This is a genomic window from Legionella erythra (genome assembly GCF_001467615.1).
GTDB classification, from domain to species: domain Bacteria; phylum Pseudomonadota; class Gammaproteobacteria; order Legionellales; family Legionellaceae; genus Legionella_C; species Legionella_C erythra.
The window spans coordinates 1-45,993 of sequence record NZ_LNYA01000021.1 but is presented as its reverse complement, the minus strand read 5'-3'; the positions used below and the strand labels follow the sequence as shown (position 1 = coordinate 45,993).

Here is a 45,993-nt window from a genome sequence, read left to right as displayed (position 1 = left end):
ACGAATCAAGGAATAATGACCGACAAATAGCAACAATTGCCGCACTATCCCAAGTATCCCTCATCCGGGATCTTAATGGATACCCGCTTGCGCGGGCAGGACGACAAGGGCAGGCTGTATTTATTATAAACTGCCGAAATAAGTCTGGTATAAACTCAAATAGCGGTTATCTCGATCAATGCGTTTAATTTGAGTATTAATCTGCTCAATCAATGCGGCATTTTTTGCGGATGCAACAATGGCTATCCCTTGACCGACTGACATGGGCTTGCCAAGGGTTTTAAATTGCCCCCCGCCATTCTGTACCCAATAAACAGCAGTTGATTGATGGAAAAATGCCGCCGTGACCTCGCTGTTTTTCAAGGCCTCAATTAAATCTTCCATGTCATTGTAAAATTCAATTTTAAATTGACCGGTAAATTTTTCCTTGAGGTATCGATAAAAAACGCCCCCGTCTTCTTCCCCGCGAATTACCCCTATGCGCTGGTCCGCTAATTGAGACAGGGTATCCAGTGTGCTGTCGTTTTTAATCAAAAATTGCCCATAGCTTACCATGTAAGGCAGGCTGTAAATAAATTTGTCACTGTTTTTGGAATAAATAGTAATGCCGCCGATAGCTATATCAATCGTTCCCTGCTTTAATGCGGGAAATAATTCATGGTAGTCCATGGGAACAATTTCACAATCACGCCTTAATTTTTCACAGATAATGCGAATAATGTCCAGATCAAATCCGCTGTTGGCTGCCGTGACGAAGGGCGGGTAAAAATAGACAGTCCCTACTTTCAAATTGGCTTGTGCCGGTAAAATCCAAACCAATATCCACGCACAAACAATCCATTTGAACCATGACCTCATTTTATATACCCCCCAGAACGTCATCCAGCAGGCTCAGGTACTTCCTGTCGACCTGATATTCCTTGTGCAGATATTTGTGAATAAACAACGTCAGTGCAGCCGACTTGGAGGGCGGTGCCTCCCCTGCCTGTAATTCTCTTGCCAATGCCACGGCCGCTGTCAGTACCGCCATTTCCTCTACTACCGGGCCAATCAGCAAGGTCTGTTCCTCCATAGGCAGGGTCTTTAGCCGGCGGGTATCCTCGATTAATCCCTCAAGGGCAAGCCCAAACAAGGCGTTGCCGACATCGCCAAGCGGTTTAAGCAATTGCGATAAATGAGCAAACAAAATGTCATCCACATTCCGTTTATGGATATCTTTTAAAATCTGCATCCACAAGGTAAAGTGCGTGCCCTCCCAGTTTTCACAGACAAGGCTATCACGAAGCAGCCTTGGCAGGGAGGAAAACGTTTCGATGGTGCCATTACCTGCCAGAATATCCAAACAGTGGTGAATGTTTTCCACTGAGCGTTTGGCGGTAAAATATTTATTCAGATTGGCCAATGTCCGCAGCAGAAGTTCATCTTTTTTATCCGGTTGGTCTGAGGCGTCCCACTCATCCTGGCAACGCACCATATGAAAAATGCTGGCCAGCATGGCCGTGTTTTCTGCCTGAATGTGCGCGAGCGTTTCTTTAACCAGGGGGTAATGAATCAGGGGATTGCCAAAAGCCTGACGATTACACGCGTAGTAATACGCTGTCTGACAGGCGCGTCTTGCCATGCCCAGCACGGAAAACGCGTTAAAAATACGGGATAAATGCAGGACATTTTCCATCACCAGATGAATTCCCTCCCGCACATCACCCACCGGATAAGCCAGGGCCTTATCAAAATCGATTTCCGCCGTGGCCATGGAACGGGTCCCGATTTTTTGCTTGAGCCGTCTGATGTGGTACTGATTGAGGCGGCCGTCAGGCAGGCGTTGCGGCACCAGAAACAAGCCCAGCCCCTTCGTACCGGGTATTTCGGCATCATAACGTGCGGTTAATAAAATCAATTCAGCATTGGCATTGGAACAAAACCACTTTTCCCCTGTTATCCGCCATTGCTTTTGTTCATCCTGATAAGCCGTGCAGGCGTTGGCGCCAACATCGGAGCCACCCTGGATCTCGGTCAAGAATTGGGCACCGGTAAAATTATCCGAAAAGGAGGGATGGCTTAACTTCTCTAAATACTGTGCCGCTTCAGCCAACTCGGGCTGATGACTTAACACCCGCATAACCCCTGCTGAACAGGCAATCGGGCAATGATGGCCCGCTTCTCCAGCATGCGAGGACAATAAAAAGAGACTTAAGGTTTTAAGCATGTGACCGGGTTGCAACAGGTAAGCCATTAACCCCGAACCATAAATGATGTTTCCCGCTTCAATGTAGGCGGGATGATGAATCACCCGATCCTGCCGCTCCCCAAAAGCATTGTAATGGTCGACAGAAGGCAGGTTGGCATCCTTATTATTCTCCATGACCACGGCTTCAAGCACGGGGATGCTGCGGGCAAAATCTTTAAGGCTCTGAATAAATGCAACATCCTCTGGGAAATAACACTGATAGGTATGCATTAAACCGGAATCAGGCCGCAGCAAATTATCCCTCAATTGAGCTTCCCAGTGACGAAACTGCGCCCTGGCATCCTGGTAATCCCTTACCTCACTCATCCAACCTCCTGGTTTGGTTACTATTCATTCATGAAACGCTGCGGTTCCTATCTAAAAAGATTTACTCTATTCTTAAGTCCGCTGCAACCGTTAACCTTGTAAAATGTGCAAACGTGCGCTGTTTGGCGCCAGACGCTCCGCAATATGAATAGCTGATACAATCGCATCCTCATGCGAACCAATGTCATTCATCCACATGCCGGCAAACCAGAGATTGTATTGCCCCTGCTCGGCCTGTGCCGCTTTTTGAGCCTCAAAGAACGCCTTATCCGTGTAGGGATGCTGGTATTTAATCAGCGCATAAAGATGGTTAGGCGTCTGGCTGCCTTTATCACCCGGCGCACGTATATCATGGGTGACCCAGCTTTTGAAAACCGGGGTTTTGCTCTTCCATTTTTTGTAAATGGTCATGGCGGAATTCACCCCGTCATAACGCACATTCGCTACCCGCCAGTCTTTTTCTTTTGGCGGCATGAAGCGTCTGTCGCCATGAATGGCAATCTGTGTATCATAATACCTGACTCTGGCCAGGGTTTTCATCAAGGCTTCCCGCTCGGGCAGGGACTTCATCAATTGGGCGGCTATTTTAGCATTGGTAGCAAACACAAGGTGATCAAATTCACGGCGCGTGCCGTTGTCTTCTTCAATGACATAGGCCCCCTGTTCAAACGTGATATTGGCGATATGGCTGTTTAAGTGAATGCGGCTGTTTTTGAGATCCCGGCTCATGCGCGTTATATAACTGGATAAACCCGTCTCCACTTCAAACCACTCGTTGCTGCTGTTGTCATAACTGGTCACCATGTATTGCAATACGCTGAACGCTGAGAAGGTTCGTATTTCGTCACTGGTCACGCCCCAGCCTGCAGCCAGGAAGGGGTATAGAAACGTGTCTTTAAATACCTCGGTGATATGAATACTATCCGCCAGTACTTCGAGCGTTAAAGTGCTGTCTTTCTCCTCCATCACATGATGGCCGACATCAAGCACCACTTTCATGTTCATGAGTTTTCTAAGATTGGAGGGCGTCAGCGACTGCCACTCGACCTGACCATCATGATAAGGGGGTAATATAATTAAATCACTGCCATCTGTATCATAATACGTGGTCACCAGCGTAAAGGGCTTAACGGCTATTTTATAAAAATTCAATAATCGCATGAAATGAGGATAAGCATACTGATTAAAAAATTCAGCCCCTGCTTCTACAACGATTTTTTTGCCATCCACTTCCACGTCAATTGAGTTGGCATGCCCGCCCAGACGATCCTGGGATTCATAGAGGGTTACTTCATGATCCTGCTCAAGCAACCAGGCACTGACTACACCGGCTGCGCCGCCGCCGATGATGGCTACTCGGTCTGCCCATACCGCACTGTGCAAGGAAAAGAAAAAGAAAAAACAGGAAATAATGAATTTTGACATAAGCACTCCTTGCAATTTCGGTAATAACACGCGGCCTAGCATACTAATGCCTGTCATCGGTGCTGTCAATTTTTGCTACAGTCTTAAGCCCACCCCATAATCGCGCTTTGATTAAAGGCCAGTCCTTGGCAATGATACTGAAAACCACCGTATCCGTAATCAGGCCCTGATGATGAATCATATGCTGACGTAAAAGCCCTTCCTCGCTTGCCCCCAGTTTTTTTAACTGATTATAAGACCGCTTATTACGGGGATCCGTGGCAATTTGGACACGGTTAAACTGCCATTGCTCAAACGCCTGAGCTAACATCAGGGCAAAGACTTCAGGGTTAACGCCGCAACCCCAAAACGAAGGTTTAAGCCAGCCATACCCGATTTCCAGACGACGATGCGCAGGAACAATGTCATAATAACTGCGGCTGCCCATCACCAGGTCATCGTTTAAGCGGCGGATAACGTAGGTCAGTTGCGTTTTATCTGCCTGCTTTGCAAGGCTGTCTGCAAACCAGGCGTCAAAAAAGGCGCCATGCGCCTGCATGGGCATGTAAGTCCAGATCCGCTCATCATCCGCCGCTCGCTGCAATGCTTCGCGATGCGCGGGCAAAAGCGGCTCAAGATAAAAGCTGTTTCCTTGCAGAATAGGTAAGGGCAACGTATTCATTGCGTCCATGAGTTGATTTAAGAGAGCCAAAGCTTAGCATGGGTCATGGCAGACGGGTACCTGTTGCATCAGGTCGCCAAGGCTTTTGAGTTTTCCATGGTTTCCTCTACCCAGGGGTAAAATTCATTGAGTATACCCACGGTATTTTTCAACTGCCGCACATTCACATACTCCGTATACCCGCCCTCCAGCTGCCAGTAAACACGGCAAAGGGTGTCGGGGTATGTTTTGATCATTTCGACAATTTTTTGTGTGAAATGAAATATATCCTCATCGCTAAAACGCCGGCTATGGCTTTCTTTTGAGCTCAGTGTATGGTCTTTTCCGATTTCTTTACCGCAGGGGGCTTCTTCCATTTCGTGCGAATCCCAACCTGTGGGGAGAAAAAGCATGACGTTTTCTTTCTTTTTCGCGGCATTTACCAATAAAGTCTCGAGCGCTTCCAAGGCATAATGCAAAGCGGCATGGCATCCCCTGCGCTGCCGTGAGCAGAGGGCCAAATCCACGCTGTGGTAGCACTTATTGCCTTTTTGCCAAACCCGGCCATGCTCTTCAATCGGCGCCCCCATGCGTTCCTGCAACACCCCGTCATCCTGCCAGGGATAAACCCGCGAATCATAAATGTCAATGTGGGTAAACGACTGCGTTGTCGTCTCTGCCATTAACACACTGTTTAAGCCATCATCCCTGTTGATATCGGTTCCGATAATGACCGTGTGAAAAGGGGCGTCTGCTGTTAATTCCTCATAAGCCATCACCACGGCTAATTTGTTCAGAAGACAAAAACCCGCCCCCCGATCACGGTAGGCATGATGGGTTGGCAAACCCAGACAAAAGTTAAATTGCTGGCGCTGCTCAAGCGTTGTCAGGAGCTCATGAATTAACACTTCAAAGGTTAGATGACCACAGAGAATATCGATATCGATTTCCTTGACCTTGCCCGGTGCTAATGCGGCACAGGTTTTGACTAAGGACACAAGATAAGCCTTATCATGCACCTTCAGTAAGGCTTTAAGCACGGGGTTATCCTCAGGAATGGCGTCAAAAGCAGCCTTAGCCAGGGTTATTTCCCGGCTGCGAATGGCCTGACACAGCACGAGCCAGGGCAGGCGATCAATCCAGTGGTGACTCACGGGTGACAGCGTTTCCGTGAGCTGTTGTGGTTTCAGTTGTGTCTTCAGGGTTTTAACCAATTTAAGCAAACGGGCGAGTTGATCCTGCTTGCCGCCCGCATACATGCCACGCATGGCAAGGATTTCATCATAGGCAGGAGCCTGATAGGTAATCGCAGTTGGCCACTTTTTTTTTACCAGGTCCAATTCGATAACCTGCTCAGTCAATTGTTCCATGCTCTTGATTTGCCGAAGAATGGCGTATTTAGACTCATTCTCAAGATGATTAAAAAAAGGGGACGATTTGATTTCCTTAAGGTGTTGGCCACAGGCTTTTAACCCCTGTAAAAAAGCGGCGTTGTGATGGCTGAATTGATAAGCCCATTGACTCAAGCGCTGCTTTTCAGCCAACACAGCATGGGTTTTGAATTGGTAAAGCAATTCCTCAAGTTTCATAGTGAATCCCTTTGGGGCATAATCAATTTACTTTGCACTACCAGAGCATGAGAAGCAAGCGCCGGCTCACAGTGGTTTTAGCGCCTTGCCTTGATTACTCAGCACGGCAAAAACGCTTCGCCCTTCATTTTTGTAAATGAGTTGATCAAAACAATAATTGGCCGCATAAGCAATGCCGCGGCCACTTTTGGCGTCGGATAAATTTTTATTGACGGTTAAGTACGGTTTATAATCAAAACCAAGGCCAGGGTCGGTAATATTGATGTAGGTGCCCTCTTCCTTTTTATAAATGGACAATTCAATGCTTTTCCCCTTAAAGGCTGGATCGCGCAGGCGGCGGTTTAACTCAGCGAAATATTGTTTGTCAGCAATCAACTGGTGTTTTAAGTCAAAACCGAGCTGGTACACGCCATGCTCAAACGCATTTAACAGCAATTCATAAATACCCCGGCGAAGCTGCGGCGTGTTTAAGGACGCCTTGGCAATGGCTCTGGATAAAGGAGCAACCTGACGGATGTGGTTTAAGACAAATTTTGCTGTATTCAGGGTATTAATAAACTCCAAAACCGGGACTTTGTGGCGCTGATGCTGCTGAATAAGCGTCGTTAGAGAGCCGCTGAAAAAATCCCTGGACAGGGGCGGCTTAAGCACAATGAGATTACGGCTGTATTTTCTGGCTATATTATCCTGGTTGTCAGTAATCACAATAATGGAGGCGTCAGAGGCCATGCTTAAGTACTTCAGGTGATAGGATATGTCGATAGCGCCGGGTAATAATACAATCAAGTCGTGATTGATAAGGCGCAACCGGTGCCATCTTAAATCATCAAAACCCGCATGATGCGCGTTAACCATGAATGATTTGTCGATGAAATCAAGATTCGCCATGTCACTCGGGTTCTCTGTTACAATTAACATGATTATCGCTCCACTAACCCGCTATCCATTGAACGGTAAACAGGCTTCAGCAGATACTCCAATACGGTGCGCTCACCCGTGATGATTTCTGCTTTAATCAGCATGCCGGGCATCAGGTATTTTTTCTCATCCCTGACCATGACATAATTCTGCTTCAGACGGACTTTTCCTTCATAATAAGGCTCAGCACTGTTCTTGTCGTCATTTAATGTTCCTGCGGAAATATGGTAGAGATCCCCTTTAATGAGGCCGTATTTGATGTAATCATAGGCGCTGACTTTTATCCATACCGGATCACCCAGCTTGACATGGCCGATGTCGTTCGGACTGATATGCAGCGTTGCAATTAACGGGCTATCAAGCGGCACAATTTCAAATAATTTTTTATTGGGGTAAATGGACTCCCCTACCTCATTGACATATCGGGCATTGATGATGCCGGCGACTGGGGCCCGTAAATGCCGGCGATTGGATTTTTGCTTCAGTTTTTTAATCAACTCATTATTCTCATTGATTTCTTCATCGATTTGTTCATATTGATGGTTCAGGGTATTTTTACGGTTAGCATCAAAGGAACTTAGTTTGAACCGATACTCCTGGACTGATTTTTCAAGTTTTTCTATTTCAAGCCCCATGGCGGTAAACTCCCGGTTTAAAGCCAGAATCCGCTGCTCCTCTTCAAGCATTTTCAATTTCGAGGCATGGCCTTCATTGGCTAAAGTTTTATACATGGCCATAATTTTTGTTGCAATTTCGATTTCCTTGGCCCGGTATTGACGGTTCGAAAGCAGGGTTTTTAAATGAATCTCCTGTTGATTCAGCTGCTTGGTCAGGATAATTTTCTCGGATTTGGCGGCTTTAAGCATGTCATGGTAGATAGCCATCTGCTCGTCAATCAGCTTGTTGTCTTTGGTGTATTGCTCAAATTTCGGTTTTTCGCCATTAAGAGCGCTTTTTAAACGTTCTTTTTGAAATTTAAGCATCAGGTTCTTGCTCTCCACCCGCGCAACATCTTCCTTGACACCAATGCCATCCAGGGTCAAGAGGATCTGCCCTTCACGAACCGCCTCGCCTTCCTTCACCAGAATTTTGGTGACAACCCCGCCATCGAAATGTTGAAGCGTGATGATATTTTTCTGCGGCTGGATTTCCCCTTTGGCAATGGCCGCTTCTTTTATGGAGGTTACCGAAGCGATGGCGATGAAACCGATCAGGATCACGATAAAAAGCAGCGACATGGCTTTAATGAGACTGGGGTTGAATAACTCGTGGTTTTTTGAGGTTTGATACAGAAAAATATCGTTTTCCTTTTTCAAAACCAGCGGCGTTTTGGTCTTATCCCGTCTGATTTTAGCGGTAACCATGAGTTTTTGCTGTGGCGAACGGCCTGTTACACGCCTGTAAAGACGATAAAACAGCTTGCGTATCGCCTGCATCCACTCCCCCATTCTTCCCTCGTTGCTTTTGTTCATTTCAATAATTTACTTTTAAGATTAATCGTCTGATCGGCCATCCGGCAGATTTGGTCATCATCGGTCACAATGACTATTGTTTTGTCATGCCGCCATTGTTGTAAATCCATTAAAAATTTATGCCAGGTCTTTGGTGGGAATGAATCCCTGTTCAAACCATCGATGAGTTTAATGGTCGCATGACTGGCATACAGTTTTGCCATGGCAATGGATTTCAGCCATTTTTTCGATAGATAACTGAGGTTATCGGCGCTGATGTAAGTATTTAAACCCTCTGGCAATTTACTGAGCTCATCAGCCATAAACAGTGAAGTAAACAAGTCATCCACATCGTCTTTCGTCAAATACGGGTTCACGATTTGAATATTGTCATAAATGGTTCCCTGGATAATGTTCTCCGATTGATGGATATAGCAAATCTGGTTTCGCAGCGAGTGAATGTTTAGCTGATTGATGTCATAATCATCGATTAGAACCTTGCCAATATTGGGTTTGATAAAACCGGTAATTAACTTAAGCAGGGTTGATTTTCCAACACCGCTTTCGCCGGTTATGGCAATCAATTGCCCCACCTTGATAACCATCGAAAAATTTTTTAACACGAACTGTTTATTGGAATTGTAAAAGACGCCTATATTGGCCAGCCGGATGTGATTTTTAATTTCTATGGTTTTTTTAAGGCCGCTGTGAGCATCATATTCATCGGGAAGTTCGAGAAAATTATCAATCTGCTGGATGGTGCGATAGAGCTTCTCGGAGCGGACCATGGTCGATGACGCCACTTGAATGGGGGAAAAAATGCGCCAGGAAAGAAAAACAGTAGCCAATAAAATGTCCACCGTGATTTGATTGGACCACACCAGATAAATGCCCGCACATAAAGTAATCAGAATCCCCACATTGGTAATCCATTTACCATAATTGTCGACAAAATTACTGGCGAATTCTGCCTTGAGATTGTAATACGTGGCCTGTTCGGATAAGGCATTGAGCTTTCGTGTGTAGTAGCGCTCAAGCCCCTGATAATGCAAGGTATTTAATTTGTCGAGATAAATGGCCGTGAGATAATATTTCTCCGTATTGATCAGCGTATTTTTTTTGATTCTTGCCGCCAGAATGCGATGAAAGAATGCAAGGCAAAGGGCTAAAAGGATAAAACCCGCGGCAAAAATAACCGTAAAGAGATAATGAAAGTAACTGATTAACAGGATCATCAGCAAAATAGCCGGCAGCTCGAGCAGTGTTGAGAAAATGGGGCCTGTAAAAAAATCGCGCACCGATGAAAAAGAACGGATGCGGGCTATCTGCGACGGCAGGGAGAGTTTTTCAATGATCGGTAGAGGCAGCTGATTTAACTTATTCAGCACTTCATTGGTCACGATGTAATCCACGCGGCTGCCTAACCAGGACAGCACACCCGCACGGAAGTAACGCAATAATTGCTCGCAGAGCAACAAGGAAATCACACTGGCAGTCACCACCATCAGGTTTGAGGTGTCATGCGAAACAATCACGCGATTGTAGGTGTAAATAATATAAAGCGGCATCACCAACGAAAATAAATGCAGCACGATGGAAATAAAAACCAGCTTGCCAATCACAAAGCGAAAACGGGTCAACAAGGCGACGAACCAGGATCGCCCCAGGAATTTAAGCACGCCCCGGCTTAAATCAAACCGCTCCTGTTCAAACGTTTCAAAGGTATAAACCAGATAACTTTTATCAATGAATAAGGCCTCAAACGCGGTGTAGGAGTCATTAAAGGGGTCATAACAGATAATCGTCTCGTTTTCACGAAACAGGACACGGGCATGATTATCAATATCTGCCCCCTTGATTAACAGGCAGGGGAACGTTAATTTTTCAAGCGAACTGCAACCCCGTGACTGCCGGGTCACATAACCTAACTGGGATAAACCATTAGTCATATTGATGATATTCGGTTTGTCGATTTGATGTGGGATCGATTTTAAAATGGTATTGAAATCATGGATGAGGGTCGGATTTAATTTAATGGTCAGTAAAATATAGGCATTTAAATAAATGTCAAAATGAATGTTTTTAAATGAGTGGCTTAAGCTTGAGACATTCGAAAGCCCCCTCATTATTTTTTCTTTTAATTGCTGCAGCGCGTCTTTATTCATAAGCGCCCACCTATAAATTCTCGATATCCAGCGCGTGATAACGGCATTCATCCAGCCGATAACAATAATCCGCAATGTTCACCAGGTTATAATCATTGGATAAGATGAGCATCGCAGACTGTTCGCGTATGGCTTTTAAAAATTTAAACAGCATCTGGTATAATTGTTCATCAACGTACTCATCGTCTGTATCCACAATAACCACCCGCGGCCTGAAAATATAACAACGCACCAGAAGAATCTTCACGCGCAGGCTTAAAGGCAATTCCTGCAGTGTATTGGCGTTTAAAACAGTCTGGAAACCATATTCCAGTTGCAAAATGTCATGTTTCATATTAAACAACTGACAGAGTGCTTCGATTTCTTCGTCGGCAATATCCCGTCCGCCGGTCATGTTCTCCAAAATCGTGCCGTTGATAAAATGCTCTTCAATGGTGATATAGCCCACCAGATGATGAAATTGCTCACTGCTTAACTTATACAACGGGTTACCCAACACACGGATATCACCGCTATCGGGCTTAATGGCGCCGGTCAGCAGTTTTTTTAAAAGGGCTCGTTGATGGCTGTTCATCTGTGTAATTGCCGCACACTGACCAATAGTTAACTGGATAGTTAAACCTGAAATGGCAGGCTTGCTGGTTTTATAATTTTCCTTCACGGTGACTTTTTCCATATCCAGGGCATACAAGTATTTAGCGCTCAACTGGCCTTTGAGGTATGTGCGGGTATTCTGGTTATAAAAATCCAGCAGCTTTTCATTGGAGTTTAGGTAAGTCGCGACTCGAAACCACAGCGTCAACATTTCGCGTATCGGGTTGGTCAGGCGTCCGGCGATAATGATGGTGGCAATGAGGGTCCCAAATGTCAGGTAGCCGGTTATCACCTGCGATGCGCCAATCACCAGAGTCGCAACAATCAGAATCTGGGTGGTAAAAGTTGAAAAATTATACAAAAAGGACAGGCTGATAGACAGCTTGTAGGTATTAACCACGGCTTTACGCTCAATGATGTCCTGTTTTTGCAATAGCAGGGATTCATTGGCATACATTTTGGCAATAAAAATGGAGCGTAAAAAATTAATGATGCCAGCCAGCCGCTTTTCGTCAGAACCCGCCCGGTTTTTGTGCTGCCTGATAATCGATAGATTAATGCGGATGGCAATCAGGGTGAAAACCAGCAATACCGCAAGAATGACCAGGCTGAGCTTAATGGATAATAAGGCAATCACCGCTAAAAACAGCACTAAAAACAAAATATCCACCAACGCAACATAGAGCTGGCGGTAAATAAAGTCATTGGTTTTCGATAACTCGTTTATAATCTCGCTTTTTTCAGCCAACGATAAATGAACCAGTTTTTCAGGCTTAATACGGGCGAATTGCTGAATGGCCCGGATGAATTCCACATGCTTGTTCTTATTGGCGTAATAAGAAATCAGGTTGCTGCGTAACAGGCGGAATAAAAATTCAAACGCAATAAACAGGAAAGCCCCGAGCGTCAGAATAAAAAAGGTTGAGAAATTCTGGTTGGTTATGATGCGGTCATACGCTTGCAGAGTATAAACCGGGAGGGCTAAAGCACAAACATTGATGCTTATCGATAACGCAATCAACAGGCCGTTTTCCCTGATTTTATGAAATAACACGCCAGTTGAAAAATGAGCCACACCCATTCTCTTTCCCTGAAAATGATTCCAATATCAACTTACGCGGTATTTCTACCAAGTTGGGCTATTACTCCTGTTATCCAAAAAGCCCGCCATGGCTATCATACAACCCCAGATGGTCAATGGCATCATTCACCTGGCCTACCGTGGCATCCACACTCATGTCTGCTTCATTAATGACGGTCTCTGATCCGTCATTTGCCGCCTCAAGCGTTGACGCAATGGCATCATAAATCGCATCACTTCCATCATTTTCAACGACAAGTGCCTCCTGCGCTGCCGTATCACTGCTGTCAGCCGATTCATCATTAACCGCCAGGGTGGTCTCAAACAGATTAATAATCTGACTGACTTCCTGGTCGACATTATTCAGAAGATCCGAGCTTACGGCACTGTCTTCTGCTTCATTAATCAGGGGTGCATCGGCGGTCATACCGCCATCAAGCAATCCTTCACTTAAATCGCCGCTGACATCACCTAAATCAAGACCGTCTGCTATATTATCGGTTGTCTCGCTGACATCTTCAATCACCGGGTTGACAAAAGAACCGGAATCGTCACCCGTCAGGTCAGAATCCAGCGCGTCCAAAAGCCCGCCTTCCTCGCCAGCCAGCACGTCCGTCAGATCCCCTACTCCCTCATCGAGAAGACTGCCGCCTTGCTCCTCGCCTGAAATCGTCCCTGCATCATCCAGCAAGTCATTGACGCTGCCCTGCAGCACCTCGCCGACATTATCCACAATGTCCTGAAGGCCATCATCGGTGTTAATGATCTCCTCACCATTCAGATTCAAGACATCGTCGATTAAAGAATCATCCTCTCCCAGCAAATCAAGGGAATTGTCAAGGACATTGTCATCACTCAGCAGGGATGTTCCTAAATCCTGAACCACATTCGTGTCATTGGTGATATTGAAATCATTCAGATCAATCACGCCATGGTCAGTTAATCCCAGTTCAATCTGATCAAAGGGTAACTCAGGAATTACCGCATCCAGGGCTGAATCCACCGCCCCCACCACCGGGAGGTCTGCAGTGATGCCATCCACCTGCCCGAGCATATCACCCAGCGTCTCGTGAACACTGGTAACAATCGGGCTATTTTCAATAAGGCCCGTATCAATGTTGATATTTAAAAAGTCGCTGGTCAATTCGAAAGCAGCCTGGCGGATAATGCTGTCATTAAGAAGAGAGTAGGTGTTGGCCAGACTGGATAAATCGAATTGGTTGAGTAAATCACTGCTTAAACCAAGATCTATATCCAGGTTAAATTCAATGGTACCCAACACATCACCAAGAATTTCGGTGGTGATGCTGCCTAATACCTGCGTTGTGTTGGTCAGCGTCTCAAACAGTGAGTGGGTGGTATTGTTTACCACATTAAACACATCGCCTGTGACATCGCCCAAGGTATCGCCCAGGTGATTAACCACATTGTCGACATGGTTTAACGCGGTATCCCCCAGTTCAGTGACATTGACCAGGGTGTTATCGACCAGGCTGGTGGTGGAATCAATCAGTGTATTAACCTGATTTGTCGTATTATTCAGGGTATTGTTAATCAGCGTGTTGGTTGAATCAATGGCATTATTGACCACCGTGGTATCGACAACATGGACATCGATATCAGAATCGCCTTCTATCGTGGTGGTGTGATGATTATCAACCGTCGTGGCATGATTCTCTACATGTGACTGGTTGTTTACGGTCGTATGGCTGGCATTGCCGCCGCTTCTGTCACCGCTGGCATTGGCTGCCGCCCGTTCGCTCATCTGGCCATTTAAACCACCGGCTCCGCCAGCATGACCGGGTAGCGGGTTATCGAAAGCCGCATCGCCGCCGCCCATGGTTTTTATGGCTTCCTCATTGACGCCCAGCAAAGCCGCTGTGCTGGTTGCCGCACTAACGGCATGTTGAGCTGGATTAGCGCTGTCTAAGGGCTGCTCGGCATGACTGTTTCCATCGCTTTCGTCTCCGGCATCGATTGGGGTATTGGCCGCACCCGGCAAACTACCTGTCTGCTCAAGCGAATATTGTTCCTGCGCCAGGTTAAATGACGCGTTGTCAGCAGAACCTGGGCGGCTCGACTCATAAGTGGTTGATTGAGAAGCGGTTGCATCATTGGCATTTAACTCAAATTGATCCATCAAATAGAGTTTGGAGTTTAATGCGCTGTATTGACCACCCGTTTCAGAGTAGTTAATGTCGCTCATACTGGCATTCATAGGAAAAACTCCCGCACTGTACAGCTGGGCATTATTTGAAAGCTCATTAAAATCGACTGCGTACTGTATAAATTTAGCACAAACCCGGTGATAATGGTTATTATTGCTAAAAAATTTACTTAAATGAACGGCATGGCCAGCCAAGAGCTATACTAATAGCAATGACAACGAGCGTTGACAGGGATTTTGTGAAGAAACAGGTACTTATCGTCGATGACGATGAAAGCATCCGCATCAGGCTAGGCAGCCTGCTCGGAAACAATGGCTACGACGTATTCACCGCCGAAAGTGCTAACGCCGGTTTTGAAATCTTGAAGTCACAGCCTATCCCCGTGATTATTTCCGATCACCGCATGCCGGAGCTAAGTGGCGCGGAATTTCTTGAGATCGTAAAAAATGAATACCCCCATACTGTCCGCATGGTTTTGAGCGAATACGAAGATTTTGCCGCTATGGCCGACGCCTTTAACAAAGGTGCGATTTATAAATTCATTGCCAAAAAATGGAATGACAGGGAGTTGTTAAACCATGTGGATGCAGCCTTTGTCTGCTACGAAGAATTAAACAGGCAACAGGCCTTAAACAGCAGTCTCAGTAAAGCCATCGAAGCGGTGGTGATTACCAGCAAGGATGGTTTAATTACATCAGTTAATGAATCCTTTGAACTGCTGATGGCCTTTAGAAGCGAGGATATTCTCGGTAAACGCCTCGATATTTTTGACGGAACGCTTAAGCAGCTCGAGGAGATTCAGGAGGGTTTAAATCAAAATGGCTGCTGGCAGGGGCGCTTAAAAGCCATTAAGCGGGATAAAACAAGCTTCCCAATTTTTCTCTCTATTACTACCATCAAGAATAACCTGGGTTTAGTGACCCAGGTCGCTTATTATTTCATTGACATCAGCGAGAAACAGCTGATGGAAGAACAACTGAATTATGAAATCATTCACGATAAATTAACCGGTCTTATCAATCGCAAAAGCTTTACCGACGAGTTGACCCAGTGGATAAAATCATGCCCGACTGATCAGGCCGTCGTGGTCATTGCCATTGATCTCGAACGATTCCGCAATATTAACAATGTGTTGGGAACCCAAGCCGGTGATGAAATCCTCACATCCTCGGCGCAACGGCTTAAAAAAATTCTGGTTGATTATAACGGCCTTGTGGCTCGCATCGGTGATGATCAGTTTGCCATCGGGGTAAAAACCTTTAAAGACAGCACGGATATTTTTGATTTGATTGACAAAATTGTTGACAATTTGAAGCTGCCCTTCAATTATAACAATAAAAACATCTACATGGATGTGAACACAGGCTCCAGCACTTACCCCGAGGACGGGCAAGAGGCCGTCATTTTGCTGCAGAATGCCATTACAGCGTCCAATCTGGCCAAACGAATTGGCAAAAAAAACTACATTAATTTTAAACCCGAACTCAATAAGCTTTCCCAGGAAGACATGATTCTGATAAGCGACATCCGCCTCGGGATAAAAAATAATGAATTTGTCTTTTATTACCAGCCCAAAATAGAGCTAAAAACCGGCAGAATTGTCGGCGCAGAGGCGCTGTTGCGCTGGAACCATCCCAAACATGGCGTGCTTTTACCCAAAGATTTTTTAAGCATTTGCGAGGAAACATACCTCATTGTCGATATCGAACGTAAAATGCTCTACGAGGGCTGCGACTTCCTCAATAAATTAAATAAACTCGGCAACAATGATTTGACCATTAGCTTAAATATATCCGCTCAGGAATTCAAATGTGCCAATATTTATGTCCTGCTTAAAGATATTATTAAAAAAACAGATTTGCCCCCTCATCTCATTGAACTTGAAATTACCGAGTCCAATCTCCTCCATAATCTATATGATATAAAAAATTACCTCGATAAAATTCAGAGTTTGGGCATTCAATTGTCGCTGGATGATTTCGGCAAGGGTTATTCGTCACTGAAATACCTAACCGTTTTGCCCTTTGATATTGTCAAAATTGATAAAAGCTTTCTCAAAAACATTGAACATGAAAACCGCAAACAGGTTATCTTTACGGCGATGGTTGAATTATGCAGTAAAATTGGTTTAAAAACAGTCATCGAAGGCGTCGAAACCCCGTCACAATTACAGTTTGTCAAGCAATTGCCATGCGATTATATCCAGGGCTTTTTAATTTCCGAACCCCTGTCTGAGGCGCATTTTCTTGAATTTGTCAAAGCCCGCTATGTTAAAAACGCGCTATTGCAATAACTGGGCGATGCGAGCCAGCAATTTGTTGGAATCGAACGGTTTTTCAAAAAAAGCCGCTGCACCATACTCCTCCGCCTTTTTCTTCAATTCCGGCTTTTTATTGGCGGTCATAAAAATAATGGGAATATTACCGACCTGGGGAAGGCATTTGACGCGTTCTGCCAGAAGAAAGCCGTCGCCTGCCGGAATGGAAATATCCAGCAAAATAAGATCGGGTACATTATTAACCACATGGTTCACGCCTTGCACTACATCAGCGGCCGTGTCTACCTGATAGTTGCAGGATTTTAAGCGAATGGTAAGCGCTTTGGCGATGTCCTTGTCGTCTTCAACAATGAGTATTTTTTTCATGCGGCATCCTGCCATCTATGAGCACTGATATGGAAATTTTAGTATAAATTGACTCCCTTTACCAGGTTCGCTGTCAACGCTGACATCGCCGCCATGCAGGAGCATAATCTGTTTACAAATGTATAAACCCAATCCCAGGCCGGCATTGGAACCCACGTGGTGAGTATTGGCCTGAAACAGCCGGTCAAATATTTTTTGTTGATGTTCTTTTTCAATGCCGCAGCCATGATCAATCACCGCGACCTCGATAACATTTGACGCATTATTCCTGGAGAGCTCGATTTGGATGACTTCGTTGTCAGGTGAAAATTTAATGGCATTGTTAATGAGAATTAACAGCGCTTGAAAAACCCGCGCTTCATCAACATGAACCAGCAATTCCTCTGCCAGCGGTTTAAACGTAAGCGTAATGTGTTTATGGCTGGCGATGACGCGGCTGGTATTGAGGGCTTCATCGATAATGTACCTGATGTTCACCGGCGTACAATTTAATTGGTATTTACCAGTAGAAATACGGCCGATTTCCAGCAAATCATTGATGTATTGCGTCAGTTGTTTGCAATTGCGGTGACAGATATCCAGGTATTCTTTCTGATCAGCAGTGAGTTCACCGGCAATGCCATCGCGCATGATATTAATAAACTCAAGCGTCGAGGTCAGCGGCGTTTTGAGCTCATGGGAAATCACCTGATAAAAATTGCTGATTTCTTCCGTCTTAAGTTTAAGCATGCGATTGCTTTCTTCCAGTTTTTTATTGGTTTTAAGAAGCTCCAATTTGAGGTTGTTCTTATAAAGCACATTGTTAATCGTGCTGTTTAAAAGAGAAGCCGACAGGTTTTTTTTAGGAATAAATTCCGAAATACCATAATGAATAGCCTGAGAAGCCATCTGAATGTCATTGGAACTCGATAGCATAATCACCGGCAAACCCAACGCGTCCCCGCCCCCCGAATGGCTGGCATTTAAGCGTTGAAGCACCTCAAGCCCCGTGCGATCATTAATATGATAATCCAGCAATAATAAGGCGTAGTTATCTTTGTGAATGGACGTCAAATCCGCCGGTACTTCATCGTACCAGTCCAAATCAATTGCATAGTCCGTATTTTTTTTACAAAAATGACTGACAATGTCATGCATGGATTGCTCATCATCAATTAATGCAATTCGTATTGTTTCCATTGTTGTCTTGTTCTGATTTGATTAATAATTCGATGCCCGTACTCACCGGTGAGGGTTGGCTCTCGTCGCTTTTTAACAGTGTAAAATAAAAAGTGGTGCCATCCCCCGGGGTCGATTCAAGCCAGATTGAGCCTTTATGCCGCTCAATGATCCGTTTGGTAATCGTTAACCCGGCACCCGCGCCGCCGCCGTATTCTTCCTTTTTGTGCAGGCGTTGAAAAATTTCAAACACCGTGTCGATTTTGCTCTTCTCAATGCCGATGCCATTGTCTTTGACATAAAAGCAGACGCTTTCTTGACTGGATTTTTCAGGGGCATAGCCGATATGTATGAACGGCTCTGGCTTGTCATTGTATTTTAAACCATTGGTAATCAAGTTGGTAAAGACCTCGTTTAACCGTGATTCGTCTGCCATCACCTGGGGTAAATGACCATCGACCTTGACGATGGCGTTTTTTTGCTTAAGTAAGTGATGGATAGTGTCCTTAACGTCATTGATAATACCTTGGGCATCAAGGGATTTAAGGTTGAGTTTCAGGTTCCCAACTTTGGAATAATGAAGCAGCGACTCCAACAATAACTCCAGCCGACCACAGCTTTTTATCAATGAATTTAAAAACCCAACACCGGCTTCATCCAATAATCCCACGTAATCGTCTTTAAGAATCATGGCATAATTTTTAATGCCCCTTAAGGGCTCTTTTAAATCATGGGAAGCAATGTAGGCAAAGGATTGCAACTCTTTATTGGATGCCTCAAGCTCAGCCATTAATTCGCGGATTTTGATTTCATTGCGTTTGAGTTCGGTGATATCGCGAATAATCAGTGAAATGCCGAAATGGTCTTTGTCATAACGGATTAAATTCAGACTGGCCATGAAATAATTGGGTTCGGCACCCTGCGAATGGATGGAAAACTCATACTGCATGCTTTCGTTGGTCTCGATAAGCTGTTTAAGCTTGGCGGTTAATAATTCAGCATGATTTTTATGCAAAATGGAATGGATTGGCTTTAAAACAGCCTCGCTCTCGTTTAAACCAAACACGCGGGCAGCGCCATTATTCCAGGAATCAATCTGGAATTGGGAATCAAGGGAAACCACGGCATCCTCGGTTTGCCGGACAATGGTGGAAAGCCTCATCTCCTGCTCCCTGGCCTTTAATTCTGCACTGATGTCATGGATAAAAAAGCAGAAAATCGGGCTGCCGTCATCCGACTTTACCGGAAAACAGCAGGAAGCGACTGAAATTTTTTTATTGTGATTATTAATAATATGAAATGTTTCCCGTTTACCGATGTATTTGGTTTTTTGATTGGACAGGTAATGGTTAATATCCCTTTCCAGAGTCAGTTTGGCATCGGCGGTACCAATAAGAACCTGAGAAATGGATTTATTGATGACATTATTCTTGACCTGCCCAACCAATGCGGCTGCCTGAGGATTCCATTCAATGATTTTGCCGCTTTTGTTGGTGATAATGACTGCTTCCAGGGTATTGTCGATGATGCTTTGCAGCAGGTTACGGTTAGCCTGTAATTTGGACTCAATCTTTTTGATGCTGCTGATGTTAGTAATGTATAAAAATGCCGCATTCGTCCCCTCTTCCCGGGCCAGGACACCGTCGACTGTAACCGGGATTTGATTGCCGTCAAACGTAACAATCTCAGCTGCATATTGGTGCAATACTCCTTTGCGCTGCAGGGTATGCAAAACCTTGCGCAGTTTCTTTTCCTCGTCTTTGGGAAAGAGGCTGGTAATTGATTGGCCAATGACTTGATAAGGGTGGGCGACTTGAAGGGTTGACGCAAGCATGTCGTTAATCTGTAGAATCTGGCCGCTTAATACGTCGATTTTGGCAATCATGGATGGCGATTGGTAAAAAAGCATTTGCATTAAACCGTCCTGCTCCCCCCCGAGCGGCGTAGGTGTTCGGTTTATGCCATCATAAAGCAGCAGGCAAAGCAGTAACAGGCCAGGCAGCCAATACGGGTTGACCTGCATAAACACCAGCATGACCGCGACCAGCAACAGTAAGGCATAAATCAGAATTTTTTTACTCACGGCATCATCCCTGGCCATTTCTGGATTCCGGCACCCATCATTTGGAATGTTATTCCTTTATACCAACCATAGCCTGTGGGCGACTATTTGCAAGTTAGGGCTGTCTTCCCAACCCTCTCCAGAGGGTTGGGGAGGTACACCCTTGACGCGTCTCTCCCGCCTCGAGGAGGCCATCGTCTCTACCACACCTGACAACGCGTCTTATTCACCATCGGGCTGTTCGCCGGTATAGCAAAAGCGGTTATAAACTGGGGCATATTGGCCATGCTGCCATTCACTCGATAAATCATCGGGGGATGCGGGTCGACCGTAATCAGGTGACGGGCTTGTTCGGGGCGGATGTTGGAAGCCCAGACATGAGCTGTTCCCAGGAAAAATTGTTGTTCCGGCGTCAGGTTATCAATCACGGACGCCTGTTGATACGCGGGTGAATTCACAAACGCATGATAAGCCAAGGTTAAACCGCCCAAATCCGCTGTCGCTTCGCCGGCAACCAATTGCCCCTGAACGTGCAAATCGTCAATTTTGTATCGGGAAAATTGGTCGATGATGCATTGGGTGGCTGCCTTAAATTTTTTTAAATCCGCCGCCGTCCACCAGGTTTTTAAATTACCATACCCGTCAAATTGAGCCCCTTGGTCATCAAAACCATGCGTTATCTCATGCCCCATCACAAAACCAATACCACCGTAATTCACAGCGGCGGCTGCGTTCTGATCAAAAAAAGGTGGCTGTAGAATGCCGGCAGGAATGGTGATGTTGTTCATGGATGGATCGTAATAAGCATTCACGGTTTGCGGAGGCATGGCCCATTCGCTGCGATCGATGGGTTTGCCTATTTTATCCAACTCCCTTTTGATCAAAAATTGATTAGCCCGGATCACGTTAAGGACGTAAGGGCCTCTATCAATCTGCAGGCTGGAATAATCCCACCATTTATCAGGGTAGCCGACCCGCTCCTCCATTAAGGCCAGTTTTTTCAAGGCGGCCTTTTTAGTTTCAGGCGCCATCCAGCTTAATGATTCAATATCCTTACGCAAGGCTTGATGCACTTGCTTTAAAATGGTCAACGCTTCCTTTTTAGCCTCTGGCGGGAAATTCTGTTCAACGTACAATTTACCGATAGCAAAACCCAGGGCAGCATTTTCAGTGGCCACAACCCGTTTCCACCGGGGCTGAAGCGTTTGAGCGCCTGTTAATTGAGACATCATATGAAAATTCTGGTTCACAAAAGGTTCAGAGAGATAGGAGGCAAAGGCATCAATCAGATGCCAGCGCAGATAGGTTTTCCAATCGCTTAAGGGCACCGTGTGCAATTGTTCGTCGGCAACCTTGAAAAAGCCAGGCATAGCCAGGTTAATTTCCTGCAGTTTGGGCTTGCCGATGGCGGCAAAATAAGCGGGCCAGGAGAAATGGGGGGTCGCCGCACGAAGCTGTTTGCGATTCATCCGGTGATAAATCGCCTGGGGATCGCGCTGTTGTGCCGGCGTCAGCGATGCCCTGGCAAGGATGGTTTCCATACGCATCACGGTCTCTGCCTGTTGTTTTGCCTGCGGCGCGGAATCACCCAGTAATAAAAACATGTTCGTCACGTGCTCAACATAGGCCTTACGGATTGAGTCGAATTTTTTCCCAGTCTTTAAGTAATAATCGCGATTGGGAAGACCAAGTCCGCCCTGCGCGGCTGCGGCAATCATTTCCTCGCTGTTTTTAAAATCCTGCATACTCGAAAAATCAAACAGGGCATCGACACCGATCATCTGCAAGTGGGCAATGACCGACTGCAACGCCTCACGGCTATCAATAGCCGCAATGCGAGCCATTTCCGGTTCCAGAGGCTTAACACCCAGAGCATTGATTGTTTTTTCATCCATCCCGCTGAAATAGAAATCCCCTGCTTTCTGCTGGATGCTGCCAGAGGCGGGGTTTGGATGTTTGGCGGCCTCAATCAACAGGCGGTGGATAATTTTCTCCACTTTTAATTGTAAAAGATTGAAACTACCCCAGGTGGCGTACTCTGGCGGGACAGGATTCATTTTTTGCCAATGACCATTGGCGTAGGCAAAAAAATTATCGGCCGGCGATACCGTTAAGTCCCGCCAGTTTAAATGTAGACTTTCGCGCTGCGGATCCGCTGCAACAGAACCTGGTTGCGCCAAGACAGGATTAGATAACAGGATGACTGCCAATACCGGGACGATAAAAAAACGCATGATGATCCTAATCGCACAATTAAACGTTAAGTTTAAGCAAATCAACAGGCGTTAAGCAATCTCTACCGTTCTGCCACGTAGTTTCCCGCCAATGGCGCCTTTTTTTCCTATACTTAAAAAATAATGGTCAGGAATAGGTCGTATGGAAGACAAAAAGCATATTCAGGATGCTCTAAGCCAGGCATCCCAAACGTCTTCATCCCAAGCAGCCCCTTCACCCCGCACATTGACTGAAAACATGGCTTCATCGCCAGATCGATTACAGGATTTCGACCTAAAAAAGCAGGATTTATGGCTAGAGCACAGCAATGCCATTATCGAGGAACTCAGTCACAGCCTGCCTGATTACCCTCAGCAAAAGCCGGTGTTACGCAAGGATATCCGTTGCCCCGAGGAAGTGTTGTTAACCCAGGCTGGCTGTGCCTACGCGTTTTTAGCCAGCAAGCGGCGGGATATTGCCAAACTGCTCAAACAGGGACCCTTGCGCTATCAATTCGGTTTATTTAATAAACCAGGATTTGTATCAACCGATGATTTTAACCTGGTTAAACATTTACCCAACCAAAAAGAAACCATTTACCAGCAATTAACAGCCTTAATCAGTGAAACACCGGCTGATGTGGACATTCATCGCCAAATGGATGAAGCAACAAACGGCATCATTTACACCATCAAAATTAAAATGGCTTCCGACAAATTGAAACGTCAGCATGAGGAGAACTTAAAAAGCCCCATCCCGTTCATCGATGACGACGATACCGATTTAACCATTACGTTTCAGGATTACGGCCTTGATAATCCCAAGACAGCAATTCAGATCGATCATCATCCGACCCCTTTTGCAAAGAACTACAGCAATGATTCCAGTTATTTTTATGTGCAATTTATACTTATTGAGCCTTATGTACGGGCATGCCTCGCCTGGTCAAGCGACAAGGGGATCCACGAATTTTTAAAAAATGCAGGCCGCATGGCACACGCCCTGGCCCATCTGCAGCCCGTGGGACGAGGTAACTCGGCCATTGTGGAGTGGATGATCCGGGCACTGGCTAAAATCAATCACATTGAACTCGGCCCGTTTAATCAGGATGAAAAAATTGGGTGGGATTTTAAAGCCTTTTTAACACCGGATGTAGAACAATACGCAGCCTGGTTCGCCGCCAAAGCCTTTAAACAGTGCGAGATAAAGGACCAAAGTGAGGCATCTACACGCCTTAAAAAATAACGGCGGGCAGAAGGCTGCCCGCATGGTTTAATTACGGTAACCGCTTTTCAAGGGCAGTAAATCAGCCAGATCATTGGCATGCTCTTCCTCTTCTTCAAGAATATGTTCCAGCATGCGGCGGGTGGTTGGATCGTGGTCGCCAAACCAGTCAATCAACTTGCGGTAGACCATGATGGCAATGCGCTCGGCAACCAGGTCTTCTTTTATCAGCGTTTCAAGATCGGTTCCCGTAACAAACTCCGTAGCGGTGCGTGCCATGATTGTTGCTGGATTAAAATCCGGGTTGCCGCCGAGCTGGTTGATCCGCTCGGCTATCATCAACATGTGCTGCTCCTCTTCGAGGGCATGTTCTTCAAACTCAGCCGCAACTTGTATGCAGTCAATGCCTGTAGCAATAATTTGATGATGCCGATACCTGAGCACACAGAGAATTTCGGTCGCCAGCGCGTCATTCAACAGTTTACAGGCGACAGTCAGATCCAAAGGATAATCCGCCGTCACAGCGCCATCGCCAATGGATTTTTGCGCTTCTGAGCGGATTTGGTTAATGTCGTAAGGGGTGGGTTCCATCGTTCTTGATTTCATTGCATGTCCTTATTCCTTTATTTCTCAAAAAGTATAGCCAGAAAGCGGCAATATTGCTCACCAATTGATCGCTTAAAATATGTTTTATACTTAAAGGACAGTAACCTCGGGAGACTTGTCATGAAAAAAACGAAAAACACGGACCATGCCGAAATAAGGGAAATAAAAAATATCTGTGATGTATCCCCGCAATCAAAAGAAGCCAAAAACGTATGCCGAGTGGTGAATCGCAATAAAAAAACCATCGAAACCAAAAAATAACCTGGTTTTTAGCCAGGTTATTTTAGGCTTGAACAGCTTTCACTTGGCATTGATTTAAAACACGAATGATGTCTTTTTTCTGTTCGCTATCGTTATAAGAAACCCATAAGAAAAAACCGCCTTTTTGTTCTTGTTTTACAATACCATAGTTGCGATTATTTTTAATACCTTTGGCGATGATTCTTCCTATAATTCCACCCAATACAATACCTATCAATGCGAAAAATATATTTTCAGATGGCGAATGAATATCGCCAACAAGGAAGACACCAATAGCGACTAAAATGAAGATGGGGATACCATAGGAAAAACCAATAATCCAGCCAAAGTCGTCCTGGAGATAAGGATCTGTTTCGGGGGGATTATGTCCGGCTTGAATAATCTCAGGCGCTACATACGGCACGCCGTATTTTTCAGCGACCTTGGTGGGCGACCCCTGCACGCTGATATTTGGGCGTGCCACAGCATTCGCAAGCAATTCATTTGTCACGAACTCCAGTTGCCTTTCATCGCTTATAATCGCACTTATCTTTCCACTTTCACTATCCATGTCAGGCTCCTCTATGACTCCTGTCAAGAGTATGATTAATATTTGGTAACAGGATCACTCGCAGGAAAAGTTTCAGCCAACTCTTCATCCAGGTGTTTTTCTTCTCTGGCTTTAAGGCTGCTGTAACGTTTAGGATTTTTAATTTTACTTTTCTTATTCCCATCCTGCATATTTTTTGATTTTTTATGCATTTTTCTCTCCCTACTTCGTTGGGGATTTAATAGATACAAAATTTTATTGGATAGTTCCAATATGCCATGGTGATTAACTGGAAAATCCAAATCCCCATCTTTTAATTTTAGCTCACTATTCAAATATTTTTGTTAATTAATTCTTAATAATTTATGATTTTTTTTCAAAAAATAATTACAAAAATCCCATTGTTCTATAATTAAAATAATGTTGTCACTCATTATTTTATACGAGTAATAATATCAGTATATTCATGGCATAGAATTAAGGGGGAATGATGGAAAGATATACTGATCGAGGTGAAGCTGGGAAAATACTGGCAGAACACCTGACTGAATACAAAAACAAGTCGAATACATACATTCTGGCTTTGCCGCGAGGGGGTGTGCCCGTGGCCTTTGCAATTGCCAGGGCACTTTCGGCGCCACTGGATGTCCTGTTAGTCAGGAAACTGGGCGTTCCCGGTCATAATGAACTGGCTTTTGGTGCCATTGCATCGGGCAATACCATCATTTTTAATCAGGACATTGTGCATAGCCTTACCCTCGATGAACAGGTTATTAAAACGGTCATAGCCAAGGAAGAAGATGAATTGATGCGTCGGCAAACAGCCTATCGCGGGGATCGTCCATTTCCTGTTTTAAAAAACAAAGCCGTTATTCTGGTCGATGATGGCATGGCAACCGGTGCCACCATGCGGGCAGCGATAAAATGTGTTTATCAACACCATCCTGCTTCCGTTATTGCTGCCGTACCTGTTGCGGCTTATGCCACCTGCGAAGAAATAAGCCCATTGATTGACCGCCTGGTTTGTCCATTCCGCCCCCGGAATTTTTATGCTGTTGGCTTATGGTATGACAATTTTGATCAAACGACCGATGAGGAAGTCTCTGAATTGCTAGCCATTGCCCAGGCCGAACGCCTGGAAAGTACTACCTCATCCTAAGGAGTATTTTATGACAGTGTTTGCAACGGACATGGAGCATCCGGTGACCATCCCATGCGGTCATGCGGATCTCGCGGGGTTATTGTATCTGCCGCAACATGCGACGGGCATCATTTTATTTGTCCATGGCAGCGGTAGCAGCCGATACAGTATAAGAAACCAATACGTAGCACATGTATTAAATAAAGGAAAGCTCGCTACCCTGCTGTTTGATCTGCTGACGCCGGCTGAAGATAACATTGATTCTGCGACGGAAGAATTTCGTTTTAATCTGCCTTTCCTAGCCACACGGCTGCTTAGTGTTACGGATTGGATTAAAAACGAGTTCCCTACCCTGTCTATCGGTTATTTCGGCGCCAGTACCGGCGGCGGGGCAGCCTTGATTGCCGCAGCAAAAGAGAGGAATACCATCAGTGCCGTTGTATCACGCGGCGGACGGCCGGATTTGGCTAAGGAATCCCTGCCGTTTGTATTATCCCCTACGTTATTTATTGTTGGCGAACACGATGAGCCGGTGATTGAACTGAATAAAATAGCCATGGCACAAATGAATTGCACCGTGAAGCTAAACGTTATCCCGGGTGCCAGCCACTTGTTTGAAGAACCAGGCACCTTAAGCGATGTGGCGGAACAGGCAAAAGAATGGTTTTTAACCTATCTGGCTTAGGCAAAGATGGGCCTAGCCATAAAAAAATATTCATGACCGGCATGACTGCTGCTCTTTAGAGCTCCTCCTCATCCAATCCCAGAAGGTTAAGCTCAAGGCCTTCAATCTCCTGCAGGTTTCTCCCGGCTATCCCCTGTAAATCACCATACATCCCAACCGTGGCATTCATCACCCGCTCAATCTGCTCCGCCCGCCTGGCCCACTGCTTCATAATGGCTTTGCGCTCTTTGTCCAAATCAGTCTGCATGGATGAAAACGCTTCTACAATGGCCTCAACCCGTTGACGGAAACGGGGACCGGTTAAATACTGATAGACCATTTCGGTTTTGGTCTGTTGTCCTTCAGATGATTTTCTCGCCAGATTTAATTCAAGCAGGGTCTGCCTTAGCACCATGGCCACTGGAATGGCGGCCCGTGGATGGGTAACCCAGATGCCATTGACCAAATCAAAGGTTTCGATAGCTGGAGGCAGCGTCTGACTGACTAAAACAGCTATTTCTGCCTTAGCCGTGCGTTGATCTTCCCGTAATTTGCCAAGCCAGGCGTCACTCCAGTTTTTTGTGCGTTTCGATTCCCACAGTATGGAACCGCACATCTGGCCGCTGCCGTTAACGACTCGCTGGAATACGTCACCACCAAACTCGCCTTTGGGCACCGGTTCGATGCGGTCAAAAGGAAATTTACCCTGCAAAGCCGATTCAAGCAGCAATTCCTGAGCTTCTCCCTGCAATTGCTGGGATCCCTGCTCCGCTTTTCGTTTTAACTCCTCAATCTGTCGCTGCATGGAAGTAATGGTTTGTTCCCTTTCCTTTAATTTAAGGTTTAAGTGATCCTCCGCTTCTTTTTTGGCATTCGCCCGGGTCAGTTCCAGCCCCGCATGAATGCCCTTTTCAATGGTCAGTTCTATCTCACGCCGGGCTTCATCCAACTCACGCTGCTTTTTCAAAAACTCCGCTTCCACGCGCTGGGCTTCGACGAGCTTGGCCTCACGAGCCTTGATGATCTCCTGCAAATCAGCTACTTCTTTTAATTTTTGCTCCAGTTCTGTCTGAAGCAGCAATCGCGCCTTCCTCGCCTCTTCCTCAATAATGGCTCCACGTTCTTTTTTCAGTTGGGCCTGAACCTGGTCATCCACCTGCTCACGCAAATGCTGCTCTGCCTTGTGAAGCGCCCTTTCTTTTTCATGCAAAGCCAGCTCGCGGTTGGCAATTTCACTGTCTTTCCGGGCAATCTGCTCCTGAAATTGCTTTTTGGTGGACTCAATTAAGGGGGCAGCCAAAGACTCCGTTAACTTAATTTCTGTTTTGCAGTTTGGGCAAACAATGGTCGGCTCGGACATGATGGGCATTCTGTTTAAAAACCATGATTATACGGCAACGCCTGCCTCACATACACTATGTTTCCAAGGAAAAGAAGTCCTTCCCCTGTAACAGGGAAGGATTAGAGGAGATTAATCAGGAAAAATGAAAACCGCCCGTGGGTTTGGATGTGGGATTTTCAGATTGTTTAAAATCAGTCAACTGTGACTTCAATCCTTTGCTCGTACCAATCGATTGCAGGGATTGTTGCCTAAGGCCAACACCTTCACGCATATCCAACGGTACCAATGTATAGGAGTCGCCAATTTCATAATAGGGAATCGACCGTTCATCCGAAGGATGGCCTAATTCCAAAGCGTTAGTCGCATGATAATCGAGTAATCGATTATACATCTCACCCACTTCCAATACGGAATGATGGCCGCCATGGACAATAGTGCTGCAAAGGGTAGATGACACAGCTTGTGCAATCCGCGGATCAAAATGCCCCATTTGATCAAAGGCGCCGATATCCTGCAAAGCAATCAGTGTACGGGCGGTGGTACCTGAGGCAGTCGCCACCAAGGGCAGTTTACCGGGCCTGCCGCCCATTTCCGCCAGGGTTTCGATAAAAGGTTTAGGAGGAGTCAATTCTTCCAGAATGACCGGTGTGTCAAACGGCACACGATAAAAGGTCAGTTTGTCGCTCAGGGTTTTCATTTCCTTTTTAAGCTCGCCAAGCCTTGTTTCCATGCCGGAGGTGTCCTGAAGATGGGATTGTGCTTCTATTTCTGCATCAAGCTTGTCATGCCGCTCCTTGACATCCTGATAAGACTTCAGCAACACCTGAATCCGTAACAGGGTGTCAGCCCCGGCAAACGCTGATTTTCCTGCGATGTGTACTCGTTCAGCTTCAATGGGAATAGGACCGGTTTTCGGCGCTAAATCAATCCCCTGTTCCCTGCCGATACCAAATGTTGTGGCAACCTGATCCGTCTGCCCAATTTCCTTTCTCATAACCCGAATAGCTAATTCTTCAGGGGTTGGGAAAATATTGCTTTTAATTTGGTTGAAATTGACCGAATGCAGGCTATTTAATTTTTCCACATAGCAAAAACTGCAGTCCGTCATGGCTTTCATCACACCGGCGAGTTTTTCCTCGTCATCCAACTCGGTAATGTACTCACCGCTTAGCCGCATCGCCAGAATCTCTAACAATTCAAGTTTTTTAGCGGTTGTTCCCATTATCTCGCCCTTAGTCAGTCCAGGCATTGCGCCCCCCCATTGCATTCCTTCTTTGGAGTGTTCGGTAGCGAGAAAATCGATGGTCTGGTTTTCTTCTTCGGTTAACTGAGTTCCTTCTTTTAATTTGGTGATGATGGGCCCTAATACTTTTTCGGATAACTGAGTGGCAACAAATGCCAAGGTGCCCTTTACCTGGGGGGAGCGAGATGACTCGATCAACAGCGCGCGTGCAAACGTGCTGTCATGTTCGGGCATGTACATGGCATCCTACCTTTTATTCATCCGTGTACAAAAAGTATAGACAAATTGTTTATGCTTTGTTTTTTTAGTATTTTATGTGGCCAAGAAAAGCGTCTTGTGGTACAATTTTCGCCCAATTTACTGGCAGGAGTCGGCTATGCATCCTTTCGTCACAGCGACATTAGACGCGCTTGGGAATGGACATTTTCCAGAACATTATTCGATCGATTTTAGCTATCGTCAGTTCGGTGACAGCGAAATGGCAGAACTGGCCACGGTCTTAAGTGTTCCTCCGAAGGGCGAACCTGTCACTTATAATTTAAGCCACAATCCGTTTACCGCCGCTGGCATCAAGGCACTTTGTCATGCCTTAACGACCCGGGTTTTTTCCTCACCCCTGGTTTTGGATTTGTCCCATAGCCAACTGAACGATGATGCGCTTAAGGTGCTAGCCAATGCCCTGGCAAGCGGTCATTTTCCATGCTTTGTTACCTTAAAACTCGGTTATAACCGTTTCTCCACTGCCGGCGCCCATTTCATCGCCCAGGCATTGGCCTCTGGCCGTTGCCCGTCTGATTTAACCCTGGATTTTGAAGGGAACCGCGCGTTTTCAGAGACAGGTGCCAGTCACTTCGCTGAATCCCTGGCATCAAAACGATGGCCAGCCGGATTGACACTGAACTTAAAAATGACGGGCATGAAGGATAGCGGCATGGAACAACTGGCCGAGAGGCTTGTTGAGGGCCCCGAACACCTCAACTTGAATGTCAGCTTCAATGGCCTTAGCTCAAAAAGCATGTGCATCCTCACCAAGACCCTTCCCCACGCCCCGGAGAACTTAACGCTTAATCTGAGCAGCAACAGCATTGGCGATGAAGGGGCCAGGCATCTCGCGTCCGCGCTTCGCTCCAACGCTTACCCGCATACTCAAACCCTGATACTGGACTTCAACGGCTTGACTGATGCGGGTGCGCAATGCCTGGCCCTGGCCCTCTCTGATGCAAGGCCTGAGCAACGCATATCCTTAAGCCTGGCAGGCAATAACCTGACCCCTCATAGCACGACCGCTTTCTGGCAACTTTTAAAGCGTCAATCCTGCCCACAATTAACCCTTAACTTCAAAAATAACCAACTCGCGCTTCTCAGCGTGAAAAACTTGGCCAGTACGATTATTGCAGGCAAAATACCACGCGGCACGGTCATTAACCTCGCCAAAAACAAGTTAAAAGATGACGATTTGGACACATTATGGCCTGCATTAACCTCAACAACATCCCCGCCTTGCTTTACCCTTATATTAAGCGAAAATGCTTTAACCGGTCATAGCCTTAGCCGCCTTCTTAATGTGGCTGAGGAATTGCCGCGGGGCTTCACGCTGGATTTAAGCGACAATTCCTTCACCGATCTTGACAGGCATCACTTGATTGAAGAGTTAAAGAAAAAAATGCTGCCCATCGGCTGCCGGCTGATATTAAATACCCATTCACAGGCAAACGAACAAATCACCATTAATCAGTTGACGCAGAGGTCATTTCAAACGGCGTTGGGTTTTTTAACCTTTCTGCAGGGGGTTAATCAAAACCATCCCCTGTCTTGTTTGCCGACTGAAATCATCGCCGGCATTTTCGCACTGAGCGTCCCCCATGCAAATCCAGCGAGCGTGCTCCGGCTGCATCAATTGGCCGATAAAAAGCTCACGGGCATTTATCAGCAAAAGGTACAAAAAAAACCTGCATTCTTTAAGGCGGAACAAAAGGATGGTGCGGGCACCGTTTTAGAGGATGCGAATGCGCTTAGTTTTTCTTAAAATTGTTTGCCTGGGGTAAAACGCTACATTTATATTTTTGTTCCTGTCGTGCCATTATAAAACTGCCAAATGAGATCTCTTTATGAAACCTTCTGTTAATGAAGCACTAAAAATCATGAAAACTGGAAAATTTCCAGAAAATGGAGTGATTGACCTTAAAAGTCAAGATCTTAACGATAAAGACATGGAGGCTCTTGCTCTCCAATTATGCTCATCCACGGATGGACAGATAATGACTTATAATCTGAGTGGTAATCATTTTACTGAAAAAGGGCTACAACATTTATGGTATGCTCTTCCCAAAGCGCCCATCTCATCACCGATTATAGTTGATTTAACGCATAATAACCTGGGCGACCGAGCTATTGTGTCATTAGCTAACTGCATTCGATACTTCCCCCCCTTTGTCACCTTAAAGCTCGGGCACAATCCTTTTAGAGATATTCGTCCCCTTTTATTTGCCTTAAGCTCAGGTAAATGCCCCTCCAATTTAACTATTGACCTGACAGGCGTTGGTTTCTCTCTAAACGCTGTGGAGCAATTGCAAACTGCCCTGGCGAAAGCACCTGAGGATTTAACGCTGAATTTAAGTTACACCGGCATGAAAGACAGAAATGGAATGATCCTCATGCATGCATTTGAAAGCCTGGAATACCCCAGGAAGCAAACCCTCATTCTCAGTTATAATGGATTGACATCATTAAGTATCAGAGCGCTAGCCAAGGCCTTGGAAAAGCGGAACGCCAGGCATCGATTTGCGATTAATCTCGAAGGCAATCAGTTGAAATCTGACGGCCTTAAAGCACTTTCAGTGATTTTAATGAAAGATGACGCCCCACTTTTATCACTTAACTTGAGAAATACCGGGATTAATGGCGAAGGCATTAAAGCTTTGGCACAGGCTTTATCCTCGGGAAGAGTGCCTCAAGGAACCTGCCTCGACCTGAGTAACAATCAACTTCAGGACGACGATCTCGATTCACTGTGGACGGCATTGCAGTCAAAAAAATGCCCATCTCATTTAACCCTGATTCTAAATGACAACAAACTAAGCACAAAGACGCTCACTGCATTAGGACCTATAGTCAGCACACTTTCGCATGGCCTTTCATTGAGCCTCACAGGAAATACATTTAACAAACCCGCACTCAGAGAATTTATCACTGAACTACACGATAAAATGCTTCCCTTTTCGCTTCATCTTGAGATAAATAGCCAGAACTCCAAGACCTATCAACAAGAGCAACAGGAAATCAATATCCTATGCGGCATGGCTTTGCAGACGGCTCTTAATTTTTTGACCATTCTTCAAGGACAAGCCCAGGTAACCAGTCCATTAAGTCTTCTCCCCAAGGACATTATCCGCCATATTTTTTCATTCGTAGCACCCAAGGAAGATTTAACCCGAATTGCCAAACTGCATGATCAGGCGAGCAATAAGCTGTCTCTCATTAAACGCGGCGGATTCTTTATATCCAGCCCAAAAGCTGAGGGAAAAATCCTGCCCCTGGAGTCGAAAAACACCCTCTCCTAGCGCCTTCCATCAACGCCGGAAGCCACGTATGATAAGGCCACCATTTTCAAAAAAGGAATCCGGCGTATGACTCCTGTTACACCCACACTTCAAACGATTGATGCATTTCAAATTATTGGCCTCTCGGTTCGTACCGACAATGCCAGCGAATTCAATTCATCCACTGCCAAATTGCCTACTTTATGGCAACAATTACATCAGCAACCCTGGGTTAAGGCCACGCATGACGGCATTTACGGGGTGTACTCCGATTATGAGTCCGACGTCAATGGCGCTTACACGGTTACAGCCGGCCTGGCCCTTTCAGACAACCCATCCCCTGATCCATCCCTCGGTGTGATAACTGTACCAGGCGGTCCTTATCTTGTTTTTACCAGCCAGGGTACTATGCCTGAAGCCATTATCAATGCCTGGCAATCCGTCTGGGCTTACTTTTCTTCCAACACGGAATACAGGCGCACCTATCGGGTTGATTTTGAGCATTATTTGGGCCCTCTCACCTGCGCCGTCTATATTGGCGTTCACGCTGATCAAACGCCTTGAAAAAGAATTGAGCAAATGCAAAATCAGTTGTATTTTGAGATCTTTTACAGTGTATGCACAGACTTATCCACAGATTTTGTGGATAATGCTTTTTTATAAACGTGAACAGACTAAGCTTAAAAACCATACGGGGTGTGATTTTTCAAGAACAATAAGGCGGAAGGAGATTAAAAAAAACGAAGTGGTCAAAAAAATATCCACAGGTTGTGGCATGGAATAGATTCAGCAGGAGACATCTATGCTACCAAAATTTAAATAAAAAAACAGACTTGACTTTCATTTATTCGAAAACAACCATCGCAATTCCACTGCTATTGATAAAATTTTGTATAATTATTAAAGTGGCGTCTTGGGCAAGGATGATCAATTGCGTCGCACAGGTGTTATAACGCTGGCTATTTTACTCGCCTTGGTTGGGGCCATTCTGCCTCTTGGCGCCGCTTTTTATTTATCCTTCATCCGGGCGGTGCAAATCGAGAAAGACTACCTGGCGGACATCAGTCAACGCGCCTTAACCCGCGCTTTTATTACGTTTGTTCAAGCCAACAGTGCCTTGCAATCATTGGCGAATACGTCAGTTAAAAGACCCTGCTCACCCACTCATATCCATTTAATGCGCAAGGTTACCCTGGCTAACCGCGTCATTGAAGAGATCGGTTATTTTAAGGGGGATAGGTTAATATGCACAACCTGGGGGCCGGTACAGAGCCAGTTGAGCAAATTCTCCAGCGATTATGTCACGGCTTATGGCGTTGAAGCGTCGTTTGATGCCCAATCCACCCTCAATCATCACCATCATTTTATCGCGCTTAAATATAAAAATTATCAAATCCTCATCGAGCCGCAACGCTTTGTTGATGTCATTGTCGATCCAGCCATCCAGATTGCCATTATGACGCGTAACGGCCAGCTGATTGGGCAACTTAATAATCCCGATCCAGGAATCATTAAAGCACTGCTTAACCAATATAAAGAAAACCAGATTCATCATACAATAGAGGGCTATCTGGTCGGCATTGCCCAAAAAAACCAGTTTTTGGTGTTCTCACTTGAACCTGAGTCGCGTGTGTATGACAATTTTAAACAAACACAACTGTTTTTTCTCCCCTTTGGGCTGCTCACCGCACTGTTTGTGATTGGCATGGTGGTTTACTATTCACGCCAACGCCTGTCGCTGCTCGGTGAGCTGGCCGTAGCCATTGAGAACCATGAATTAATTGCCCACTATCAACCCATCGTTGATCTTAAGACCGGTCAGTGCATCGGGGCTGAAGCCTTAGCCCGATGGCGGCGTCCCGACGGCTGGATGGTTAAACCCTACCTGTTTATTCCTCAGGCGGAAGACAGCGGTTTGATTCTAGGCATTACCGATAAAATCATTGAAGCCATCGTCGATGAGCTCGGGCCTTTTTTGTCGGCCCATCCTGCCCTGCACATGTCCATCAACCTAAGCCCGCGCGATATTCAAAGCGGACGTATCCTTGACGTGCTTCACGATAAACTTAAAGACACGGGCATTCAACCTCACCAGATATGGCTTGAAGCCACTGAACGCGGTTTCCTTGAGACTCAATCCGCCAAAACGACGTTAACGCGTGCCCGAGAGGCAGGGTATGTTGTGGCTATCGATGATTTTGGCACCGGCTATTCAAGTCTTTCCTACCTGCAGAATTTTCCGCTCGATATTTTAAAAATCGATAAATCATTTGTTGATACCATCGGCATTGACGCCGCCTCAAGCAGCGTCACGCCCCATATCATTGAAATGGCAAAAACATTGCACCTCGCGGTGGTCGCAGAAGGCATCGAGAAACAAGAGCAGGTCGACTACCTTGTCCTTCGTCACGTTGAATTTGGCCAGGGATGGCTGTTTTCAAAAGCATTATCGGCCGAGCAATTCATTCAATTTTATCTCGAGCATTCCTGACGCAGTGACCAGAAAGACGGGTAACTGCTTTTGGCCAGCCTCAGCGCCCATGAGAATGAGCATGTCCATGAGAATGAACGTGCCCATGATGGGTATGATGGGTCACTGGCGGATAAACGACAGCCTGTGGGGCGGGCGGAAAGAAGACTGGCGCCTGATGACCGTGATGGTGCTGATGTGTCGGCAGACCATTTGGATTAGCCTGACCATTTCCCTGTGTATGCCCGTGATGATGTCCATTGCCATTGAAAAATGAACCCGGATGGCCGTGTTGATTACTCATTTATTATCCTTACGAAGTTAATCCCATGACCAATATGCCTTTTTTATAAAAAATAGGCAAATAAAGACCCTTGAAGCGTCATTTATTTATAAAATTCATGCACATGTATATTTTTTAGCCATTTTAACCAATCATTTCTATACTTAGTGAGAATCAGCAAAAAGGAGATGTCATGAAGACACAAGTTATCCGCCGTTCCCGGTTGTTATCAGCTTTGCTGCTCGGTAGTGCATTGACCCTGGGTTTTGCCTATTCCTCTTCAACCGAAGCCGCACAGGGTTGTGGGTTTGGTTATCACATGACTGCTTTTGGACGCTGTGTCCCCAATAGCCCAGGGCCCTGGGCAAGACCAGTTCCCGGGCGTCCGGATTGCTGGATTAATGCCAGAGGCTTTTTACGCTGCTGGCGATAAGATAAAAATCCAGCGCCAATCAGGCGCTGGATCTTATGGTCGAGGGCGTTTAAAAAGCAGCGGAGGTTGAAATACGATAGATAAACTCATCACCGGCAGGTGTTTGCACGCCGCTTACCTTGTCCTTATCTGCCTGTCCCCATCTATAGCCGGCGTAACAGACCACCATCATCCCGGCTAAAGGCAACGACACAGCGGCTACAGCAATCAGTGAGGCAGTAAAAACGACATTAAAGAGCAAGGAATCAAAAAAAACAGCAAAGGCATTATCTTCTCTTTTCGTTAATCGGATGAGTTGTTCTGTTTCCTGGCCAGATTGACCGTTTGATTGTTCGCGCTTGAGCCTGATAGCGGCCTCGCGGTATTGTTTAAACGCATTGGCTGAATTATACATGGCATTGCCAGTCATGCTTAGCACGGCCAGAATACCAAGCAGCACAGGATTTAAGGTCATCAGGCTGACTGAAAATACAGCGCACAGCATGATTGCGGCGGCCAGATTGAATAAATAATAACTACATTGGACTTGCCACTCATCCATCAGAATATCGATCTGGCGATCAATCAACGCCGCCTCCACTGCCGTTATTTTTTCTTGTTTTCTGTCCTTCAATTCCTGCAGGCGTTCTGTATAATTTTTCATATCAATCAGCCAACTGCCCATTAACAGCACCGCATCCATCCCCAAGCCAATCAAACTCAGGCGGGCAGCCGTTGCAGCCGTAAGATGAATGAATTGGCGATAGTTGTTAATAAAATTTATACACCCCCACATCAAATCATCCATGAGGGAATAAATCCGCTTTTCCATTTCCTGCTTAAACACTTTTTTCACTGACAGGCCATCATGAACGGCGGCACTGAAAAGATGCTTTATCATGGTCGAAATATTAATCAATAAGCGCATGCCGTTTAACCCCACACTGGCAGCGCCCAGCACCCCTCGGGTTTCATCCAAAGCCTGCAAAAACTCAGAAACCCCACACTTCACGCCGAGGGCGTGATTAAATCGCAGAAATTCGTCGGAAAGGCCTGAGGCAACAGCAAAACGAATTAAATGATTGGCGAGCGAACGGCTGGTATTCCAATAGGATCGGGCGGCAATCAGTCGCGCAATGCAAGCGCGAATCCTGGCGGAACTTTTTAGTGTTTTTCCCGCTGAAGAGGCGGCTTTTTTAATCTTTCCCCACGGCGATCCAGGGGGTTGATTCATTGCGTTTTCATCCCCGGGATGCAGTGGGTCTAAAATGAAATTATTCTCAATAAAGCGTGCAACACGTTTCTTTTTAAGGCGGATCATTTCCGATTCATCAGCCACGTAATCGAGCATGTAATAATCGACTAAAATCTGGCCAAGATAATCAAGATATAAAACCATGTCATGGTGGGTGTTCATCAGGGAAGGGTTAGCAATAAACAACAAATAGAGGCTTGAAAATTCAAACCGTAATTGATTTAAATTAAACGCATCGTTAAATGTGATGGTTGGCGGGCGACTGGCGGCTTTCGATGTGTGCTTAAAAAAACCCTGTCTGATAAGGCTTATCCTTGACATAGTCGATGAGTATCCCTGGTAAATCCCTTACCCGCCCCACTTATAGCATGCCCCTATCCATAAACCAATACTTCCACAGGCAAAGCCTGCTTTTGAGCAGGCCTTGCGGTCGATTAACGATTGTTGCGGTAAAATTGCACACTCACATCCGCACTCATACCGGGGCTTACCGTTAATTTTCCGCTGGCATTCCCGGTGTTTTCACTAAAATGGCCATTGAGGTTGCCATATTCCGTTTGAATAGTTACGACCCCGTCACGGCAAACGCCAGCCAATTGTTTGGTGGTATGGTTGGGGCATAAAAAGCTGCCGGAATCCTTATCCACAGCCAGTTCAATGTTGAAATGCCCATTGCTGTCCACCGCGCTGACCGTACCGGCGCCATGGTAATGGCATTCCCCAGTCAACCAGCTGGAGGCCATGCCTTTGCCGGCCCAGTTTCCCGCAATGCTCGTACAATTATTCAGCGCATTGGGGTAAAAAGTAAAATTGGCGTAGGACCCATTCGCCAATAACATCATTGCCATAAATCCTGTTATTCTGTTTCGTTTCATAATCCTGCCTTGACTTGCAATGTCGTTCATACAAACGCCAAACGGTTTGCACTTTAATTAAACGCGATGATTATTACCCTATAACCTGCTGAAATGCAATGAAAAACAAGCATGCAATAGCAGCGTGCCCTTGAAAATAAACAGAACATACCCATATCAGACTGGAAACAACATAGCGAATAAGGTGAGAAATCGCATGCGTGCCCAAAGACCGGAAGATGTTTTACCCGATGCAGAAAATGATATCCTCTACCACAATATCCGTGTCAGAAAAGGAACGGTGGCCGCTGTGCTGCGCAATGCTGAAATCATGGCCAGCCCCTCAAGCAGCGAAGCCGAAAAACGAGACGCCTTGGCCATAATTAGCGAGTTAGCCCCCAGCCTGGTTGCCTTAGGTGTTCATAACCATCTGATTTTTAAAAACCCTGCTATTCAACAGCAGATTGACCGTGCAGCCGCTGCCCAGCAGTAAATGGGTTGTTTGTGAATACGCCTGGCCTCTATCGATGGAATGAAGGATTTATAAATCCACCAGGGTTTTGAACCCACCATAAGCCATGCGTTTGCAATCAAACAGCTCGCCAAATTCCTCGATGTTTTTCTTGATACGGGCATCGGCCATGACACGCTTGTTCACTTCATCGCGATGCTCTCTGGACTTAAAGACAATGTAGGAAAAAATGACGACTTCGCTGGCTGACGCCCTGGCCATTTCAGGAAAAGACACCATGCCCTGCGCCGTGGCATCATCAATTACACACTCACGAAAAGCCAGTGCGCCATGCTCCATCCATATGTCACCCGCAGATTTTGCCATGTTGCAATAGGCTTTAAGCTTGTCAGCCGGAATAGGCAAAACAAATCCATCCACATAATCCATGTTATTCTCCCTGTTTGTTGCCTTACGTTTAAAGATAGTTCAGGATGCCAGGTGTTGTCAGTTCTCTGATAACCGATGCCCTCATCATTCGTGGCGTCACCGTGATGGATATCCTCAATAAACCCAGCTTACGCGCTCACCAACGCACGGCTTTTGCAAGGGTAAACAAAACACACGGCCCTACCAACTTTACTACCCAGGCCGAGCCGATTGAAGTCTATACTATGAACAAGAAAAACTGGACGGATAGATTATGAAATTCATACCCCCGGCCTGCTTATTGCTGGTTTGCAGTCAAGCGCTTGCCACCCCCTATCTTGGCGGTTCGTTTCAAGGCGATATGGGCCATTATGATAACGAGGCCATCGCGAAAGTCGTTAATGAAGCCAGTCAGGTATGCACCGCCATGTTTAAAGGCGACTTTGAAATCACGCACTGGCTTTACAAACCCAAGCAGGATGAAGTCTACCTGACCGGCAATACCAGCCGCTGGTTTTATGACAAAGCGGGATGCAGCTACCGTCCAAGCGATCACTCGGCAACCGGCAGCCAATACCCTGCCCCACCCAATTTTTTCGGCGATTATGAAAAATTCTCCACAAAAAAAGACGGACAATAAGCCTCTTTCTCCGCGTGTATGCCATACTTAAAGAGATAGCATTTTTTCACCGTGGTGATATTAAGGGATTGTATGTTGTATACAGCAAAAGTGTATGTGGGCGATCGTTTGATTGCGGAAAAAGAAGGCAATGACGTCGACAAGCTTTTCGCCTGGATGATTACACAAGCCCAAAATGGCGCGGGACGATACCAGGGTTCCATCATTGATAATGACACGCAGGAAGTCATCAGGACGTTTAAAACCAATTCAGTCGAATAGCGCTGTTCTGCCATGAGCGATTTGATAGTAACTTTTCTATCTTTTATTACCGGGCCATTGAAATTTTTGAATCAGTTTATTCACTTCACTGCGAAAAGCCTGTTTTTTGTGTAAATCCAGGCAGGCTTTCAAATCAGTCTGATTAATATAGGCAGGGAGATAAAATAACTCCAAAAGGCGCTCGTCCATCCAGTTCAGTTCAGCCACATCCTTGAGCTGCTGATTAATGATCATTTCGGCAGCACGGCAACAGACATACGTGATAACGCAATCACGAAGGGCTGTTCCCTGCAACAGACACTCGGCCGGAGGGACGCCAAGAGGCAGGAGGTTATGACGTATTCCTTCAATAATTTCCTGGGGCAGTTGCCAGGCTTCTGCCAACTCGCTGCCAATCATTGCCGCATGAACGCCTAATTCCTGTTGTTCCATTTTGGTTCTCTCGAACAGCGAATAGTTTTCGGTATAATAATAAGCAAGCGCAGGCTTGTAAGAAATAATCGCCAGGTTACCAATGTAAGCCAATAAGGTCTGGGTACCCAATTCAGCGGCATGGCTTAAGCCTAAATTTTTAGCAAAAGGAACCGCCAGTGAACTGGCTAAAAATCCTTGCGCCCAGATGGTTTTCAAGGCCTGATTAACCCGCTTGTCGCGGGATTGAGCATTGGTTTTCATGACGCATTGCAAGGCGATATTTTTAACCATGTTACTGCCCAGATACAGAATGGCATAATTTAAATGGGTTATTTTTTTAGTCAGATAAAATTCGCCGGAATTGACGGTGCGCAAAATTTTAGCTGCAATTTCTGCATCACTTTTTACCACTTGATATAGTTTTTCAGGATTATCCAGATTATTGGTCAGGGCTTTAAGCAGCGGGTGCGGCCGCGGCATGGACTGGGCCATTTTAATGAGGTTTTCAACCACCTCGGGTTGGCACTCTGCTCTTGTAATTAAATGAAAAGCGGCTAATTCCGCGGGCGGCGTTAATACAGATAAAGACGTCACAACAGGCGAGACCGGCGGTTCTGGAGCGGGCGCGATCAAAGTCGCCTCTTGGGGAAGAAGCGAAGGCGCACGATAAAGGGGGGATTTGCGGTTCCGTTTTTGTGGTTTTATGCCCAGATAGAAAATGAGCACCAGTATCATCATCAGGATGACTACAAAAATCATTTTCTCTCCTTTGGGCAATAGGGAGATTTTTTACCAATTTAAACTAAATTTTGCAAAAGTCCTACTTTTTTATTTATTTTTAAATAAAAATACCTTTAACACATAAAATTAAATACGTGCGCTCTCTCCCTGCCTAGGCATATCCTCCTGCACCTTATGCCAGAGATAAACATTTGCATCGTCCAGGCATTGCAACATGAAGCGAATTTTTTCATATTGCCGGGCTTCTTTAGGCTTATTTTCCTGCAATGCCTTTATTTTATCATTTACCTCATGACAGACCGCAACCCAGGTCAATTCGCCTGTGTCGGCCTGTTTGATAAGCTGTAAAATCTGGGAATCCAAAGCGGTTACTTTCTTTTTATGGCCGTCAACAAAAATGCTTTTCCCTCGCAATGGTTTCAACCTGCGCGAAGAAGACAGAATGTCTTCCATCACGTAATCGGCAATTTTTTGTGCGAGTTTTTCATGCTGCTCCCGACGGACCGCAAAAAAGCTGCCGTCATTCATCACCACAAAACTGGGGCTGTGGCAACTGTATAAGAAGTTCTCTTTCGGCAGTTTATCATGGCCCATTACCTTCAGGACGTGTTGAACAAAACGAACAACATCCGGGTAGGAATTATCATTTGCCAGTGTGCTGCCCTCCTTGGGGCCATTGTTGCTGTGAATAATGACCGTGACACCATGACTGTTTTCAATCGCATAAAAAAACCGGTAAAGCGCCCTGATCAGGTTTTTTTGATTGACCCCCATGTTACGCTCAAAGGGTGTGTGGATGGCAGCACGAATATAGTTATCCTCACAGGCAATATGTTCTGTTGTTGAATGGTATAAGGCTAATTTTTTTAACTTTCTCCCCTTGGCGATAAATCAATCCTATGCCTACGCAAGAGGTCAATTCCGTCGTATAGAGAAAAGGCGTCGTCTCTGTATTGCCTTCGCGATAATGCGGATCAAGAAGGTATTTGACATTGACGTAGAAGGGGTTTTCTTCCGTATGGGGTAGCAAGTTTGCAGGTGCGCCTGATTGCTCATATCGCGATTGCAAGGGTCGTCTCCTTTAAATAAATCATTGTATACCATATCAAAAAACGATTGAGCAAATAATTTACTTAATTCCCAGCTTTTGTCCTATTCTTTAATAAAGGTTCAGCCAAGGAAAAAAAATGCCGTTGACTAAGGAAACCATGCACCTGTATTACGATTTAACCCCCATGAAAGACAGCGACGGCATTGTGGTGATGGTGGGCAAAAAAAAATCGACGGATGGGGATGAAACCCACCCGCCCTGCATCCTGTTCAAAGAAGGCCTCGGAGCCATGGCTGACAGCCATGCATCCCAGTTATTACAGACCACCGGCTTACCTGGTTTTTTACCGGTGATTCACGCCGGTGATGATTACTTTATTCGTGCCGCTTATGATAAACCCTCCAGTAAATGGGCGGCTGTTGAAGGACAGGCCGCAAGAATCATGGAGGATGCACTGGATTTGTCATTGGCCATGCTGTCTGCCGGCGTAATCGATAAAGATCGGAAATTCATGAAAGGCAGCGGCGACATTGACGCCAGAAATGCGGTTATTGCCAACGGTCGGCTGGTGTTTTTTGATTTTGAGCCAGAACGGATTATTGATTGGAAAAAACCCTTAACCCATGCAGATGCAGACAGCATCGCCACCTGGAAGCTCACTTATGAAACGCTGATTAAATCACTGGCCGCCAACCTTCATTTGAGCCAGAAAAGCACCCAGGCACTTCTGGAACGTTTTTATGGAACAGCTGAAAAAATACTGGCGGATAAAGGGACTGCTGCAGCAAAAATATGGCAGCAGCTCACAGCACCAGAGGAAGCCGACCTCGGAGGCAGTTACAAGCCGCCAAGTATGGACAGTGCCGCCGCGTATACTCCTCCCGACGGCGGTAGCCGCCCGTCATCCGATCTGAAAGTAATCCCCGCCAAACCGATTACAGCCGCAGCCTATGCACCAGGCAGAATGCCGGTTCCCACCGTCACTGACATTTTTGTGGTTTTAAGCAAACACCTCACTTCACCTACACTACCCGATGAAGCCATCGTCGATCGCATGGCGCGGATGGCTCATCGTTATGCCAATCACAAAAGCCAAAGTGAACCCAACGTTTATGATGCATTGGAAAAACTGATTAAGGCCGAGGTCCCACCCAGGACGCAGGAAAAAGCGATTGGCATGGTCGCCGGTGTGAAGAAATTTTTAGATGACGCGTATAAAACCCAACTTCACGATCCGGATGAACTGGGGGCAAGACCGCGAGGGCCTTGGGGACGCAGCGGCTGACCAGTCAGTTTCGAACAAATACAACCATTGCAAAGAAATATGTTTAAAATATCGTCTATTTAATATTTCTTTAATCCAAATTGATTAAAGTTAGAGCATTTCTCGCGATCCTATTTTACCCACTGCCAAGGCATCAATTACTTTTCCATAGGGTTCAATGAACAACGATATTAAACATTTATTTTTAATTCTTTTAGACGACTCGGATGAAGAAGCCGAAAAAAAGTATTGAGTACCGTCAACGAAACACATACGCATTCCTATCTCGCCTCTTCTGGCGACTACCTCATCCACCTTGCGGCTCAGCGCGGCATGGTGGATTTGGTTTTACGACTCATCCAACTGGGTGCCAATCCCTACTCCTTAAACAATAACCAGGAAAATGCTTTGTCTCTGGCTTATGAGCATGAGCACCCTTACACCGTGGCTGCCATTTTTCGCTGCAATACCCCTGTTACACCCGATATTGGCCCATTTTTTATCGAGTCAGTAAAAAACCAGGATATTAAAGGACTGAAACTATATTGTACGAAAGCAGGCGCTGAGGTTGTCAGACAAGTGCTGAACAGCTGGGTAACGGGTGAAAAAGAAAATTCCATGTTGCATGTGGCGGCAAAACAGAACGATGAGTCGATGGTTGATTTTTTATTAAGCCAGGGTGCTAATCCAGCGTATCGAAACAAAGAAGGCCAAACGGCTTTTGATCTTATCACCGATAATCATTTGTTAGCCAAATTCAAACCAATTTGTCCGAAAACCGATTCAGAGCCCCCCTCTGTTCCGCATGATTTGAACCCCTATCAAGACAATTATCGGGAATTTGCCAAATACGTCAAAAGCAAGAAATACCAGGAAACCGATTATGCCGATTTAGGTGCTGTTGTTCTCGACTCCCCAGGCTATTATTTTAATCAGGGCGACCAAAGCAAAGCCTATGCAAGGGCCTTATTAGCTCGTCTCTGGTCACATCAGAGCAATCGCGAACTGGCCAGAAAGCATCATGACCACAAGGTGACTAAAGCAGCAGCAGTTAACCCTGACTGCACGTCATTATTTCCCTCCTGCCTCTCCTTTGTTGTCCTGTCAATAAAATCCAAAGAATATTGTCTGGTAGGGGCCAGCATTTATGATAATAAAGCACTGTTTAGTAAATTATCCGCCGTTATCAGGCAGTTAAATCAGGAAGGCGGCCTTAAATACATATTGTCAAGCTCACACCTTACCCATTTTAACGAATTGATGGTAAGCCTTATGGGAACCGACTACGTTGCCAAACCCTGTGCGGAAAAATCCTTCAGTAAGACATTAGTGAAGCTATTCCTTATTCATGGTAAGCAATTAGCTGTTAAAGAAGTCTGCAACGTATTTTTATATCCATACAATCATCAGGAGTATTATGGCAATCATCCCAAAGCAGAAATAAAAACAGTCAGACAATTACCTCCTCATGCAGAAATTCTTTCCTTATTTGATGATTTTTATACGCCATTAATCCCCTGCTGCCAGGAGTGCCAAAAGAATAAATCCACGCTGTTACACTTGTATAAGGGAGCCCAGGACGCCGGACAGGATTATCTGGATAAAAAGCAACCGCGACGCGATCTTTCTCCTTTACGCCACAGCATTAAAACCAACCCGGATTTTTTCGAGGGCAAGAACAACCCTTCAGACATCGTCACGCATCATTCCTTTTTTGCCTCTCGGCCTCTAACAGCGCGGCCCCCTGTCATGCAGTCTGGCCTGAGAAAAGAGCCTAAAAAAATGCCCTCTCTGTAATAGAAAGCTAGTTGGATAAACGAATTTGCTAAGGGCTACCGTGTTTTCAATTGCATAAAGACCCCGTAAAGCACCTTTGTCTGTTTTTTTGATAACTCCCATGGTTCGAGAAAGGAGGGTTGATTACGGCACCGGTATCATTCCCGCACGCGACTCCTTTTGACGCCCAGGGTTTATCGAGGCAAAATGAAGAATTGAGGTACGCAACCCGTCATCGATGGATAAATCATGTCATTATTGGCCAAATTTAAAAAATTCTACAAATCATCAGCTGAAAACCGTATCCAGATTCATCTTTTTCTGGGGTTCGTCATTATTCCTGTGATTGGCATGACACTCCTGTACCTTTTTGTTCTGATTTTCTGGCTGTGAATCAAAAGGACGCAGCAGGGCTAACGCACCTGATTTTTAAAACGCTGTAAGAAAAAGATCAAGTGGGTGTAAGAAAAAGATCAGGGC

At 45.7% G+C, this 45,993-nt stretch carries 43 protein-coding genes; 18 read left to right on the top strand and 25 right to left on the bottom strand.

Features of this window, described 5'->3' with window-relative positions; translation table 11 throughout:
- Positions 1 to 123: 123 nt before the first annotated feature.
- The 10 genes from Lery_RS04780 to Lery_RS04735 form a co-directional block, all read right to left on the bottom strand.
- Positions 124 to 858, bottom strand: a complete 735-nt coding sequence (locus tag Lery_RS04780; protein WP_162262951.1) for a transporter substrate-binding domain-containing protein — start codon at positions 856 to 858, stop codon at positions 124 to 126.
- Position 859: 1 nt separating this feature from the next.
- Positions 860 to 2,554 (bottom strand): acyl-CoA dehydrogenase family protein, encoded by a 1,695-nt coding sequence (locus tag Lery_RS04775; RefSeq protein WP_058526122.1) that lies wholly within the window; start codon positions 2,552 to 2,554, stop codon positions 860 to 862.
- Between the two features lie 90 nt (positions 2,555 to 2,644).
- On the bottom strand, positions 2,645 to 3,979 hold the full coding sequence (locus Lery_RS04770; RefSeq protein WP_162262950.1) for an FAD-dependent oxidoreductase: 1,335 nt from the start codon (positions 3,977 to 3,979) through the stop codon (positions 2,645 to 2,647).
- A gap of 43 nt (positions 3,980 to 4,022) precedes the next feature.
- On the bottom strand, positions 4,023 to 4,640 hold the full coding sequence (locus Lery_RS04765) for a GNAT family N-acetyltransferase (RefSeq protein ID WP_237759146.1): 618 nt from the start codon (positions 4,638 to 4,640) through the stop codon (positions 4,023 to 4,025).
- Positions 4,641 to 4,708: 68 nt separating this feature from the next.
- Positions 4,709 to 6,208 carry a hypothetical protein gene (locus Lery_RS04760; protein ID WP_058526119.1) on the bottom strand — a complete coding sequence of 500 codons (1,500 nt, stop codon included), beginning with the start codon at positions 6,206 to 6,208 and terminating at the stop codon, positions 4,709 to 4,711.
- A 66-nt stretch (positions 6,209 to 6,274) separates the two neighbouring features.
- The gene (locus Lery_RS04755; RefSeq protein ID WP_058526118.1) at positions 6,275 to 7,126 is read right to left on the bottom strand and encodes a hypothetical protein; all 852 of its coding nucleotides are present in this window, start codon (positions 7,124 to 7,126) and stop codon (positions 6,275 to 6,277) included.
- A 2-nt stretch (positions 7,127 to 7,128) separates the two neighbouring features.
- Positions 7,129 to 8,598 (bottom strand): HlyD family type I secretion periplasmic adaptor subunit, encoded by a 1,470-nt coding sequence (locus Lery_RS04750; protein ID WP_082657123.1) that lies wholly within the window; start codon positions 8,596 to 8,598, stop codon positions 7,129 to 7,131.
- A complete protein-coding gene (locus Lery_RS04745) occupies positions 8,595 to 10,742 on the bottom strand; it encodes an ATP-binding cassette domain-containing protein (RefSeq protein ID WP_058526116.1) in 2,148 nt (715 codons plus the stop codon). Before Lery_RS04745 ends, Lery_RS04750 begins: the two co-directional genes overlap by 4 nt.
- A 10-nt stretch (positions 10,743 to 10,752) precedes the next feature.
- Positions 10,753 to 12,411 (bottom strand): ABC transporter transmembrane domain-containing protein, encoded by a 1,659-nt coding sequence (locus Lery_RS04740; protein WP_162262949.1) that lies wholly within the window; start codon positions 12,409 to 12,411, stop codon positions 10,753 to 10,755.
- 76 nt (positions 12,412 to 12,487) lie between these two features.
- The gene (locus tag Lery_RS04735) at positions 12,488 to 14,635 is read right to left on the bottom strand and encodes a hypothetical protein (protein ID WP_058526114.1); all 2,148 of its coding nucleotides are present in this window, start codon (positions 14,633 to 14,635) and stop codon (positions 12,488 to 12,490) included.
- 188 nt (positions 14,636 to 14,823) lie between these two features.
- Between Lery_RS04735 and Lery_RS04730 the strand changes: the two genes are divergently transcribed.
- Positions 14,824 to 16,878: an EAL domain-containing protein gene (locus tag Lery_RS04730; protein WP_162262948.1), complete on the top strand. Its 2,055-nt coding sequence runs from the start codon at positions 14,824 to 14,826 to the stop codon at positions 16,876 to 16,878.
- Here the strand turns inward: Lery_RS04730 and Lery_RS04725 are convergent.
- From Lery_RS04725 to Lery_RS04710, 4 genes are all read right to left on the bottom strand, one after another.
- On the bottom strand, positions 16,867 to 17,229 hold the full coding sequence (locus Lery_RS04725) for a response regulator (RefSeq protein WP_058526112.1): 363 nt from the start codon (positions 17,227 to 17,229) through the stop codon (positions 16,867 to 16,869). The genes Lery_RS04730 and Lery_RS04725 overlap by 12 nt on opposite strands.
- A 15-nt stretch (positions 17,230 to 17,244) precedes the next feature.
- Positions 17,245 to 18,408, bottom strand: a complete 1,164-nt coding sequence (locus tag Lery_RS04720) for an ATP-binding response regulator (RefSeq protein ID WP_058526111.1) — start codon at positions 18,406 to 18,408, stop codon at positions 17,245 to 17,247.
- Positions 18,380 to 20,470, bottom strand: coding sequence for a PAS domain-containing sensor histidine kinase (locus Lery_RS04715; protein ID WP_162262947.1), 2,091 nt, complete (start codon positions 20,468 to 20,470; stop codon positions 18,380 to 18,382). Before Lery_RS04715 ends, Lery_RS04720 begins: the two co-directional genes overlap by 29 nt.
- A gap of 179 nt (positions 20,471 to 20,649) precedes the next feature.
- On the bottom strand, positions 20,650 to 22,683 hold the full coding sequence (locus Lery_RS04710; protein ID WP_058526109.1) for a M13 family metallopeptidase: 2,034 nt from the start codon (positions 22,681 to 22,683) through the stop codon (positions 20,650 to 20,652).
- Between the two features lie 142 nt (positions 22,684 to 22,825).
- Here Lery_RS04710 and Lery_RS04705 point away from each other — a divergent pair, with 142 nt between their 5' ends.
- A complete protein-coding gene (locus Lery_RS04705; RefSeq protein ID WP_131751104.1) occupies positions 22,826 to 23,908 on the top strand; it encodes a hypothetical protein in 1,083 nt (360 codons plus the stop codon).
- Between the two features lie 27 nt (positions 23,909 to 23,935).
- Here Lery_RS04705 and Lery_RS04700 read toward each other — a convergent pair whose 3' ends face one another.
- On the bottom strand, positions 23,936 to 24,493 hold the full coding sequence (locus Lery_RS04700; protein ID WP_082657121.1) for a ferritin-like domain-containing protein: 558 nt from the start codon (positions 24,491 to 24,493) through the stop codon (positions 23,936 to 23,938).
- 120 nt (positions 24,494 to 24,613) lie between these two features.
- Between Lery_RS04700 and Lery_RS15240 the strand changes: the two genes are divergently transcribed.
- A complete protein-coding gene (locus Lery_RS15240) occupies positions 24,614 to 24,754 on the top strand; it encodes a hypothetical protein (protein ID WP_156412476.1) in 141 nt (46 codons plus the stop codon).
- A 22-nt stretch (positions 24,755 to 24,776) separates the two neighbouring features.
- Here the strand turns inward: Lery_RS15240 and Lery_RS04695 are convergent, their stop codons facing one another.
- A complete protein-coding gene (locus Lery_RS04695) occupies positions 24,777 to 25,304 on the bottom strand; it encodes a hypothetical protein (RefSeq protein WP_058526107.1) in 528 nt (175 codons plus the stop codon).
- 35 nt (positions 25,305 to 25,339) lie between these two features.
- Positions 25,340 to 25,495, bottom strand: a complete 156-nt coding sequence (locus Lery_RS15235) for a hypothetical protein (RefSeq protein WP_156412475.1) — start codon at positions 25,493 to 25,495, stop codon at positions 25,340 to 25,342.
- Between the two features lie 278 nt (positions 25,496 to 25,773).
- Between Lery_RS15235 and Lery_RS04690 the strand changes: the two genes are divergently transcribed.
- Both Lery_RS04690 and Lery_RS04685 read left to right on the top strand, forming a co-directional pair.
- Positions 25,774 to 26,442: a phosphoribosyltransferase gene (locus Lery_RS04690; RefSeq protein WP_058526106.1), complete on the top strand. Its 669-nt coding sequence runs from the start codon at positions 25,774 to 25,776 to the stop codon at positions 26,440 to 26,442.
- Between the two features lie 10 nt (positions 26,443 to 26,452).
- Complete coding sequence (locus tag Lery_RS04685; RefSeq protein ID WP_058526105.1) at positions 26,453 to 27,109, top strand: dienelactone hydrolase family protein; 657 nt, start codon at positions 26,453 to 26,455, stop codon at positions 27,107 to 27,109.
- Positions 27,110 to 27,164: 55 nt separating this feature from the next.
- On the opposite strand, the gene Lery_RS04680 is transcribed toward Lery_RS04685, so the two are convergent.
- Positions 27,165 to 28,448, bottom strand: coding sequence for a DUF2130 domain-containing protein (locus Lery_RS04680; protein WP_058526141.1), 1,284 nt, complete (start codon positions 28,446 to 28,448; stop codon positions 27,165 to 27,167).
- A gap of 115 nt (positions 28,449 to 28,563) precedes the next feature.
- Positions 28,564 to 29,913 carry a hypothetical protein gene (locus Lery_RS04675; protein ID WP_058526104.1) on the bottom strand — a complete coding sequence of 450 codons (1,350 nt, stop codon included), beginning with the start codon at positions 29,911 to 29,913 and terminating at the stop codon, positions 28,564 to 28,566.
- A gap of 136 nt (positions 29,914 to 30,049) precedes the next feature.
- Between Lery_RS04675 and Lery_RS04670 the strand changes: the two genes are divergently transcribed.
- The 6 genes from Lery_RS04670 (at position 30,050) to Lery_RS04650 (ending at position 36,398) form a co-directional block, all read left to right on the top strand.
- Positions 30,050 to 31,699, top strand: a complete 1,650-nt coding sequence (locus Lery_RS04670; protein ID WP_058526103.1) for a leucine-rich repeat domain-containing protein — start codon at positions 30,050 to 30,052, stop codon at positions 31,697 to 31,699.
- A gap of 232 nt (positions 31,700 to 31,931) precedes the next feature.
- Positions 31,932 to 33,233: a leucine-rich repeat domain-containing protein gene (locus Lery_RS04665; RefSeq protein ID WP_162262946.1), complete on the top strand. Its 1,302-nt coding sequence runs from the start codon at positions 31,932 to 31,934 to the stop codon at positions 33,231 to 33,233.
- 66 nt (positions 33,234 to 33,299) lie between these two features.
- Positions 33,300 to 33,776, top strand: a complete 477-nt coding sequence (locus Lery_RS04660) for a GyrI-like domain-containing protein (RefSeq protein ID WP_058526101.1) — start codon at positions 33,300 to 33,302, stop codon at positions 33,774 to 33,776.
- A gap of 367 nt (positions 33,777 to 34,143) precedes the next feature.
- Complete coding sequence (locus tag Lery_RS04655; RefSeq protein ID WP_058526100.1) at positions 34,144 to 35,703, top strand: EAL domain-containing protein; 1,560 nt, start codon at positions 34,144 to 34,146, stop codon at positions 35,701 to 35,703.
- A 67-nt stretch (positions 35,704 to 35,770) separates the two neighbouring features.
- Positions 35,771 to 35,959 (top strand): hypothetical protein, encoded by a 189-nt coding sequence (locus Lery_RS15230; RefSeq protein WP_131751105.1) that lies wholly within the window; start codon positions 35,771 to 35,773, stop codon positions 35,957 to 35,959.
- 199 nt (positions 35,960 to 36,158) lie between these two features.
- A complete protein-coding gene (locus tag Lery_RS04650) occupies positions 36,159 to 36,398 on the top strand; it encodes a GCG_CRPN prefix-to-repeats domain-containing protein (RefSeq protein ID WP_058526099.1) in 240 nt (79 codons plus the stop codon).
- A 49-nt stretch (positions 36,399 to 36,447) separates the two neighbouring features.
- On the opposite strand, the gene Lery_RS04645 is transcribed toward Lery_RS04650, so the two are convergent.
- Together Lery_RS04645 and Lery_RS04640 are read right to left on the bottom strand one after the other, a co-directional pair.
- A complete protein-coding gene (locus Lery_RS04645; protein ID WP_058526098.1) occupies positions 36,448 to 37,953 on the bottom strand; it encodes a hypothetical protein in 1,506 nt (501 codons plus the stop codon).
- Positions 37,954 to 38,066: 113 nt separating this feature from the next.
- Entirely contained in the window at positions 38,067 to 38,474 is a 408-nt protein-coding gene (locus Lery_RS04640; protein WP_237759145.1) for a hypothetical protein, read from the bottom strand.
- Positions 38,475 to 38,703: 229 nt separating this feature from the next.
- Between Lery_RS04640 and Lery_RS04635 the strand changes: the two genes are divergently transcribed.
- Entirely contained in the window at positions 38,704 to 38,979 is a 276-nt protein-coding gene (locus Lery_RS04635; protein ID WP_058526096.1) for a hypothetical protein, read from the top strand.
- Positions 38,980 to 39,027: 48 nt separating this feature from the next.
- On the opposite strand, the gene Lery_RS04630 is transcribed toward Lery_RS04635, so the two are convergent.
- Positions 39,028 to 39,387, bottom strand: coding sequence for a DUF1428 domain-containing protein (locus Lery_RS04630; protein WP_058526095.1), 360 nt, complete (start codon positions 39,385 to 39,387; stop codon positions 39,028 to 39,030).
- Between the two features lie 44 nt (positions 39,388 to 39,431).
- Between Lery_RS04630 and Lery_RS04625 the strand changes: the two genes are divergently transcribed.
- From Lery_RS04625 to Lery_RS04615, 3 genes are all read left to right on the top strand, one after another.
- Positions 39,432 to 39,644 (top strand): hypothetical protein, encoded by a 213-nt coding sequence (locus Lery_RS04625; RefSeq protein ID WP_058526094.1) that lies wholly within the window; start codon positions 39,432 to 39,434, stop codon positions 39,642 to 39,644.
- Positions 39,641 to 40,006: a hypothetical protein gene (locus Lery_RS04620; protein WP_058526093.1), complete on the top strand. Its 366-nt coding sequence runs from the start codon at positions 39,641 to 39,643 to the stop codon at positions 40,004 to 40,006. The genes Lery_RS04625 and Lery_RS04620 overlap by 4 nt, the downstream gene beginning before the upstream one ends.
- Positions 40,007 to 40,078: 72 nt before the next feature.
- A complete protein-coding gene (locus Lery_RS04615; RefSeq protein ID WP_058526092.1) occupies positions 40,079 to 40,267 on the top strand; it encodes a hypothetical protein in 189 nt (62 codons plus the stop codon).
- Positions 40,268 to 40,303: 36 nt separating this feature from the next.
- Here Lery_RS04615 and Lery_RS04610 read toward each other — a convergent pair whose 3' ends face one another.
- The 3 genes from Lery_RS04610 to Lery_RS15225 all read right to left on the bottom strand — a co-directional run bounded on the left by Lery_RS04610 (position 40,304) and on the right by Lery_RS15225 (position 42,491).
- On the bottom strand, positions 40,304 to 41,440 hold the full coding sequence (locus Lery_RS04610) for an HDOD domain-containing protein (RefSeq protein ID WP_058526091.1): 1,137 nt from the start codon (positions 41,438 to 41,440) through the stop codon (positions 40,304 to 40,306).
- A 108-nt stretch (positions 41,441 to 41,548) separates the two neighbouring features.
- Entirely contained in the window at positions 41,549 to 42,196 is a 648-nt protein-coding gene (locus Lery_RS04605) for a hypothetical protein (RefSeq protein WP_058526090.1), read from the bottom strand.
- Between the two features lie 46 nt (positions 42,197 to 42,242).
- Entirely contained in the window at positions 42,243 to 42,491 is a 249-nt protein-coding gene (locus Lery_RS15225; RefSeq protein ID WP_131751106.1) for a hypothetical protein, read from the bottom strand.
- Positions 42,492 to 42,609: 118 nt separating this feature from the next.
- On the opposite strand from Lery_RS15225, the gene Lery_RS04600 reads away from it, so the two are divergent.
- From Lery_RS04600 to Lery_RS15470, 3 genes are all read left to right on the top strand, one after another.
- Entirely contained in the window at positions 42,610 to 43,758 is a 1,149-nt protein-coding gene (locus tag Lery_RS04600) for a hypothetical protein (protein WP_058526089.1), read from the top strand.
- A 228-nt stretch (positions 43,759 to 43,986) separates the two neighbouring features.
- Positions 43,987 to 45,534 (top strand): ankyrin repeat domain-containing protein, encoded by a 1,548-nt coding sequence (locus tag Lery_RS04595; RefSeq protein WP_058526088.1) that lies wholly within the window; start codon positions 43,987 to 43,989, stop codon positions 45,532 to 45,534.
- A gap of 228 nt (positions 45,535 to 45,762) precedes the next feature.
- A complete protein-coding gene (locus Lery_RS15470; protein ID WP_165481484.1) occupies positions 45,763 to 45,906 on the top strand; it encodes a hypothetical protein in 144 nt (47 codons plus the stop codon).
- The last annotated feature ends 87 nt before the right edge of the window (positions 45,907 to 45,993 follow it).

What these genes read in the sequence shown, in the direction of transcription:
- Lery_RS04630 (WP_058526095.1), bottom strand. Translation starts at nt 39,387, where the DNA reads ATGGATTATGTGGATGGATTTGTTTTGCCTATTCCGGCTGACAAGCTT.
- Lery_RS04705 (WP_131751104.1), top strand. Translation starts at nt 22,826, where the DNA reads ATGGAAGACAAAAAGCATATTCAGGATGCTCTAAGCCAGGCATCCCAA.
- Lery_RS04650 (WP_058526099.1), top strand. Translation starts at nt 36,159, where the DNA reads ATGAAGACACAAGTTATCCGCCGTTCCCGGTTGTTATCAGCTTTGCTG.
- Lery_RS04660 (WP_058526101.1), top strand. Translation starts at nt 33,300, where the DNA reads ATGACTCCTGTTACACCCACACTTCAAACGATTGATGCATTTCAAATT.
- Lery_RS04780 (WP_162262951.1), bottom strand. Translation starts at nt 858, where the DNA reads ATGAGGTCATGGTTCAAATGGATTGTTTGTGCGTGGATATTGGTTTGG.
- Lery_RS04775 (WP_058526122.1), bottom strand. Translation starts at nt 2,554, where the DNA reads ATGAGTGAGGTAAGGGATTACCAGGATGCCAGGGCGCAGTTTCGTCAC.
- Lery_RS15230 (WP_131751105.1), top strand. Translation starts at nt 35,771, where the DNA reads ATGAGAATGAACGTGCCCATGATGGGTATGATGGGTCACTGGCGGATA.
- Lery_RS04765 (WP_237759146.1), bottom strand. Translation starts at nt 4,640, where the DNA reads ATGAATACGTTGCCCTTACCTATTCTGCAAGGAAACAGCTTTTATCTT.
- Lery_RS04680 (WP_058526141.1), bottom strand. Translation starts at nt 28,448, where the DNA reads ATGTCCGAGCCGACCATTGTTTGCCCAAACTGCAAAACAGAAATTAAG.
- Lery_RS04695 (WP_058526107.1), bottom strand. Translation starts at nt 25,304, where the DNA reads ATGGATAGTGAAAGTGGAAAGATAAGTGCGATTATAAGCGATGAAAGG.
- Lery_RS04600 (WP_058526089.1), top strand. Translation starts at nt 42,610, where the DNA reads ATGCCGTTGACTAAGGAAACCATGCACCTGTATTACGATTTAACCCCC.
- Lery_RS04605 (WP_058526090.1), bottom strand. Translation starts at nt 42,196, where the DNA reads ATGGGGGTCAATCAAAAAAACCTGATCAGGGCGCTTTACCGGTTTTTT.
- Lery_RS04670 (WP_058526103.1), top strand. Translation starts at nt 30,050, where the DNA reads ATGCATCCTTTCGTCACAGCGACATTAGACGCGCTTGGGAATGGACAT.
- Lery_RS04615 (WP_058526092.1), top strand. Translation starts at nt 40,079, where the DNA reads ATGTTGTATACAGCAAAAGTGTATGTGGGCGATCGTTTGATTGCGGAA.
- Lery_RS15235 (WP_156412475.1), bottom strand. Translation starts at nt 25,495, where the DNA reads ATGCATAAAAAATCAAAAAATATGCAGGATGGGAATAAGAAAAGTAAA.
- Lery_RS04770 (WP_162262950.1), bottom strand. Translation starts at nt 3,979, where the DNA reads ATGTCAAAATTCATTATTTCCTGTTTTTTCTTTTTCTTTTCCTTGCAC.
- Lery_RS04710 (WP_058526109.1), bottom strand. Translation starts at nt 22,683, where the DNA reads ATGCGTTTTTTTATCGTCCCGGTATTGGCAGTCATCCTGTTATCTAAT.
- Lery_RS04645 (WP_058526098.1), bottom strand. Translation starts at nt 37,953, where the DNA reads ATGTCAAGGATAAGCCTTATCAGACAGGGTTTTTTTAAGCACACATCG.
- Lery_RS15240 (WP_156412476.1), top strand. Translation starts at nt 24,614, where the DNA reads ATGAAAAAAACGAAAAACACGGACCATGCCGAAATAAGGGAAATAAAA.
- Lery_RS04685 (WP_058526105.1), top strand. Translation starts at nt 26,453, where the DNA reads ATGACAGTGTTTGCAACGGACATGGAGCATCCGGTGACCATCCCATGC.
- Lery_RS04725 (WP_058526112.1), bottom strand. Translation starts at nt 17,229, where the DNA reads ATGAAAAAAATACTCATTGTTGAAGACGACAAGGACATCGCCAAAGCG.
- Lery_RS04675 (WP_058526104.1), bottom strand. Translation starts at nt 29,913, where the DNA reads ATGTACATGCCCGAACATGACAGCACGTTTGCACGCGCGCTGTTGATC.
- Lery_RS04720 (WP_058526111.1), bottom strand. Translation starts at nt 18,408, where the DNA reads ATGGAAACAATACGAATTGCATTAATTGATGATGAGCAATCCATGCAT.
- Lery_RS04750 (WP_082657123.1), bottom strand. Translation starts at nt 8,598, where the DNA reads ATGAACAAAAGCAACGAGGGAAGAATGGGGGAGTGGATGCAGGCGATA.
- Lery_RS04610 (WP_058526091.1), bottom strand. Translation starts at nt 41,440, where the DNA reads ATGATTTTTGTAGTCATCCTGATGATGATACTGGTGCTCATTTTCTAT.
- Lery_RS04735 (WP_058526114.1), bottom strand. Translation starts at nt 14,635, where the DNA reads ATGAATGCCAGTATGAGCGACATTAACTACTCTGAAACGGGTGGTCAA.
- Lery_RS04620 (WP_058526093.1), top strand. Translation starts at nt 39,641, where the DNA reads ATGAAATTCATACCCCCGGCCTGCTTATTGCTGGTTTGCAGTCAAGCG.
- Lery_RS04690 (WP_058526106.1), top strand. Translation starts at nt 25,774, where the DNA reads ATGGAAAGATATACTGATCGAGGTGAAGCTGGGAAAATACTGGCAGAA.
- Lery_RS04700 (WP_082657121.1), bottom strand. Translation starts at nt 24,493, where the DNA reads ATGAAATCAAGAACGATGGAACCCACCCCTTACGACATTAACCAAATC.
- Lery_RS04635 (WP_058526096.1), top strand. Translation starts at nt 38,704, where the DNA reads ATGCGTGCCCAAAGACCGGAAGATGTTTTACCCGATGCAGAAAATGAT.
- Lery_RS04755 (WP_058526118.1), bottom strand. Translation starts at nt 7,126, where the DNA reads ATGTTAATTGTAACAGAGAACCCGAGTGACATGGCGAATCTTGATTTC.
- Lery_RS04745 (WP_058526116.1), bottom strand. Translation starts at nt 10,742, where the DNA reads ATGAATAAAGACGCGCTGCAGCAATTAAAAGAAAAAATAATGAGGGGG.
- Lery_RS15470 (WP_165481484.1), top strand. Translation starts at nt 45,763, where the DNA reads ATGTCATTATTGGCCAAATTTAAAAAATTCTACAAATCATCAGCTGAA.
- Lery_RS04625 (WP_058526094.1), top strand. Translation starts at nt 39,432, where the DNA reads ATGCCAGGTGTTGTCAGTTCTCTGATAACCGATGCCCTCATCATTCGT.
- Lery_RS04665 (WP_162262946.1), top strand. Translation starts at nt 31,932, where the DNA reads ATGACTTATAATCTGAGTGGTAATCATTTTACTGAAAAAGGGCTACAA.
- Lery_RS04640 (WP_237759145.1), bottom strand. Translation starts at nt 38,474, where the DNA reads ATGATGTTATTGGCGAATGGGTCCTACGCCAATTTTACTTTTTACCCC.
- Lery_RS04760 (WP_058526119.1), bottom strand. Translation starts at nt 6,208, where the DNA reads ATGAAACTTGAGGAATTGCTTTACCAATTCAAAACCCATGCTGTGTTG.